At 61.0% G+C, this 57,333-nt stretch carries 49 protein-coding genes (2 of these 49 running past the window's edge); 34 read left to right on the top strand and 15 right to left on the bottom strand.

Going from position 1 to position 57,333, the window contains the following annotated elements:
- From aroC to CNQ84_RS09920, 4 genes are all read left to right on the top strand, one after another.
- Nucleotides 1–661, top strand: partial view of a chorismate synthase gene (aroC, locus tag CNQ84_RS09905; protein WP_096004706.1) — the 3' portion only. It extends 431 nt beyond the left edge of the window; only the last 661 of its 1,092 coding nucleotides appear in the window; its start codon lies beyond the left edge, outside the window; it ends in the stop codon at nucleotides 659–661.
- Nucleotides 662–677: 16 nt separating this feature from the next.
- Nucleotides 678–1,853, top strand: coding sequence for an MFS transporter (locus CNQ84_RS09910; RefSeq protein WP_096004707.1), 1,176 nt, complete (start codon nucleotides 678–680; stop codon nucleotides 1,851–1,853).
- A complete protein-coding gene (locus tag CNQ84_RS09915) occupies nucleotides 1,850–2,317 on the top strand; it encodes a hypothetical protein (RefSeq protein ID WP_096004708.1) in 468 nt (155 codons plus the stop codon). The genes CNQ84_RS09910 and CNQ84_RS09915 overlap by 4 nt, the downstream gene beginning before the upstream one ends.
- Nucleotides 2,318–2,380: 63 nt before the next feature.
- A complete protein-coding gene (locus CNQ84_RS09920) occupies nucleotides 2,381–2,566 on the top strand; it encodes a PLDc N-terminal domain-containing protein (protein ID WP_096004817.1) in 186 nt (61 codons plus the stop codon).
- Nucleotides 2,567–2,576: 10 nt separating this feature from the next.
- Here the strand turns inward: CNQ84_RS09920 and CNQ84_RS09925 are convergent, their stop codons facing one another.
- The gene (locus tag CNQ84_RS09925; protein ID WP_096004709.1) at nucleotides 2,577–3,782 is read right to left on the bottom strand and encodes an ISL3 family transposase; all 1,206 of its coding nucleotides are present in this window, start codon (nucleotides 3,780–3,782) and stop codon (nucleotides 2,577–2,579) included.
- 148 nt (nucleotides 3,783–3,930) lie between these two features.
- Nucleotides 3,931–4,704 carry a ferredoxin--NADP reductase gene (locus CNQ84_RS09930; RefSeq protein ID WP_096004710.1) on the bottom strand — a complete coding sequence of 258 codons (774 nt, stop codon included), beginning with the start codon at nucleotides 4,702–4,704 and terminating at the stop codon, nucleotides 3,931–3,933.
- A gap of 102 nt (nucleotides 4,705–4,806) precedes the next feature.
- On the opposite strand from CNQ84_RS09930, the gene CNQ84_RS09935 reads away from it, so the two are divergent.
- Nucleotides 4,807–5,700, top strand: a complete 894-nt coding sequence (locus tag CNQ84_RS09935) for a LysR family transcriptional regulator (RefSeq protein ID WP_096004711.1) — start codon at nucleotides 4,807–4,809, stop codon at nucleotides 5,698–5,700.
- Nucleotides 5,701–5,818: 118 nt separating this feature from the next.
- On the opposite strand, the gene CNQ84_RS09940 is transcribed toward CNQ84_RS09935, so the two are convergent.
- From CNQ84_RS09940 to CNQ84_RS09950, 3 genes are all read right to left on the bottom strand, one after another.
- Nucleotides 5,819–6,355 carry a glycine zipper 2TM domain-containing protein gene (locus tag CNQ84_RS09940; protein ID WP_083728181.1) on the bottom strand — a complete coding sequence of 179 codons (537 nt, stop codon included), beginning with the start codon at nucleotides 6,353–6,355 and terminating at the stop codon, nucleotides 5,819–5,821.
- Between the two features lie 134 nt (nucleotides 6,356–6,489).
- Nucleotides 6,490–9,348 carry a bifunctional diguanylate cyclase/phosphodiesterase gene (locus tag CNQ84_RS09945; protein WP_165771264.1) on the bottom strand — a complete coding sequence of 953 codons (2,859 nt, stop codon included), beginning with the start codon at nucleotides 9,346–9,348 and terminating at the stop codon, nucleotides 6,490–6,492.
- Nucleotides 9,349–9,493: 145 nt separating this feature from the next.
- Nucleotides 9,494–10,405, bottom strand: a complete 912-nt coding sequence (locus CNQ84_RS09950) for a LysR family transcriptional regulator (RefSeq protein WP_096004713.1) — start codon at nucleotides 10,403–10,405, stop codon at nucleotides 9,494–9,496.
- Nucleotides 10,406–10,552: 147 nt separating this feature from the next.
- Here CNQ84_RS09950 and leuC point away from each other — a divergent pair, with 147 nt between their 5' ends.
- The 17 genes from leuC to CNQ84_RS10035 all read left to right on the top strand — a co-directional run bounded on the left by leuC (nucleotide 10,553) and on the right by CNQ84_RS10035 (nucleotide 29,372).
- A complete protein-coding gene (leuC, locus tag CNQ84_RS09955; RefSeq protein WP_096004714.1) occupies nucleotides 10,553–11,980 on the top strand; it encodes a 3-isopropylmalate dehydratase large subunit in 1,428 nt (475 codons plus the stop codon).
- 11 nt (nucleotides 11,981–11,991) lie between these two features.
- Complete coding sequence (gene leuD, locus CNQ84_RS09960) at nucleotides 11,992–12,636, top strand: 3-isopropylmalate dehydratase small subunit (protein WP_096004715.1); 645 nt, start codon at nucleotides 11,992–11,994, stop codon at nucleotides 12,634–12,636.
- A gap of 62 nt (nucleotides 12,637–12,698) precedes the next feature.
- Nucleotides 12,699–13,781 (top strand): 3-isopropylmalate dehydrogenase, encoded by a 1,083-nt coding sequence (leuB, locus tag CNQ84_RS09965; RefSeq protein ID WP_096004716.1) that lies wholly within the window; start codon nucleotides 12,699–12,701, stop codon nucleotides 13,779–13,781.
- 80 nt (nucleotides 13,782–13,861) lie between these two features.
- Nucleotides 13,862–14,974, top strand: a complete 1,113-nt coding sequence (asd, locus tag CNQ84_RS09970) for an aspartate-semialdehyde dehydrogenase (RefSeq protein WP_096004717.1) — start codon at nucleotides 13,862–13,864, stop codon at nucleotides 14,972–14,974.
- Nucleotides 14,975–15,063: 89 nt separating this feature from the next.
- On the top strand, nucleotides 15,064–16,083 hold the full coding sequence (locus CNQ84_RS09975) for an aspartate-semialdehyde dehydrogenase (protein WP_165771265.1): 1,020 nt from the start codon (nucleotides 15,064–15,066) through the stop codon (nucleotides 16,081–16,083).
- 173 nt (nucleotides 16,084–16,256) lie between these two features.
- The gene (locus CNQ84_RS09980; protein WP_096004719.1) at nucleotides 16,257–19,175 is read left to right on the top strand and encodes a motility hub landmark protein FimV; all 2,919 of its coding nucleotides are present in this window, start codon (nucleotides 16,257–16,259) and stop codon (nucleotides 19,173–19,175) included.
- Nucleotides 19,175–20,035, top strand: coding sequence for a tRNA pseudouridine(38-40) synthase TruA (truA, locus tag CNQ84_RS09985; protein WP_096004720.1), 861 nt, complete (start codon nucleotides 19,175–19,177; stop codon nucleotides 20,033–20,035). Before CNQ84_RS09980 ends, truA begins: the two co-directional genes overlap by 1 nt.
- 27 nt (nucleotides 20,036–20,062) lie before the next feature.
- Nucleotides 20,063–20,713 carry a phosphoribosylanthranilate isomerase gene (locus CNQ84_RS09990; protein WP_268877909.1) on the top strand — a complete coding sequence of 217 codons (651 nt, stop codon included), beginning with the start codon at nucleotides 20,063–20,065 and terminating at the stop codon, nucleotides 20,711–20,713.
- Entirely contained in the window at nucleotides 20,706–21,923 is a 1,218-nt protein-coding gene (gene trpB / locus CNQ84_RS09995) for a tryptophan synthase subunit beta (protein WP_096004722.1), read from the top strand. The genes CNQ84_RS09990 and trpB overlap by 8 nt, the downstream gene beginning before the upstream one ends.
- An 11-nt stretch (nucleotides 21,924–21,934) precedes the next feature.
- Nucleotides 21,935–22,738, top strand: a complete 804-nt coding sequence (gene trpA, locus CNQ84_RS10000; RefSeq protein WP_096004723.1) for a tryptophan synthase subunit alpha — start codon at nucleotides 21,935–21,937, stop codon at nucleotides 22,736–22,738.
- 58 nt (nucleotides 22,739–22,796) lie between these two features.
- Nucleotides 22,797–23,687 carry an acetyl-CoA carboxylase, carboxyltransferase subunit beta gene (gene accD / locus CNQ84_RS10005; protein ID WP_096004724.1) on the top strand — a complete coding sequence of 297 codons (891 nt, stop codon included), beginning with the start codon at nucleotides 22,797–22,799 and terminating at the stop codon, nucleotides 23,685–23,687.
- Between the two features lies 1 nt (nucleotide 23,688).
- Nucleotides 23,689–24,954, top strand: a complete 1,266-nt coding sequence (gene folC, locus CNQ84_RS10010) for a bifunctional tetrahydrofolate synthase/dihydrofolate synthase (protein ID WP_096004725.1) — start codon at nucleotides 23,689–23,691, stop codon at nucleotides 24,952–24,954.
- Nucleotides 24,955–24,972: 18 nt separating this feature from the next.
- Nucleotides 24,973–25,572, top strand: coding sequence for an SPOR domain-containing protein (locus CNQ84_RS10015; RefSeq protein ID WP_096004726.1), 600 nt, complete (start codon nucleotides 24,973–24,975; stop codon nucleotides 25,570–25,572).
- Nucleotides 25,573–25,651: 79 nt separating this feature from the next.
- Nucleotides 25,652–26,134: a CvpA family protein gene (locus tag CNQ84_RS10020; protein WP_096004727.1), complete on the top strand. Its 483-nt coding sequence runs from the start codon at nucleotides 25,652–25,654 to the stop codon at nucleotides 26,132–26,134.
- A gap of 49 nt (nucleotides 26,135–26,183) precedes the next feature.
- Complete coding sequence (purF, locus tag CNQ84_RS10025; protein WP_096004728.1) at nucleotides 26,184–27,689, top strand: amidophosphoribosyltransferase; 1,506 nt, start codon at nucleotides 26,184–26,186, stop codon at nucleotides 27,687–27,689.
- 38 nt (nucleotides 27,690–27,727) lie between these two features.
- On the top strand, nucleotides 27,728–28,939 hold the full coding sequence (locus CNQ84_RS10030; protein WP_096004729.1) for an O-succinylhomoserine sulfhydrylase: 1,212 nt from the start codon (nucleotides 27,728–27,730) through the stop codon (nucleotides 28,937–28,939).
- A gap of 154 nt (nucleotides 28,940–29,093) precedes the next feature.
- On the top strand, nucleotides 29,094–29,372 hold the full coding sequence (locus CNQ84_RS10035) for a ComEA family DNA-binding protein (protein WP_096004730.1): 279 nt from the start codon (nucleotides 29,094–29,096) through the stop codon (nucleotides 29,370–29,372).
- Between the two features lie 40 nt (nucleotides 29,373–29,412).
- On the opposite strand, the gene CNQ84_RS10040 is transcribed toward CNQ84_RS10035, so the two are convergent.
- Nucleotides 29,413–30,831: a methyl-accepting chemotaxis protein gene (locus CNQ84_RS10040; RefSeq protein ID WP_096004731.1), complete on the bottom strand. Its 1,419-nt coding sequence runs from the start codon at nucleotides 30,829–30,831 to the stop codon at nucleotides 29,413–29,415.
- 317 nt (nucleotides 30,832–31,148) lie between these two features.
- On the opposite strand from CNQ84_RS10040, the gene rnd reads away from it, so the two are divergent.
- Both rnd and CNQ84_RS10050 read left to right on the top strand, forming a co-directional pair.
- Nucleotides 31,149–32,297 (top strand): ribonuclease D, encoded by a 1,149-nt coding sequence (rnd, locus tag CNQ84_RS10045; protein ID WP_096004732.1) that lies wholly within the window; start codon nucleotides 31,149–31,151, stop codon nucleotides 32,295–32,297.
- Complete coding sequence (locus CNQ84_RS10050) at nucleotides 32,294–32,587, top strand: YcgL domain-containing protein (protein ID WP_096004733.1); 294 nt, start codon at nucleotides 32,294–32,296, stop codon at nucleotides 32,585–32,587. The genes rnd and CNQ84_RS10050 overlap by 4 nt, the downstream gene beginning before the upstream one ends.
- A 65-nt stretch (nucleotides 32,588–32,652) precedes the next feature.
- On the opposite strand, the gene CNQ84_RS10055 is transcribed toward CNQ84_RS10050, so the two are convergent.
- Nucleotides 32,653–33,054, bottom strand: a complete 402-nt coding sequence (locus CNQ84_RS10055; protein ID WP_096004734.1) for an NINE protein — start codon at nucleotides 33,052–33,054, stop codon at nucleotides 32,653–32,655.
- A 75-nt stretch (nucleotides 33,055–33,129) separates the two neighbouring features.
- Between CNQ84_RS10055 and CNQ84_RS10060 the strand changes: the two genes are divergently transcribed.
- The 4 genes from CNQ84_RS10060 (at nucleotide 33,130) to CNQ84_RS10075 (ending at nucleotide 37,050) form a co-directional block, all read left to right on the top strand.
- Entirely contained in the window at nucleotides 33,130–34,491 is a 1,362-nt protein-coding gene (locus CNQ84_RS10060) for a YcjX family protein (protein WP_165771266.1), read from the top strand.
- Nucleotides 34,488–35,510, top strand: coding sequence for a TIGR01620 family protein (locus CNQ84_RS10065; RefSeq protein WP_096004736.1), 1,023 nt, complete (start codon nucleotides 34,488–34,490; stop codon nucleotides 35,508–35,510). Before CNQ84_RS10060 ends, CNQ84_RS10065 begins: the two co-directional genes overlap by 4 nt.
- Entirely contained in the window at nucleotides 35,497–36,192 is a 696-nt protein-coding gene (locus CNQ84_RS10070) for a hypothetical protein (protein WP_096004737.1), read from the top strand. The genes CNQ84_RS10065 and CNQ84_RS10070 overlap by 14 nt, the downstream gene beginning before the upstream one ends.
- Nucleotides 36,193–36,255: 63 nt before the next feature.
- On the top strand, nucleotides 36,256–37,050 hold the full coding sequence (locus tag CNQ84_RS10075) for an acyl-CoA thioesterase (RefSeq protein ID WP_096004738.1): 795 nt from the start codon (nucleotides 36,256–36,258) through the stop codon (nucleotides 37,048–37,050).
- Nucleotides 37,051–37,508: 458 nt separating this feature from the next.
- Here CNQ84_RS10075 and cmoB read toward each other — a convergent pair whose 3' ends face one another.
- Both cmoB and cmoA read right to left on the bottom strand, forming a co-directional pair.
- Nucleotides 37,509–38,474, bottom strand: coding sequence for a tRNA 5-methoxyuridine(34)/uridine 5-oxyacetic acid(34) synthase CmoB (cmoB, locus tag CNQ84_RS10080; RefSeq protein WP_096004739.1), 966 nt, complete (start codon nucleotides 38,472–38,474; stop codon nucleotides 37,509–37,511).
- A complete protein-coding gene (cmoA, locus tag CNQ84_RS10085) occupies nucleotides 38,471–39,211 on the bottom strand; it encodes a carboxy-S-adenosyl-L-methionine synthase CmoA (RefSeq protein ID WP_096004740.1) in 741 nt (246 codons plus the stop codon). The genes cmoB and cmoA overlap by 4 nt, the downstream gene beginning before the upstream one ends.
- A gap of 323 nt (nucleotides 39,212–39,534) precedes the next feature.
- Between cmoA and CNQ84_RS10090 the strand changes: the two genes are divergently transcribed.
- The gene (locus tag CNQ84_RS10090; RefSeq protein ID WP_165771267.1) at nucleotides 39,535–41,520 is read left to right on the top strand and encodes a type IV pilus assembly protein FimV; all 1,986 of its coding nucleotides are present in this window, start codon (nucleotides 39,535–39,537) and stop codon (nucleotides 41,518–41,520) included.
- A 45-nt stretch (nucleotides 41,521–41,565) separates the two neighbouring features.
- On the opposite strand, the gene lon is transcribed toward CNQ84_RS10090, so the two are convergent.
- Nucleotides 41,566–43,968, bottom strand: coding sequence for an endopeptidase La (lon, locus tag CNQ84_RS10095; protein ID WP_096004742.1), 2,403 nt, complete (start codon nucleotides 43,966–43,968; stop codon nucleotides 41,566–41,568).
- A 119-nt stretch (nucleotides 43,969–44,087) separates the two neighbouring features.
- Here lon and CNQ84_RS10100 point away from each other — a divergent pair, with 119 nt between their 5' ends.
- From CNQ84_RS10100 to putP, 3 genes are all read left to right on the top strand, one after another.
- Nucleotides 44,088–44,849 (top strand): AraC family transcriptional regulator, encoded by a 762-nt coding sequence (locus tag CNQ84_RS10100; RefSeq protein ID WP_096004743.1) that lies wholly within the window; start codon nucleotides 44,088–44,090, stop codon nucleotides 44,847–44,849.
- A 222-nt stretch (nucleotides 44,850–45,071) separates the two neighbouring features.
- A complete protein-coding gene (gene putA / locus CNQ84_RS10105; RefSeq protein ID WP_096004744.1) occupies nucleotides 45,072–48,227 on the top strand; it encodes a bifunctional proline dehydrogenase/L-glutamate gamma-semialdehyde dehydrogenase PutA in 3,156 nt (1,051 codons plus the stop codon).
- Nucleotides 48,228–48,385: 158 nt separating this feature from the next.
- A complete protein-coding gene (gene putP / locus CNQ84_RS10110) occupies nucleotides 48,386–49,861 on the top strand; it encodes a sodium/proline symporter PutP (RefSeq protein WP_096004745.1) in 1,476 nt (491 codons plus the stop codon).
- Between the two features lie 63 nt (nucleotides 49,862–49,924).
- Here putP and CNQ84_RS10115 read toward each other — a convergent pair whose 3' ends face one another.
- Nucleotides 49,925–51,943 carry a S9 family peptidase gene (locus CNQ84_RS10115; RefSeq protein WP_096004746.1) on the bottom strand — a complete coding sequence of 673 codons (2,019 nt, stop codon included), beginning with the start codon at nucleotides 51,941–51,943 and terminating at the stop codon, nucleotides 49,925–49,927.
- Between the two features lie 52 nt (nucleotides 51,944–51,995).
- Here CNQ84_RS10115 and CNQ84_RS10120 point away from each other — a divergent pair, with 52 nt between their 5' ends.
- A complete protein-coding gene (locus tag CNQ84_RS10120) occupies nucleotides 51,996–52,379 on the top strand; it encodes an MFS transporter (RefSeq protein WP_096004747.1) in 384 nt (127 codons plus the stop codon).
- Between the two features lie 7 nt (nucleotides 52,380–52,386).
- Here CNQ84_RS10120 and CNQ84_RS10125 read toward each other — a convergent pair whose 3' ends face one another.
- The 4 genes from CNQ84_RS10125 to cysK form a co-directional block, all read right to left on the bottom strand.
- On the bottom strand, nucleotides 52,387–52,968 hold the full coding sequence (locus tag CNQ84_RS10125; protein ID WP_096004748.1) for a TetR/AcrR family transcriptional regulator: 582 nt from the start codon (nucleotides 52,966–52,968) through the stop codon (nucleotides 52,387–52,389).
- A gap of 239 nt (nucleotides 52,969–53,207) precedes the next feature.
- Nucleotides 53,208–53,414: a cold-shock protein gene (locus CNQ84_RS10130; protein ID WP_083727464.1), complete on the bottom strand. Its 207-nt coding sequence runs from the start codon at nucleotides 53,412–53,414 to the stop codon at nucleotides 53,208–53,210.
- A 282-nt stretch (nucleotides 53,415–53,696) separates the two neighbouring features.
- A complete protein-coding gene (gene aceK / locus CNQ84_RS10135) occupies nucleotides 53,697–55,412 on the bottom strand; it encodes a bifunctional isocitrate dehydrogenase kinase/phosphatase (RefSeq protein WP_096004749.1) in 1,716 nt (571 codons plus the stop codon).
- Between the two features lie 105 nt (nucleotides 55,413–55,517).
- Nucleotides 55,518–56,492, bottom strand: a complete 975-nt coding sequence (gene cysK, locus CNQ84_RS10140) for a cysteine synthase A (protein WP_096004750.1) — start codon at nucleotides 56,490–56,492, stop codon at nucleotides 55,518–55,520.
- 110 nt (nucleotides 56,493–56,602) lie between these two features.
- Here cysK and CNQ84_RS10145 point away from each other — a divergent pair, with 110 nt between their 5' ends.
- On the top strand, nucleotides 56,603–57,333 hold the 5' portion of the coding sequence (locus CNQ84_RS10145; protein WP_096004751.1) for a DUF748 domain-containing protein. Its footprint extends 340 nt past the window's final position; 731 of the gene's 1,071 nt are visible here — the first part of the coding sequence; the start codon lies at nucleotides 56,603–56,605; its stop codon lies beyond the right edge, outside the window.

The raw sequence follows: 57,333 nt of genomic DNA on the forward strand, positions 1-57,333 counted from the left end.
CCTGGCCGCCCAAGGCATCCAGGTGCGTGGTTATATGAGCCAGCTGGGGCCCATCGAGATCCCCTTCAAGAGCTGGGATGGTGTCAACGACAATGCCTTCTTCAGCCCCGACCCGGACAAGATTCCCGAGCTGGAGGCCTACATGGATCAGCTGCGCCGTGACCAGGACTCGGTCGGCGCCAAAATCACCGTGGTCGCCGACGGCGTGCCGCCGGGGCTGGGCGAGCCGATCTTTGATCGTCTGGATGCCGAGCTGGCCTACGCGCTGATGAGCATCAACGCGGTCAAGGGGGTCGAAATTGGTGCCGGCTTTGCCTCCGTAGCCCAGCGCGGCACCGAGCACCGTGATGAGTTGACGCCGGAAGGCTTCGTCAGCAACCAGGCTGGCGGCGTGCTGGGCGGCATTTCCTCTGGTCAGCCGATTGTCGCCAGCCTTGCGCTCAAACCCACCTCCAGTATTACCACCCCTGGTCGCTCCATTGACGTGAACGGTGAGTCGGTCGATGTGATCACCAAGGGTCGCCACGACCCCTGCGTGGGCATTCGTGCCACGCCGATTGCCGAGGCGATGATGGCGCTGGTGCTGATGGATCATCTGCTACGCCATCGCGCGCAGAACGCCGACGTGAAGGTCACCACACCGGTATTGGGTCAACTCTGATCCGGCGCGGGCAGCCGTGAGTGCGGTCGCGGGGGCACCGCTGCCTTACTGGCGGCTGTCCGGTTTCTACTTTGCCTACTTCGCCCTGCTGGGCGGGGTAGCGCCCTTCCTGTCGCTGTATTTCGAATCGCTCGGCTTTTCGCCGGCGCGCATCGGCGAGCTGGTTGCGATACCCATGCTGATGCGCTGCATTGCGCCCAACCTGTGGGGGTGGCTGGGGGACGCTACCGGGCAGCGTCTGCTGATTGTTCGCGTCGGCGCGCTGCTGACCGCGCTCTGTTTTGCGGGCATCTTCTGGCGGCAGGACTATTGGTGGCTGGCGGCGATCATGGCGCTGCACAGCTTCTTCTGGCACGCCGTCTTGCCGCAGTTTGAAGCCATTACACTGGCACACCTGGGTAGTCAATCAGCGCGCTACAGTCAACTGCGTCTTTGGGGGTCGGTTGGCTTTATCCTTACCGTAGTCTTGCTGGGCCTGTTGCTGCAGCGTGCCGGCATGGCTGTTTATCCCATGGCGATGTTCGGCATCATGCTGCTGATTGCAGTGTGCAGCACCTTGGTACCGCAGCCGCCACGCCAGCCTGCCAGCGCAGCAGTGGCCGGTGATGGATTCGTGCAGCGTCTGCGCCAGCCCGGCGTGCCCGCGTTTTTTGTGGCCGTGGCGTTGATGCAGCTGTCGCATGGGCCCTATTACACCTTTCTCAGCATTCACCTTGAGGCGCTGGGCTACAGCCGTGGACTCATTGGTATGCTCTGGGCTCTGGGTGTGCTGGCCGAGATTGTGCTGTTTATGTTCATGCACCGCCTGCTGGCCTGGATAAGCCTGCGGCAACTGCTGGTGGTCAGCTTTGCTTTGGCGGCGCTGCGTTGGCTGTTGCTTGGTAAGCTGGCCGAGGAGATGCTGGTTCTGGTGTTTGCCCAGCTGCTGCATGCCGCGACTTTCGGTGCATTTCATGTTGCCTCCATTCATCTGGTGCAGCAGCGTTTTGGCGAAAGGTATCAGGGACAGGGGCAGGCGCTTTATGCCACGCTGGCCGGCATTGGCGGTGCGCTGGGTGCACTGTGTTCCGGTTATGCCTGGGCTGGCATGGGGCCCACGCTGACGTTTGCCGCTGCCGCGCTGGCAGCCTTTGTCGGCATGCTGCTGTTGCTGCGGCGCCTGGGCGACCAATCAACCAAGGGGGCTGGATGAGCATTCTGGCGGTCTACGGCGCGGAGGACTTGCAGTGTCCGCGTCGGGTACTGACTCACAGGCAGGATATTGAAACCGAGCTGGCGGCGATGGGCATAACGCTGTTGCCGGCCGAGGCGCCGGTTACGCCCGGTGCCCAGTGTAAACACGAGTGCCACGGTGCGCCTGCCTATGAACAGCCGGAGGAGTGCATTGATGGTGCCCAGGTTTTTGTTTGCGGGGCACTGGAGCGCCGAATAGAGCGGGGGCGGGTGAGGCTATGCCTGCTCAGTGAGTCGTCGGTACTGCTCATTGCTCTGCGGGCTGGTGATCGCCTGGCCTTGCCTGCCGGTTTGTCGCAATGCATGTTGCCCACGCCCGGCGACACCTGCAGCTGGGTGGATACGGCCGCAGCAGAAAGTGCCCTGGCGTATCAGCCGGTTGCCCAGTCTGCGTTGGTCAGGCTGGCGCCGCTGGAGATCTGACAGCGAAATTCGCCAGGCTTCCTATACTGTGGATACACCCAATAAAGGAAGTGCTGCATGAACATGAATACCGGTGGTGGGCTGATCGGTCTGCTGATTCTGATTGGCGATATCTGGGCCATTATCAACATCCTGCAGAGTAACGCGGGCATGGGAGCCAAGCTGTTGTGGATTCTGCTGGTGGTGCTGCTACCGCTACTGGGGTTGATTATCTGGTTTGTTGCGGGGCCGCGGGGCGGCAAGGCATAAAAAAGGTTCTTCACGGATTGCCGGGAAAGTCATTCTTGATCTTCATGAAAAAGAATTCGCTGTCCCGGTAGCCGTAGGCCATCCGCTTGATCACCTTGATCCGGTTGTTGATACCTTCCAGCTGACCCGTGTGCATCGGCCAGCGCACCCTGCTCAGGATGCCGCGCCAGTATCCTTTCAGGCGTTTAGCGAACTGCTTCAGCGCCGGTATCGCACTTTCATCAGCTAGGCGTAGCCACTGCTTCCATGCTGATCGCCAGCCCCAGGCGGTGGCGGGCGACCACAGTGCTTTGAGCTCTGCCTTCATCAAATAAACCGTCATCAGCGATTGGTTCGCCGCCAGCAGATCCTGCAGATGTACCTGCTGATCTTCTCGCTTGAGATTTTCTGGATTACGCAGCAGCAGCCACCGTGCTTGCTTGATCACCTTGCGGGCGGGTCTGTCATGGCGCAGGCGATTGGCCTCATCGACCCGTACCCGATCAATCACCTCTCGCCCATACTTGGCGATCACATGAAACAGATCATAAACAACGCGTGCTTGAGGGCAGTGTTGGCGCACCTCCAAGTCAAATGCGGTGTTCATGTCCATTGCCACTGCTTCGATCCGCGCGCAGCCCTCCGCCCCCAGCGCTTCAAAAAAAGGTCTGACAGCAGCTCGGCTACGCCCTTCGCCAATCCACAACACCCGGCGGGTATCGGCATCCAGCACCACGCTGGCGTAGCGATGCCCTTTGAACAGAGCGAACTCATCCATCACCAAGCGCCTGGGCTGCGCCTTCGGTAGCTTCTCCAGTGCGTCTTGTAGCGCCCGTCGCTCCAGCAAGCGCACGCTGTCCCAATGCAAACCAAACAGCTCGGCGACGTGCAGAGTGGGCAGTCTTTGACAGGCTTGGATCACAGCTTCGGCCAAGCGCTTGGTCATTCGCGAATAGCGGTCAAGCCAGCGGACTGATTCCATTCTCTTGCCGCATGTGCTGCACCCGACGCGCCGCAGTTCCACATTCAACCGCACCGTGCGGCCAAGGATGGATAAGTCACGGATTGAGCGCTGGCAGTATTCGTGGATGGTGGTGCTGGGCTGATGGCAGCCGCTGCAGGTGGGCAATCGGGTGGGCTGCGGAATCAGGTCGATCAGCAGGTCGTCGCCGTCAGGCCGGATTGAAGTGACAGAAAAGCCCTCCCAAAAGGGCAGAAACGTATTAATATCGTGCACAAGAACGCCGGTTTGTGGATGTGTTTGTTCGCACTAACATCATCCCTCAAACCGGCGTTCTTGTTTCTGTCTTTCCCGAGATTCCGTGAAGAACCATAAAAAAGCCCCGGCGCGTGAGCGCCGGGGCTTTTTCGTGACGGCGGGCCGCTTATTTCTCGACGAAGGCACGCTCGATCACGTAGTGACCCTGGTCGCCGTGGCGGGCTTCCTGGAAGCCGTGAGCGTCGAGGATCTCGCAGCAATCCTTCAGCATGCTGGGGCTGCCGCAGAGCATGAAGCGGTCCTGCTCCAGATCGAATTTCGGCAGGCCGATATCCTCGAACAGCTTGCCACTGTTCATCAGGTCGGTCAGGCGGCCTTCGTTGCGGAAGGGCTCACGGGTGACCGTGGGGTAGTAGATCAGCTTCTCGCGTACCAGATCACCGAAGTACTCGTTGTTCGGCAGGGTGTCGGTAATCAGTTCCTGATAGGCCAGGTCGCTGACATTGCGGCAGCCGTGGGTCAGAATGACCTTGTCATATTGCTCGTAGGTTTCCGGGTCCTGAATGATGCTGATGAAGGGCGCAAGACCGGTGCCGGTGCTCAGCAGATACAGGTTGCGTCCGGGGATCAGGTGATCCAGCACCAGAGTGCCCGTCGGCTTGCGGCTGATCATGATTTGATCGCCGGTCTGAATGTTCTGCAGGCGCGAGGTCAGCGGGCCGTCCTGCACCTTGATGCTGAAGAACTCCAGGGTTTCCTCGTGGTTCGGGCTGGCAATGCTGTAGGCGCGCATCAACGGGCGACCTTCCACTTCCAGACCGATCATGATGAAGTGTCCGTTCTTGAAGCGGAAACCCGGGTCACGGGTGGTCTTGAAGCTGAACAGGGTATCTGTCCAGTGGTGCACGCTGAGTACTTTCTCGGTGTTGAAGCCTGCCATGACGCCTCCAGAAGTGAACATCTCTTGGCCGGGGAGTCTACGCGCGGTTAGTCTTGGTGTTAAAGAGAATTATTCTTATATAACTATTCGGTAAAATCGATAATGAAATATACCCTGCGCCAGCTTGAGGTTTTTCTGGCTACGGCGCATTACGAAAATCTGACCCGTGCCGCTGCCAGTCTCTCGATGTCGCAGTCTGCGGCCAGTAGCGCGCTGAAGGACCTGGAAAGCCAGTTTGACGTTCAGCTGTTTGATCGGGTTGGCAAGCGTTTGCAGCTCAATGCCTTGGGCGACAGCATTCGTCCGCGCGCGCAAGCCCTGCTGGAGCAGGCAAGCAGTCTGGAGGAGGCGTTGGCCCGCCATCAGGGCACCGGGCACCTGCGTGTTGGCGCCACCCTGAGTATTGGCAACTACCTGGCGGTCGAGATCATGGCGCGTTACATGAGCGAGCAGGAGGGGGCGCGGGTAGAGCTGGAGGTGGCCAACACCGAGACCATCGTGCGCAAGGTGGCCAACTTTGAACTCGACCTGGGGCTGATCGAGGGCGAGAGCCGGCATCCCGACCTGGAGATGGTGCATTGGCGCGATGACGAGCTGGTGGTGTTCTGCGCGCCAGATCATCCACTGGCAGGCAAGCCCTGGCTATCGGATGAAGATTTGCTGAATGCCGCCTGGATCGTTCGGGAGCCCGGTTCAGGCACCCGTCAGCATTTCGACTGGGCGATGCATGGGCTGCTGGCCAATCTGGATGTCAAGCTGGAGCTGCAGCACACCGAGGCCATCAAGCGTGCAGTGGAGGCGGGGCTGGGGCTGGGCTGTCTGTCGGAGATCACTCTGGTTGATGCGTTCAATCGCGGGCGCCTGGTGCCGCTGCCTGTCCCGCATCGGGATTTTCACCGCCGATTCTACTTTGCGCTGCACAGGCAGAAGTTCCGCAGCGCGGGTGTGGAACGGTGGCTGGAGTTGTGCCGTGAGAGCACCGAGGGGCTGGAGTGAGGTTGCGCAGTGCTCGCGCGGTGTGAATGGCTGGGGCGCGTGGCGGCGTAAGCACCTCCCGAACGTGCAAGGCCGCGATGCTTACGCATGGCGGCCTTGAGCCTGAAGGGGCGAGAAATCAGTTGCTGCTGAGCACCAGCTGGCCATCTTTCAGCGGAATACTGCTGCCGGGTTTCTCGTCCATGCGAACGGTACCGGTTTCATCGCCGATGCGGTATTTCACGTTGTAACCGACTACCTCGTCGTGACTGTCGTAGACTGTCTCACAACGACGCTCGGTGGTGGTGTAGGTGCTGTTGTTCTGCATGTTTTCCTGTACGCGGTTGCCGGCATAACCGCCAGCGGCAGCACCTGCGACGGTGGCGATCTTCTTGCCGCTGCCGCCGCCTACCTGGTTGCCCAGGGCGCCGCCGACGACCGCGCCGGCAATTGTGCCAAGGATGCGGTTCTGATCCTGCACAGGTTTTTGCCGGGTGACGGCGACGTCATTGCAGACTTCCCGTGGGGTCCGTTGCGTTTCCGTGATTTCGGCTACATCAAGAACTTCAGCCTCGGTAGGGGTGGTGTCCACAAAGGCGGTGTAACCGGCAATGGCGCCGCCAGCTGTGGCTACCGCCGCGCCGATCAGGACGCCTGTCAACATAGACTTGTTCATGATGAGTACTCCTTTCCTGCCTATGATCTGAGGTCGCAACACGGTGTTGCGCTCCATGCCGATGTGACAGCAAAGGTTGGCAGCCGTTCCTTTGGAGGCCGCTGATTCCGTCGCTTTGTGATCGAGTTGGCGGTTCAGGTGACGGCGTAGTCCGGCGGATTTTGCAGCAGGCTGCGTAGGTGGCTGGCGTCCATCGGTCTGCCGAACAGGTAGCCCTGAAACTGCTCGCAGCCTTGCTGGTGCAGGAATGTGAGCTGTTCCTGAGTTTCCACGCCCTCGGCGATCAGGCCCAGGTGCAAGCTGGTGGCGATCGCGATGATTGCTCGGATAATCTCGGCGTCGTTGGGGTTGTGCGGGCAGTCGCGAACAAAGGATTGATCAATTTTCAGCAGGTCAACCGGCAACTGCTTCAGGTAGCTCAGAGACGAGTAGCCGGTGCCAAAGTCATCGATGGCAAAGTGCACGCCGTGGCTGCGAAGCAGGTTCATCTTGTCGATGGTGTCGTTGATGTTCTCGATCACGATGCCCTCGGTAATCTCCAGGCTCAGGCAGCTGGTCGGGATCTCGTGCAGGGCGATGGCCCCCAGTACGTCGTCGACAAAACTGGCGTGGCGGAACTGGCGCGGGCTGATGTTGACGCTCAGGCGGAAGTGTGGGGTGATCAAACCAGCCCCAAGCAGTTCGGCGATGTAGGCGCAGGCCTGGTGCAGGATCTGGCGGCCCGCCTCGAGAATCAGGCTGCTTTGCTCCAGGACGTCAATAAAGGCGCCGGGGCCTATCAGACCGCGCTCCGGATGTTGCCAGCGCAGCAGCGACTCGGCGCCCTCGACGCGTTGGCTGCGATAGTCGAACTGTGGCTGGTAGTGCAGACAGAACTGGCCTTTGCTGATGGCCCTGCGCAGCTCGGATTCGATGGCCAGGCGTTCGCTGGCCGCCACCTGCATCGATTGTTCAAAAAAGGCGATGCCGTCACGTCCGCGCTCCTTGACGCGGTACAGGGCGATATCGGCGCGTTTTAGCAAGTCCTCGGCACTGTCGCCGTGATCCGGTATCAGCGCAATGCCGATGCTGGTGCTGAGTTGCAGAGCGTGGCCTTCAATCTGCATCGGCGCAGAGATGGCGTCGAGCAGCTCACGGGCGGCGCGTTCTACCTCCTGCGCCAGGGCCGGGCCTGTGCTGGTAAAACCGCTGAGCAACACAACAAACTCATCACCGCCAAGGCGTGCAACGGTGTCTTCGGCTCGCACGCGGCAGAGCAGGCGACGGGTTACTTCCTGCAGCACCGCATCGCCACAGGAATGCCCCAGCGAATCGTTAATGTGCTTGAAATGGTCAAGGTCAAAGAACAGCAGGGCGCCTCTCAGGTCGTGGCGCTGGTGCAGGGCGTTGAGTTGACTGAGGCGGTCGCTAAGGAGCAGGCGATTGGGCAGGTTGGTCAGCGCGTCGTGGTAGGCAAGATGCTTGACGCGGGCCTCGATGCGTTTCTGTTCGGTGATGTCGCGGGCGGTCAGCAACATGCAGTCGAGGCCATCCAGGGTGAGTGGCTGGGCCGAAACAGAGACCAGAATCTCCTTGCCGTGGCGCGTGCGAATACGCATTTCGCGTCCGTAGACCCCGCCCTTTTCGTCCATTGTGCGGATCAGGTCGTCGCGCTCGTTTGCGTCTATCCAGATGCCGAGTTCATTGACGGTGCGGCCGATGGCTTCTTCTGGGCTGTAGCCGGTCAGGCGGCAGAAGCCGTCGTTGACTTCGAGCTGGCGGCCGGTTTTCAGCTCGCTGATGCTGATTGAGTCAGGGCTGCCCTTGAATGCGCGGGCAAACTTGTCTTCCGAGGCGCGTAAGGCCGACTCGGCCTGGGTGCGTGCGGTGATATCGCGGAAGCTGAACAGTACGCACTGTTGGTGGTTGATGCGAATGCGTGTGCTGCCCACCTCGCATAGCAGCAGATGACCGTTGCTGGTGGAGAAGGTCTCGGTAAAGCCGTGCAGCTCGCGCTCGCCTCGGGCGGCCTGCTGCAGACTGCGGTGTGCGCTGTGTGAGCTCCACAGGCCGATCTCTTCGGGTTGTCGGCCAATCAGATCGATAGCGCTGTAACCAAAGGTGCGGGCAAAACTCTGGTTGACCTCAATGACGCGCTGATTGTGCACCAGGCAGTAGGGGTCAGGGGCGTTCTGAAACAGGATGGCGAACTTGGCTTCACTTTCAACCAGGGCGTTCTGATTGCGACGTTGGTCGGTGATGTCGACCAGCGTGCCAATCATGCGGGCCGGCTGGCCCTGCTGATTGAGATGCAACGTGGCCGTGGCCTGCAGCCACCGCTGACGTTTGTTGACAACGACGCGATAAGTCAGGCGATAGCGGGGTTCGCGCCCCCGACAGATAGCGATGAAGGCGCGGCGAATGGCCTGCCTGTCTTTAGCGACGACGTGTTGCAAGAAGTGGCTGGCACAGCCATCCCAGTCGGCTGCCTGGAACCCGTGCAGCTCTGCGCTGCGGGCAGAGCAATGCAGGGCGTCGGTCGCTATCTGCCAATCCCAGATGCCCATCTGTCCGGCCTCCAGCGCCATTCTCAAGCGGCTGCGGCTGTCTTTGAGGGCTTGGTCGCTGGCGTTGTTGCTTGCGCGCGGCTGCAGGCAGAGCAGCAGTTGCTGGTTGAGCTTAACGATGCTCACCTGATAGCTGAGTAGGCCGCCATCACGGCGCAGCAACTCGATGGGCTGGTACCGCAGCGAGCCTTGGCGCGTCTGACTGCGCATCATGGCGTGCCAGCGCCGTGGGTGGCCCCACAACGGGAAGTCGCCGGCGGGTTGCCCGAGCAGTTGGTGGCGCTCGTACTGCGTGGCCTGAATGAACGCCGGGTTGACGTCGATGATGAGTTGGGTCTGGCCGTCAATAAGCAGTGCAGGCCCAGGCATGCCGTTGAATAACAGCAAAAAGGAGGCGTCGTTTACGGTGGAGGGGGTCGGCGGCGCGACTCCGGTTGTGCCTGGCATTGATGTCTGATCCATTCTGGGACCAACCAGCCCGGCGCAAAGCGATGATTGGCCCGCTGCCGAGCAGGGAGGTTGGGCGTCTTGCCCGCAGTTTCCGTCTACCTTGACCTTAGCTCTTGCCGCGCCGGCCAACAAGCCATTGTGCCTACACCATTGGTCGGGTAGCCGAGCGGTCTGCCTCGCCGTCGGTACGGGCGGCGCGGAGCAGGGTAATCAGTTCGCGGGCAGCGTTGGACTGGGTGCGTCCGCTGTGCCAGATGCAGCCCAGCTCGCGCTGCAGGTGCACCCCCGGAAGCTGCAGCACACTGACCTGGCTGTCGAGCATGCTGCGTGGCAGCACGCTCCAGGCCAGGCCGATGGAGACCATCATCTTGATGGTCTCCATATAGTTGGTGCTCATGCTGATCTGTGGCTGGACGTGATAGTGCTCGAACAGATCGCTGACCACCTTGTGAGTAAAGGTGTTGGCGCCCGGAAATACCGCCGGGTAGGCCGCCAGCTGGGCCAGTTCCAGATTACGCTGCCGGGCAAGCGGGTGCTCTGGCGCGATGACAAAATCCAGTGGGTCATGCCAGATCAACTCGCTCATTACCGGCGGCGCAACCTCCGGCGCAAGGGTGATGACGGCGAGTTCAATCTCGCCATGCAGCACCTTGTCGTAGGCGACTTCCGAATCCAGAAACTGGATATCGAAGGACACCTGCGGGTGGCGGCGGGTGAACTCGCGCAGCACTGGAGGCAGGCGATGCAAACCGATGTGGTGGCTGGTGGCGATGCTCAGACGACCGGAGACTTCGCTGGATAGATTGCTCAGGGCGCGGCGCGTATCATTCATCAGGCTGAGCACCTGCTCGGCTCTTGGTCGCAGGGCAAGGCCTGCCTCGGTCAACGAAACGTGGCGGCCAATGCGGTCGAACAACCGGGCATCGAGCTGTTGCTCCAGCATGGCAATGCGCTTGCTGACCGCCGGTTGGGTCAGGTGGAGCTGTTCGGCTGCCCGCGAAAATGAGCCAGTGTCGGCAACGGCAAGAAAGGCCTGCAGGTTTGCTGTGTCCATATCGCATTCCACTTGGTTATCTGTTTAATAAATAATATTCCTTTGTTTTATCTTTGGGCGGAATTTATTCTGTTGTCTGTAGAAGAGCCGCCGCAGGGCCTGTATCCACAGGGGACGGTGGCCAGAGTCTGATGCCAGGAGTAACCCATGTCTGCAAAAACGCTGTACGACAAATTGTGGGACAACCATCTCGTCAAGGAACGGGATGACGGTTCTGCGTTGATCTATATCGATCGTCACATCCTCCATGAGGTGACCTCGCCACAGGCGTTTGAAGGGCTGCGACTGGCTGGCCGCAAGCCGTGGCGCATCGACGCCAATATTGCGACGCCCGATCACAACGTGCCGACCACCAAGGCCGAGCGCCAAGGCGGGCTGGACGCCATCGCCGACGAAGTCTCGCGTATTCAGGTCAGAACGCTGGATGAGAACTGCGACGCTTTCGGCATCCTCGAGTTCAAGATGAACGACGTGCGTCAGGGCATCGTGCACGTTGTCGGCCCGGAGCAGGGCGCGACGCTGCCTGGCATGACGGTGGTCTGCGGTGACTCGCACACCTCAACCCATGGCGCCTTCGGCGCGCTCGCACACGGTATCGGTACCTCCGAGGTCGAGCACGTACTGGCTACCCAGTGCCTGGTCGCCAAGAAAATGAAAAACATGCAGGTGCGTGTTGAAGGGCAGTTGCCCTTCGGCGTCACGGCCAAGGACATTGTGCTGGCCGTGATCGGCAAGATCGGCACCGCTGGCGGTAACGGTCACGCGATGGAGTTTGCCGGCAGCGCGATTCGCGAATTGTCGGTTGAGGGCCGCATGACCCTGTGCAACATGGCCATCGAGGCAGGCGCCCGCGTCGGCATGGTGGCGGTCGACGAGAAAACTATCGACTACGTCAAGGGTCGCCCGTTTGCGCCGCAGGGGGCCGATTGGGATCGCGCCGTTGCAGCCTGGAAAGACCTGGTATCTGACGCCGGTGCGCACTTTGACACCGTCATCGAGTTGCGCGCCGAAGACATCAAGCCGCAGGTCAGTTGGGGTACGTCTCCAGAGATGGTGCTGGCGGTTGATCAGAACGTGCCGGATCCAGACGCGGAGGTCGACGCCGTCAAACGTGGCTCGATCACCCGCGCGCTCAAGTACATGGGGCTGACTGCCAATCAGCCGATCACCGATATCAAGCTGGACCGCGTATTTATCGGTTCCTGCACCAACTCTCGCATCGAAGACCTGCGCGCTGCGGCCGCGGTTGCCAAGGGCCGCAAGGTGGCTGCGACCGTCAAGCAGGCGCTGGTGGTGCCGGGCTCCGGCCTGGTCAAGGCGCAGGCCGAACAGGAAGGGTTGGACCAGATCTTTATCGAAGCCGGCTTTGAATGGCGTGAGCCGGGTTGCTCCATGTGCCTGGCGATGAACCCGGATCGGCTGGAAAGTGGCGAGCATTGCGCCTCCACCTCCAACCGTAACTTCGAGGGGCGTCAGGGCAACGGCGGTCGCACCCACTTGGTCAGCCCGGCGATGGCGGCGGCGGCGGCGGTCACCGGCCACTTTATTGATGTCCGTGAATTGATGCAGGCCTGAGGAGTGTCCCGATGAAAGCCTTTACCCAACATACTGGTCTGGTCTGCCCACTTGATCGTGCCAATGTCGACACTGATCAGATCATTCCCAAGCAGTTTCTCAAGTCGATCAAACGCACCGGTTTCGGTCCGAACCTGTTCGACGAGTGGCGTTATCTGGACGTCGGTCAGCCGAATCAGGATTGCTCGACCCGTCCAATCAATGAAGATTTTGTGCTGAATTTTCCGCGCTACCAGGGCGCAAGTGTGCTGCTGGCTCGCGAGAATTTTGGTTGCGGCTCCTCCCGCGAGCATGCGCCGTGGGCATTGGACGAGTATGGTTTTCGCACGGTGATTGCACCGAGCTTTGCCGATATTTTCTACAACAACAGCTTCAAGAACGGTCTGCTGCCGATCATCCTGGCAGATGCGGACCTCGACGAGCTGTTCGCCCAGTGCGAGGCCACCGAAGGCTATCAGCTGACGGTTGATCTTGAGGCGCAGGTTGTGACTCGTCCCGACGGCAAGCAGTACCCCTTTGAGGTGGACGCTTTCCGCAAGCACTGTCTGCTCAACGGTCTGGATGACATTGGCCTGACGCTGCAGGACGCCGAGGCCATCAGTGCCTTCGAGTCTGGCCATCGTCAGCGTCAGCCCTGGCTGTTTCGCGAGGCCTGAGGCAGGTTGATTTCAGCACAGAGCCGCAGTGCTCTGTGCGCAAGCACATTATGAGGAATGCAATGAGCAAACAGATTCTGATTCTGCCGGGTGACGGCATTGGCCCGGAGATCATGGCTGAGGGGGTCAAAGTGCTTAATGTGGCCAACGACAAGTTTGGCCTGGGCTACGAGTTGAGCTTTGATGATCTCGGCGGCGCAGCGTACGACCGCTACGGCTCGCCCCTGGCCGACGAAACCCTGGAGCGCGCCCGTGCTGCCGATGCGGTGCTGCTGGGTGCGGTTGGCGGCCCCAAGTGGGACACCATTGATCCGGCACTGCGCCCCGAACGTGGGCTGCTGAAGATTCGCTCCGAGCTGGGGCTGTTCGGCAATCTGCGCCCGGCGATTCTGTACCCGCAGCTGGCTGAAGCGTCCACGCTCAAGCCGGAAGTTGTTTCCGGTCTGGACATCCTGATCGTCCGTGAGCTGACCGGCGGTATCTACTTCGGCACGCCGCGCGAGCGCACCACGCTGGAAAGCGGCGAGCGCATGGCCTATGACACACTGCCCTACAGCGAAAGCGAAGTGCGCCGTATTGCCAAGGTCGGTTTCGACATGGCGATGGTGCGTAACAAGAAGCTGTGTTCGGTCGACAAGGCTAACGTGTTGGCCTCCAGCCAGCTGTGGCGCGAAGTGGTCGAGGAGGTCGCCAAGGATTACCCGGACGTCGAGCTGTCGCACATGTACGTCGACAACGCTGCCATGCAGCTGGTCCGCGCGCCCAAGCAGTTCGACGTGATCGTCACCGACAACATGTTTGGTGACATTCTCTCCGACCAGGCCTCCATGCTGACCGGTTCGATCGGCATGCTGCCTTCGGCGTCGCTGGATGTGAACAGCAAGGGCATGTACGAGCCGTGTCACGGCAGTGCGCCGGATATCGCCGGTCAAGGCATTGCCAACCCGCTGGCGACCATCCTGTCGGTCTCGATGATGCTGCGTTACAGCTTTGCTCAGGTGGCGGCTGCTGATGCCATCGAGCAGGCGGTCAGCCAGGTGCTGGACCAGGGCCTTCGCACCGGTGATATCCAGTCTGAAGGTTGCCGCAAGGTGGGCACTGCGGAAATGGGTGATGCCGTGGTCGCAGCACTGAAAAACCTGTAATCTGTCCGATTATCCATTTACGCCCGGCCTCGGCCGGGCGTATGTGTCTTTGAATCTGTTACCCCACGGGGGTTGTTGTTATGAAGCAAGTTGGTTTGGTTGGTTGGCGTGGCATGGTCGGCTCTGTGCTGATGCAACGCATGCGCGACGAGAATGATTTTGCCGATATCGATCCGGTGTTTTTTACCACCTCCAACGTAGGTGGCAAGGGTCCGGATATTGGTAAGGACATTCCTGCGCTCAAGGACGCTTTTGACCTTGAAGCACTCAAGCCGATGGACGTCATCATTACCTGTCAGGGCGGTGATTACACCAGCGAGGTGTACCCCAAGCTGCGTGCCGAGGGCTGGAAAGGTTACTGGATCGATGCTGCGTCCACGCTGCGCATGGAAGATGAGGCCGTCATCGTGTTGGACCCGGTCAACCGTCGTAATATCGATCAGGCGTTGCGTGATGGTGTCAAAACCTACGTGGGCGGTAACTGCACCGTCAGCCTGATGCTGATGGGGCTGGGTGGGCTGTTTGAGCAAGGTCTCGTCGAGTGGATGAGCGCCATGACCTATCAGGCAGCCAGTGGTGCCGGTGCCCAGAACATGCGCGAGCTGATCAGCCAGATGGGCGCGATCAACGCCTCCGTGGCCGACAAGCTGGCGGACCCGGCCAGTGCCATTCTGGACATCGACCGCACTGTTGCCGAGACCCTGCGTGGCGACGCCTTCCCGGTTGACAACTTCGGCGTACCGCTGGCCGGCAGCCTGATCCCGTGGATCGACAAGCAGCTGGCTAACGGTCAGAGCCGTGAAGAGTGGAAGGCGCAGGCTGAGACCAACAAGATCATCGGCCGCAGCGGTCGTCCGATCCCGGTCGATGGTATCTGCGTGCGTATCGGTGCCATGCGCTGCCACAGCCAGGCGCTGACCATCAAGCTGAACAAAGATGTGCCGCTGGCGGATATCGAGGCACTGCTGGCCGAGCACAACCCCTGGTCCAAGGTGATCCCCAATACCAAGGAAGACACCCTGGCGGGCCTGACCCCGACCGCCGTTACCGGTACGCTGAGTGTGCCTGTTGGCCGCCTGCGCAAGCTCAACATGGGCTCGCAGTATCTGTCGGCGTTTACTGTGGGTGACCAGTTGCTGTGGGGCGCCGCCGAGCCGCTGCGCCGCATGCTGAGGATCTTGCAGGAAGGCTGAGGTCGTGCGCGGCCGAGGTTAATCAGGGCACCCCGTCGCTGGCGGGGTGCCCTTTGTATTTGTGCAACATGAACATGCAGGGCAGGACGATGAGCAACGTAGCGGATATTGCAATTGTTGGGGCGAGCAGCCTGGTTGGTGACATGCTGATCAATGTGCTGGAAGAGCACAGTTATCCCTTTGGCCAGGTGCGGCTCGTTGATATCGATGACGAGGCTGGCGAGCGGCGGATGATTAATGGCCAGAGCGTGCGTGTCGAAGCGCTAAGCACCTTCGACTTCGCCAGCGTCAAGCTGGCCATTGTCGCGGGTGATCGCGATGTTGCCTTGCAGCATATCGCGGCAATCCGCGACGCGGGTGCGCTGGTGATCGACACCACCGGTTTGCTGACCGGCCAGGGCGTCACTATTGTCGCCGAAGTGAATCCGGCAACCTTGGCTGATGCCGTGCAGCGACGGGTGGTTGCCTGTCCGGACAGCCAGGTGCTGCAAAGTGCGCTGGTGCTCAAAGTGCTCGATGGCATGTCGCCGGTGCAGCGCGTGAGCATTGCCACCTATCAGTCGATGTCGACCCATGGCAAGGCGGCAGTTGAAGGTCTGGCCATGGAGACCGGGCGACTGCTCAATGGGCAGCCGATCGAGAAGGGTGGGGCGCTGGCCAAGCAGTCGGCCTTTAACCTGCAGCCGTGTGTCAGCGATCTGGATGAGGCTGGCGCCAGTCGCGAGGAACGGGATCTGGTGGCGGGCATTGGTGAGGTGCTTGGTCTGCCATCCCTGCCGGTGCTGGCCAATTGTGTCATGGTGCCGCTGTTCTACGGAACAGCGCAGATGATGCAGGTCACCACCGCCGAGCCGTTGGAGGCTCAAAAGGTGATCAATGTGCTGCGCCGGGCAAAGGGTATCAAGGTGTTGGACAAGGCTGAAGCGGGTGGCTACCCCACGCCGGTGACCGATGCTACAGGCTCCGATCAGGTGTGGGTCGGACGTGTTCGTCAGGATGCGGGTCAGCCCAACACTATCCATTTGTGGATTGTGTCTGATAATTTGCGTAAAGGTGTCGCACTTAACAGTCTGATGATTGCTGACTTGTTGATAAAAGACTATTTGTAATCGATACTTGCTAGAGTTTTTGTATCAAGCAGGTTAGGTTTGCAGGAACTGAAACCGTTTGGCCGTCGTGACTGCGCGTGGCAAAGCCGGGTGGGGAGATAGAACAATTGGCCGGTTTGTCGCAACAGGCACGTCGAAGCCTGGAAAAACGATAAAAGCAAAGGATTTACGCTATGGTTCGCAAATTGGTTATCGCTGTTGCCGCAGCAAGTGCCGTGATGTCGTCCGGAATGGTTCACGCGTTGGGGGTCGGCGATATCCATCTGCAGTCGTCATTGAACCAGCCGCTCGAAGCAGAGATTGATCTGCTGCAGGTGCGAGACCTGTCCAACGAGGAAATTCGCACCACGCTGGCCTCTCCCGACGACTTCGGTCGTGCCGGCATAGACCGTAACTTCTTTCTCACCGATCTCAAGTTTCAGCCTGTCGTCAAACCGGATGGCCGTTCGGTTATCCGCGTCACCTCCAGTCGCCCTGTCAGCGAACCGTTCCTGAACTTCCTCATGGAAGTACGCTGGCCCTCAGGTAAGGTGCTGCGCGAGTTCACCGTGCTGCTTGATCCTCCGCTGTATCAGCCCACGCCGGTCGTCAGCAGCAGCTCCGTCCGTCCGCCGTCCAGCAGCGGCGCGCTGCCCACCCCGCGTGTAGCGCCTGCGCAGCCCAGTGCTGCTGGCCGGGCATCGGCAGCTGCAGTCTCCGCAGGCACTGCGCAAACCACCACGGCCCCTGCGCCAGCCCGTGACCGTGATGGGCGTGTGACGACCAACCGCTCTGACACGCTCTGGGAGCTGGCGCTGCGCAACCGGCCGCAGGGTGCCAGTGTCCACCAGACGATGCTGGCGATCCAGGATCTCAACCCTGGCGCGTTCAGTAACGGCAATATCAACCAGCTCAAGGCGGGGCAAAATCTGACGCTGCCTACCGCTGAGCAGGCTGCTCGCCGCAGTAACAGCGAGGCGGTTGCCGAGGTGGCTGCGCAGAACCGTTCCTGGCGTGAAGGTCGGGCACCGGCAAGCGCTGAAGCCAGTGCACCGCAACTGGACGCGCGTGCGCGCGAGAGCGCTGGTGCCGCGCCCGAGGCGGTCAGCGGCGAAGACTCTCTGCGACTGGTGTCGGGTGCCGATGAAGATGCCGCTGAAGGGGGTGGTGACTCCGCCGCCGGTAATGGTGCCGAGTCGGCGCAGCTGCGTGATGCGCTGGATCGCACCAAAGAACAATTGGACTCGGCGGAGCGAGAGAAAGCCGAGTTGAATGATCGCCTCAGCGATGTGCAGGGGCAGGTAGAAACCCTGCAACGCCTGCTTGAGCTGAAAGATGCGCAGTTGGCTTCACTGCAGGAGCAGGTCGCTGACGGTGGCGAAAACACCGAGCTGACGGCCGAGCCGCAAGCTGACTTGCAGGACATTGCCGATAGCGAAGATCAGGCTGTCGAGGCTGAGCCGATGTCAGCGGATGAGGCTGCTGCCGAGGCGGGCGAGCCTGCCGGAGCTGCCGCCAGTGCTGATGCGTTGGCCGCTGACGTCGACGCCATTGATGGCGCGCCTGTGGATGAGCCTGTCAGCGAACAGGCTCCGGTCGTCGATGCAGAACCGGCGGAAGCTGAGGCTCCTGAAGCTCCTGAGGTATCGGAGCCGGCGCCAGTAGCCGAGCCGGTTGCTCCGGCAGAGCCCGCTGCCAAGGATCCAGCCTCCCTGCTGCAGGGCTTGATGCAAAACCAGATGCTGCTGATCGGCGGTGGGGTGGTTGCCATTCTGCTGCTGTTGCTGGTGTTGATGTCGCTGTCTCGCCGTAATGCACGACGCGAAGCCGAAATGGCCGACAACTTCATCGCCAATGCGGCTGACGACAAGTCGGATGCGGCGGAACCCGAATCGGACGACTTCAACGTGGCGCTGGCCGGCGGCGATGACAGTGATCAGGATGGCATGAACCTGGCGGCCGACCCGCTCGTTGAAGCTGATGCGTTGCTGGCCTATGGCAAACCTCAGGAAGCACGTGAGGTGCTGGCTGATGCGATTGCCGCCGAGCCTGAGCGTAATGATCTGCGCTTGAAGCTGATGGAAGTCGAAGGTCTGTTGGAGAACGCCGAGGGTTATCGTGACCAGCGTGCGGTACTCGAAGCCAAGGGCAACCAGGGCGATCGTATCGCCGAGCTTGATGCACGCTTCCCGCTGATGGCCGCTGCTGCAGTCGGCGCTGCGGCGGTGGTCCCGCAGGAAGACGACGAGCTGGAAGCCCCGGCACCGGCGGTTGATGTCGCTGAGGACGACATGGATTTCGATTTCAGCGAGTTTGATCTGGGCGACGATGCCACGGACAAATCGGCGGATGAAGTGCCCTTCGAAGACGTCCTGGCTGAGTCGCCCGCAGAGTCGGTCCCCGCTGAAGAGGCCGGCTTCGATCTGGACTTTGATCTGGACGAGCCCGCACTAGAGCAGCCGGTAGAGGCGTCGCCCGACGTTGCTGCTTCCGGTGAGCCCGAGGCGGCACCCGCAGAGGCAGCAGACGAATTTGACCTGTCCGACTTTGAATTGGATACCGACAGCCTTGACCTGCCTGAGCAGGCGACAGAGCTGCCGCCAGAAGAGCCGGCGGCAACCCTCGACGCCGACTTTGATTTGTCCATGACCGAGGATCTTGAGGCGGACAGCCTGATTGCCGAGTTCGAGTCCATGGATTCGCCAGCCGCATCGGGCGAGCCGGCGGCCGAGTCGCTGGATTTGTCTGACGCGTCCCTGTCCGATCTGGACGCGGAGCTGCCACCGACCGATGCGCTTGATGATCTGGAGCTGCCGGTTGCTGATGGACAGGACAGCTTGGACTCCTTCGAGCTGCCCGAGCTGGACGACGCCGACCTCACCCCGATTGACAGCGCCACGGAGGAAGCAGTGGGCGATACTTTGGATGAAGACGACGAGTTCGACTTCCTGTCCGGCACCGATGAGTGTGCCACCAAGTTGGACCTGGCCCGTGCCTACATCGATATGGGTGACCAGGAGGGGGCTCGCGATATCCTTAACGAAGTCGTCGAGGAAGGCAGTGAGCAGCAGCAGCAGGAAGCGCGCAGTCTGATGGAGCGCCTGACTGACTGATGGTAGATGATGCGACAAATCCAGCGGCCGCCCCTGAGGCGGCCGCTGTTGTTTCCAGGGTGGCGGCCTGCGTGGAGTACCGAGGTACGGCCTACCGTGGCTGGCAGCGTCAGCAGAAGGGCGTGCCCAGCGTACAGGAAGCGGTTGAGAAGGCGTTGAGCCGGGTTGCCAATCACCCCGTACAGATTTTCTGCGCTGGGCGCACCGATGCCGGCGTGCATGCGTCCTGTCAGGTCATTCACTTTGACAGCGACGCCGTTCGCTCCCCACGCAACTGGATTCATGGCGCTAATGCCAATCTGCCGCCGGATATCTCCCTGAGCTGGGTACTGCCCGTCGGGCAGGATTTTCATGCGCGTTTTTCTGCCCAGGCGCGCCGATATCGTTACGTGATTTATAACGATCCGGTTCGACCGGCCCACCTTGCCCATGAGGTGACCTGGAATTACCGACCCTTGGATATCGAGCGGATGCGTGCTGCCGCCAAGGTGCTGGTGGGGACTCACGACTTTACCTCCTATCGGGCGGTTGGCTGCCAGGCCAAATCGCCCATCAAGACCGTTCATCATCTCGAGCTGCTGGAGTTTGGTCGGTTCATCGTGCTGGATATCCGCGCCAATGCCTTCCTGCATCACATGGTGCGCAATATCGCCGGTGTACTAATGCAGATTGGCTGTGGCGAGCACCCGGTCGGCTGGGCTGCTCAGGTGTTGGCCGCCCGGGATCGCGCTCAGGGTGGCCTGACGGCGCCAGCCTATGGTTTGTATCTTGTGGATGTAACCTATCCGGCGCACTTCGATCTGCCGGACCGCTATCTGGGGCCGCATTTTCTGTCTGCGCTGCCGGATGTGCTGGACTGACGCTGGTGCCCCTATCTGCTAACATCGATTCCCTTTGCAACCAGACAGGCAAGCCTTCAGGCGATGACCCGAATCAAGATATGTGGCATTACCCGTGAGCAAGACGCCCTGGCCGCCGCTGCCGCCGGCGCCGATGCCATCGGCCTGGTGTTTTACCCACCGAGTCCGCGCGCAGTCGATGCCGGCCAGGCGGCGCGCATCGTGGCCGCGTTGCCACCTTTTGTAACGACGGTCGGTTTGTTTGTTGATGCCGAGCCTGCAGCCGTGCGCGCGGTCTTGGCCGAGGTGCCGCTGGATCTGCTGCAGTTCCATGGTGAGGAGAGCGACGACTATTGTCGTCAGTTCGGTCGTCCCTATCTCAAGGCAGTACGGGTTCGCAGCGCTGATCAGTTGCAAGACGTAGCTGCGCAATGGCCTGGCGCAGCCGGTATTTTGCTTGATAGCTACAAGCCTGGTGTGCCCGGCGGTACCGGCGAGGTCTTCGACTGGCGTCTGGTGCCGCGCGAGCGTGACTGGAATCTCGTGTTGGCCGGTGGCTTGGTCGCAAGCAATGTGCGCCAGGCAATTGATGAAATGCAGCCCTGGGCCGTGGATGTCAGCGGTGGTGTCGAGGCGGCCAAGGGCATCAAGGATGTGGCAAAAATTAACGCGTTTGTTCAAGAGGTGAAGCGTGTCTGACTCCAACCCCATCGATTTTTCTGCGGTGCCCGACGCGCGAGGCCACTTTGGTCCGTATGGCGGCCGCTTTGTTTCTGAAACCCTGATGGACGCGCTGGATGAGCTGGAGCGTCTTTATCGCACCTTGTCCGATGACCCTGCCTTTCAGGCGGAATTTGACCGGGATCTGGCCTTTTATGTGGGCCGGCCTTCGCCACTATATCTGGCTGAACGCTTAACGCAAAAGGTCGGTGGTGCGCAGATCTATCTCAAGCGGGAAGACCTCAACCACACCGGCGCCCACAAGGTGAACAACACTATCGGCCAGGCGCTGCTAGCCAAACACATGGGCAAACCGCGAGTGATTGCCGAAACCGGTGCCGGTCAGCACGGTGTGGCGACGGCGACCGTGGCTGCACGTCTGGGGCTGAAATGCCAGGTTTACATGGGCGCAGAAGATGTTCGGCGTCAGGCGCTCAACGTGTATCGCATGAAGCTGCTGGGTGCCGAAGTGATTCCGGTCACCTCCGGCTCCCGTACGCTGAAAGATGCCATGAATGAGGCAATGCGCGACTGGGTTACCAACATTGATGACACCTTCTACATCATTGGTACCGTCGCAGGCCCACATCCATACCCTGAGCTGGTGCGCGACTTTCAGTGCGTCATTGGCCGTGAGGCACGCGAGCAGTGCCTGACCCAGGCCGGTCGCCTGCCAGACGCGCTGGTAGCCTGTGTCGGCGGTGGTTCCAACGCGATTGGTTTGTTCCATCCGTTCCTGAATGATGAAAGCGTGCGCATGTACGGGGTCGAAGCCGGTGGCCACGGTATCGCCACCGGTGAGCATGCTGCGCCGCTGAGCGCTGGTCAGCCTGGGGTGCTGCACGGCAATCGCACCTATCTGATGTCGGATGAAGCAGGGCAGATCATTGAGACTCACTCGGTCTCTGCCGGCCTCGATTATCCGGGCGTTGGTCCGGAGCACAGCTGGCTGAAGGACATTGGCCGGGTGGACTATGTCGATGCGACTGACGATGAGGCATTGCACGCGTTCCGCGAGCTGACCCGTGTCGAGGGCATCATGCCGGCACTGGAGTCCAGTCATGCGGTGGCCTACGGCATGAAGCTGGCAGCCAGCATGAGTCCTGAGGAGATTGTCGTGATCAACCTGTCCGGTCGTGGCGACAAGGACATTCACACCGTCGCCGGCATTGACGGCATCAGCATCTAGTCGAGTTATCCATGAGCCGAATTCAAGCCCGTTTTTCCGCCCTGCAGGCCGCCGGTCGCAAGGCGCTGATCCCTTACATTACTGCCGGTGATCCTGCCCCGGCGGTAACCCTGCCGCTGATGCATGACCTGGTTGCTGCCGGTGCAGATATCATTGAGCTGGGTATCCCGTTCTCCGACCCGATGGCTGATGGCCCGGTGATCCAGCTCGCTATGGAACGTGCGCTCGCGCACGAGGTGAGTCTGCGACAGGTGCTGGAGATGGTTGCCGAGTTTCGCCAGCGTGACAACGATACGCCGGTCGTGCTGATGGGGTATCTGAACCCGGTCGAGCGTATGGGCTATGATGAATTTGCCCGTGAAGCTGCTGAAGCCGGCGTTGACGGTGTGCTGACCGTTGATCTGCCGCCGGAAGAGGCTGTCGACGTCGTGCCGCTGTTCAAGGCGCGCGGACTGGACACGATTTTCCTGTTGGCGCCGACCACCACGGCCGAGCGCGCGCGCTCAATTTGTCAGCAGGCCAGCGGCTATGTCTATTATGTTTCCCTGAAAGGTGTGACCGGGTCCAGTGCTTTGGACGTCACCGATGTAGCAAACAAATTGGACATGCTGCGTACGGTCACCGACTTGCCGATTGGCGTTGGCTTCGGTATCCGCGACGGCGCTACTGCCGCAGCGGTTGGTGAGGTAGCCGATGGCGTTGTGGTCGGGTCTGTGCTGGTCAATCAGATTGCGGCCAACGCCGATAATCCGGATGCAGCGCGCAAGGCGATCTCGGCCATCATTGCCGAGATGCGCGGCGCCATGGACCACTGAACAACGTCCACTGCCTGCTGGCAGTGTTGACTGAGCTGACAACAGAGAAGGAAAGGCGATGAGCAACTGGTTGGTGGACAAACTGATTCCCTCCATTGTGCGCTCCGAAGCACAGAAGAGCAGCGTACCCGAAGGGCTCTGGCGCAAATGCCCGTCCTGTGACGCGGTACTGTATCGGCCGGAGCTGGAGAAAAATCTGGATGTCTGCCCCAAGTGCAGCCATCACCTGCGTATTGGCGCTCGCCGCCGTCTGGACATCTTCCTGGACGCCGAGGGGCGCAACGAGATCGGCGCGGAGCTGGAGCCGGTGGATCGCCTGAAGTTCCGCGACAGCAAAAAATACAAGGACCGTCTGGCTGCCGCCCAGAAAGAAACCGGTGAGAAAGATGCGCTGGTTGTCATGCAGGGCGCGCTGAAGGGCTCTCCGATTGTGGCCAGTGCCTTTGAATTCAACTTCATGGGTGGCTCGATGGGCAGCGTGGTCGGGGCCCGCTTTGTACGCGGCGCAGAGGTCGCCCTGCAGGAACGTATCCCCTACATCTGCTTCTCCGCCTCCGGCGGCGCGCGTATGCAGGAAGCGCTGTTTTCCCTGATGCAGATGGCCAAGACAAGTGCCGCGCTGGCGCGCCTGCGTGAAGAGGGTATTCCTTTTATCTCGGTCATGACCGACCCGGTTTACGGCGGCGTGTCCGCCAGTCTGGCGATGCTGGGTGATCTCAACGTGGCTGAGCCCAATGCGCTGATCGGTTTTGCCGGTCCGCGAGTGATCGAGCAGACCGTACGCGAGAAACTGCCGCCGGGCTTCCAGCGCAGTGAGTTCCTGCTGGATCATGGTGCGCTGGATATGATTGTTTCGCGCAGTGAAATGCGTGATCGCCTGGCCAGCATCCTGGCCATGCTGACCGGCGCGCCGGCACCGGAGGGCAGTGCGGAGGTGGTCGAGGCCTGATATGAGTGCGCGCAGTCTGGCCGATTGGCTGGTTCGGCTGGAAGGGTTGCACCCCAGCGAGATCGACATGGGGCTGGAGCGGGTCCGTTTGGTCGCAGCGCGACTGGGCGTGCTTACTCCAGCCCCGCTGGTTTTTACCGTCACCGGTACCAACGGCAAGGGCTCAACCTGTGCCGCATTGGAATCCCTGTTGCGCCGCAGCGGGCTTCGTACCGGCTGCTATACCTCGCCGCACCTGGTGCGCTACAACGAGCGTGTGCGCCTTGACGGGCAGTTGGCCGATGATGCCAGTCTGTGCGCGGCGTTCGCCGCCATTGATGACCTGCGTGGCGATATCTCCCTGACCTATTTCGAGTTTGGCACCCTGGCGGCGCTATGGCTGTTCAAGCGTGCCGAGCTGGACGCCGTGGTGCTGGAAGTGGGGCTGGGCGGCCGTCTGGATGCCGTCAATGTGGTCGACGCTGATGTTGCGGTGGTGACCAGCATCGGCATTGATCATCAGGAGTATCTGGGCAATACGCGGGCCTCGGTGGCGACCGAGAAGGCCGGTATTTTGCGCTCTGGGCGTCCGGTGGTCAGCGGCGAGCGCGACCTGCCTGATACCTTTTTCCAGGCGGTTGAGCGACTTGGCTGTCAGTTGGTTCAGCGCGATCGGGACTTCGCTGTGCAGATGCAACCTGATGGCCAGTGGACGCTGAACGGCGAGGGGGGCTTGGGCGCGGCGCGGTCGCTGCTGCTGCCGCCGGTGCGCTTGCCGCGTGACAATCTGGCGGTGGCTGTTCAAGCCTTCTGGGCAGCCGGGCTGGACCTGCCGGATGCGGCTCTGGGTGAGGCGCTGGCTGCAGCCAGTGCAGCCGGGCGGCTTGAGTCGTGCGAGATAGACTGGCAGGGCCAGCGCCGTAGCCTGCTGCTGGATGTGGGGCATAATCCCCACGCGGCCGCCTTTCTGGCCGAGTCCTTGCGGCAGCAGGGCTCGCGCCCACGGGTTGCGGTGTTTGGTCTGTTGGCGGACAAGGACCTGCAAGGCGTGCTGGCGCCGTTGGGCGGCCTGTTCGAGCGCTGGTATGTGGCCCCCTTGCCAAGTCCGCGCAGTCGTTCGGCGCACGAGCTGCAGCAGGCTCTCGAGGCTTCTGGTGAGCAGGGACAGGTGGCGGCTTCGGTCGCCGCAGCGTTGGCGTTGGCGTTGAGCGAAACATCCGCTGATACCGAAATTGTCATTTTCGGGTCGTTTTTCTGCGTCGCCGACGCCATACTCTGGCTATCGTAAATAGCCGGGGTAAGCAGGATGGATGAACGTCTCAAACAGCGCATCATTGGTGCTGTGGTACTGATTGTCGCTGCCGTGGTTTTTCTGCCCATGCTACTGTCGGGGCAGGATGAGACGGTGCAGGTCGAGGTGGAAGTGCCGGAGGCGCCCCTGCTTGATCGCGAGCCGATTGCCCTCGTCGAGCCGGCTCAACTGCCGCCCGCGCCGACGGTAGCTGCCATGCCGGAGACGCTTGAGTCCTCCCCCGAAGAGCCGGTTACTGCACCTGAGCCGGCGCCGGCGGCTGAGCCTGCCCCAGCACCTGAAGCGGTCGTCGCTGCCCCTGAGCCGACCCCGGCACCCACACCCGCGCCGCCGGCGGCCAACGGCGACTGGGTGATCCAGTTGGGCAGCTTTTCCAGCGCTTCCAACGCCGAGGGGCTGAGTCAGACGCTGCGCACCCAGGGCTACAACGCCTATACCCATGCCGTGACTGTGCAGGGCAAGGCTATTACCCGTGTTTATGTCGGGCCGCTTGCCAGCCGCGAAGCAGCCAACCGCTTGCGCGACGAGCTGGAACGCAAGCGCGGCAACAAGGGGTTGGTGGTAGCCTATGACGCCTCGAGTGGGCGTGGTTGAGTTGTCGCGTTTTTGCCTGTTTCGATGGCCCGAACAGCTCTGCTAGAATGTCGGCCTTTGTTGAGCAGAGTATTTAATCGTGTCTTTGACCTGGGTTGACTGGGCAATCGTCGCCATCATTGTGGTTTCCGCCCTGATTAGTCTGACCAGAGGGTTCGTCAAGGAAGCCTTGTCTTTGCTGACCTGGGTTATCGCCGGGCTGGTTGCCTGGCTATTTGGTGGCGCCCTGGCCGAGTTGCTGGCCCCGTACATCGAGACACCGTCGCTGCGAGTCATTGCAGCTTGTTCCATTCTTTTTGTGATGACGCTGTTGCTGGGCGGCTTGATCAACTATCTGATCGGCCAGCTGGTGATAGTGACCGGATTGAGCGGTACTGATCGCTTCCTCGGCATGGTGTTTGGTGCTGCGCGAGGCGCGTTGCTGGTCGTGGTGGCCGTCGGATTGCTTAGCCTGGCTCCAGTCGAGGCTGACACCTGGTGGCGTGAGTCCGTTGTCATTCCGCATTTTCTACTGGTCGCGGACTGGTCGAAAAACCTTATTCTGCAAATGGCGGGACGCTGATCCGGGTGTCCCGGAATGCGCCGCCTCCCAATCAAGAAGGTACTCAGGCATGTGTGGCATTGTTGGCATAGTGGGCAAGTCGAACGTCAATCAGGCGCTCTATGATGCTCTGACCGTCCTGCAGCATCGCGGCCAGGACGCCGCCGGCATTGTGACCTGCGAACACGGTCGACTGTTTCTGCGCAAGGACAATGGTTTGGTGCGGGACGTTTTTCACCAGCGCCACATGCAGCGTCTGGTGGGGAATATGGGTATTGGCCATGTGCGCTATCCGACCGCCGGTAGCTCCAGCTCGGCTGAAGCGCAGCCGTTTTATGTCAACTCGCCCTACGGCATTACGTTGGCTCACAACGGTAACCTGACCAATGTCGAGCGCCTGTCGCGCGAGATCTACGAGTCAGACCTGCGCCACGTCAACACCACCTCTGACTCCGAGGTGCTGCTGAACGTCTTTGCCCATGAGCTGGCAGTACGCAACAAGCTGCAGCCGACCGAGGAGGATGTGTTCGCCGCGGTCAGTCAGGTGCACCGCCGCTGCGTGGGTGGCTACGCCTCCGTGGCTATGGTTACCGGGTACGGTATCGTCGGCTTTCGTGACCCCCACGGCATCCGCCCGATCGTGTTCGGCCAGCGCCACACTGACCAGGGTGTCGAGTACATGATTGCCTCCGAGAGCGTGGCACTGGATGTACTGGGCTTTACCCTGATTCGTGATCTGGCGCCGGGTGAAGCGGTATACATCACCGAAGACGGTCAGCTGTTCACCCGTCAGTGCGCTGAGAACCCGCAGTACGCCCCCTGTATCTTCGAGCACGTTTATCTGGCCCGGCCTGACTCGCTCATGGACGGTGTATCCGTCTATAAGGCGCGCCTGCGGATGGGTGAGAAGCTGGCAGAGAAAATCCAGCGTGAGCGCCCTGAGCACGACATTGATGTCGTCATTCCGATTCCTGATACCAGCCGCACCTCGGCGGTCGAGCTGGCGAACCAGTTGGGCGTGAAATTCCGCGAAGGCTTCGTCAAGAACCGCTACATCGGCCGCACCTTTATCATGCCGGGGCAGGCGGCTCGCAAGAAATCGGTACGCCAGAAGCTCAACGCGATTGACCTGGAATTCCGTGGCAAGAATGTATTGCTGGTGGATGACTCCATTGTTCGCGGCACCACCTGCAAGCAGATTATTCAAATGGCCCGTGAGGCCGGGGCGAAGAAGGTCTACTTCTGCTCGGCGGCACCGGCGGTGCGCTACCCGAACGTCTACGGGATCGACATGCCCAGTGCCCATGAACTGATTGCGCACGGGCGCACCACCGAGGAGGTGGCGGAGCTGATCGGTGCCGACTGGCTGCTGTATCAGGATCTGGAAGACCTGAAAGAGGCCGTTGGTGGGGGCAAGGTCAAGATTGATGCCTTCGACTGCGCGGTGTTTGACGGCCAGTACGTGACCGGTGATGTCAACGAACAGTATCTGGATCGGATCGAGCAGGCGCGCAATGATGCGGCAAAGTCGACCGTTGAACGCGTCAGCGCCATCATCGATCTGCACAACAATTGAGATCGGCGGTACTGGCCGCTGTGAAGGGGTTTTAACTGATGAGTGAAGAATGGCAAGCGGGGCGCCTGGACAGTGATCTGGAGGGGGTCGGCTTCGACACTCTGGCTGTGCGTGCCGGTCAGCGCCGTACGCCCGAGGCCGAACACGGCGAGCCGCTGTTCCTGACGTCCAGCTATGTCTTTCGCAGCGCCGCAGATGCTGCCGCCTGCTTTGCCGGCGAAGCCAAGGGTAATGTCTACTCGCGCTACATGAACCCGACCGTGCGCACCTTTGAGGAGCGCATGGCGCAGCTTGAAGGTGGCGAACAGGCAGTGGCAACCGCATCGGGTATGGCGGCCATCATGGCGACTGTCATGAGCCTGTGTTCGGCGGGTGACCATATTCTGGTTTCGCGCAGCGTCTTCGGCGCTACTGTCACGCTGTTTGAAAAGTACTTCAAGCGCTTTGGCATCGAGGTCGATTATGTCGCGCTTACGGACTCGGCGGCCTGGCGTGCCGCCTGCAAGCCGAACACCCGGATGTTCTTTATCGAGTCGCCGTCCAACCCGTTGGCCGAGCTGGGCGATATTGGTGCGCTTGGCACAATTGCTCGCGAGCATGGCGCGTTGCTGGTAGTAGACAACTGCTTTTGTACGCCAGCGCTGCAGAAACCGCTGGCGCTGGGAGCTGATATCGTCGTGCACTCGGCAACCAAGTACATTGACGGACAGGGCCGCAGCATGGGGGGTGTGGTGGTAGGGCGCAGTGAGCACATGCAGGAGCTGGTGGGCTTTTTGCGTACCGCAGGACCGACCCTCAGCCCCTTCAATGCCTGGGTATTTCTCAAGGGCCTGGAAACGCTGCGCCTGCGCATGCGCGCGCATTGTGAATCTGCGCAGCAGATTGCCGAGTGGCTGGAGCAGCGCCCTGAGGTGGAGCACGTTTACTACAGCGGTCTGCCGTCGCACCCGCAGCATGAGCTGGCCAAGGCGCAGCAGACGGCCTTTGGTGCGGTCGTGAGTTTCGAACTCAAGGGAGGGCGTGAAGCGGCGTGGCGCTTTATCGATGCGACTCGGCTGGTGTCCATTACCGCTAACCTGGGTGATGCCAAGACCACCATCACACATCCGGCAACCACCACCCACGGACGCTTGACGCCGGAAGCACGTGAAGCCGCAGGTATTCGCGACGGACTGATTCGTCTAGCGATCGGGCTGGAGGAGGTCGCCGATCTCCGGGCCGACCTGCAGCGCGGGTTCGACGCTCAGTAAGTTTCTGCCGGGCAAGCTGCGAGGCAGGTCACATCAAAGCCGCAGAGCGTATCGCTCTGCGGCTTTTTTTGTTCTAGCTTGCGGGAGCCGCAGGGATAGTGGCTGAAGTCTGTTCCTTCAGTGCGGCATTAACCAACTACATGGAGGAAGTAACATGCGTCAGTTATTGAGTGCGATGGCTCTTGTGTTCAGCTGTCTATTGGCTGGCCCGACCTGGGCTGATGAGGTGGCAGGTCCGACCGTCAACATCAACACGGCCAGCGCCGCTGAAATGGCCGAAGTGCTGCAAGGTATTGGCGAAGCCAAAGCAGAGGCGATTGTCGCTTACCGCGACGAGCACGGCGCCTTTGCGTCGGTTGAGTCGCTGACGGCGGTCAAGGGTATTGGGGCCAGCACGCTGAGCAACAATGCCGGTCGTATCGTGCTGGAGTAGACGGGGAAAGGCCGGGCGGCGAGTCGCCGCCCGGCATATCTCAGGTGCGCAGACGGCTGACAGCGTCGCTCAACTGATTGGCCAGGCGGGCCAGCTGGTCACTGGTTTCAGCGCTGCTGATCGTCTGCTGAACGGTGCGTTCGGTGACGTCGCGAATCTCCACCACGCTTTGGGTGATGGCATCGGCCACCTGACTTTGCTGTTCCACGGCAGACGCAATTTCGCTGTTGCCCTCGCTGATCTGACTGACAGCGGCGGCAATTTCGTGCAGCGATTCACCCGCGTCGGCTACCTGGTCGACGGACGCGTGGGTCAGCCCTGCGCTGGCCTGCATGTCTTCCACCGCGACGGCTGTACCGCCTTGCAGTGCTTCGATCATGCGCTGAATGTCATCGGTCGACGTCTGCACCCGTTGTGCCAGCGCACGGACCTCGTCGGCGACTACCGCAAAGCCGCGGCCTGATTCGCCCGCTCGTGCGGCCTCAATTGCGGCGTTCAAAGCCAAGAGGTTGGTCTGCTCGGCAATCTCGCGGATGACCCTGACAACGCCGCTGATTTCCTGGCTGTGACTCGACAACTGATGCATGTGCTCGGTGCAGCGATCAATGCTGGTAACCAGCCCGGTGATGGTCTGACGCACCTGGAGTACCTGATCGCGCCCTCGTGTGGCCAGGCTGTTGGCCTGGGTGGATTGGTCGCGCGACAGGGCGGTACTGCCAGCGATATCCTGCACGGTGGCGCTCATTTCGTTGACCGCAGCGGCCACCTGGTCGGTTTCGCCCTGTTGCAGCACCATGCCGTCGCGGACCTGACTCATCAGTCCAGCGAGCGCCATGGCCCGCTGGTCCAATTCCTGGGCGGCCTGGCGTACCGATGAGACGACCTGTTGCTGGGATTGTTGCATGGCGTTGAAAGCGCGGGCCATGGAGCCCACTTCATCGCGTGAGTCGGCCTTGGCCCGCAGGGTCAAGTCGCCGCTGTTCTGTACTGACATCATGACGTCGCGCAGGGCAAGAATGTGCTGGGTGATAAACGAAATCAGCATTTGCGAGACGAGCAGCACCAGCAGCATCAGCACGAAGACTACTCCCGCATACAGGGGGGCTCTGGCCACCAGCAGCGGCATGAAACCCTGTCGCTCGACCGCCAGCGCCTTGCCGTCGCCGGCCAGCCAGGCCCCGGTAAAGCGCTGTGCCTGTTGGCTGCCCAAGGCTGTGGCGTCGATCCAGCGGTTGCTGCCGCTGTGCCCGGCGGGTGCGTTGATCCACTGTACCCCTTCCGCTTGCGCCTGATTGGCAGGGCTGGCGGCGATGGCCTGGGCCAGTTGCTGTCGGCTGTGTTCAATCGTTCGCTGTTCTACGCCGAGGGCAACCAATACCAGTGCCAGGGTGGCAGCAAAGGCGACGCCATTGACTGCCCAGAATTTGTATTTCAGCGGCAGGTGTTGAAGAAAACGCATGCATACTCCAGAGCACGGTGGAAACAGGAACGGTCGGCAGATTGGCGTCAACAGAGCGCCAGTATCCGGTGTCACCCTGTTATATCGGTTGATCCCGGTCAAACTTGAAGCGCTCTATCAACGACGTGCTGGCCGACCTTGTATTTTATCTGCGTATTGCCGGTCTTTAGAGGTGGTTGGCGATGCGCAGCGGGCCTTGCCACCTCCGGTCAGCAGCTCGGCGTGGTTGATGCAGGCACGCGGATCAGTGCGTCCAGAGCGCGGCAGGGCGGCGGTCGATCAGTTATACTGCGGCCAGTTTACACATAAGGCCGCCCATGACTACGCCCTTGGCAAAAACCCTGATGATTGATGATAACGCCGAGCTCGCGCGCTGGTGCCGACACTGGCAGAGCCTGCCCTTTGTTGCGGTGGATACCGAGTTCGTTCGCACCGAAACCTTTTATCCCATCGCCGGCCTGATTCAGGTCGGCGATGGCGAGCAGGCGGTATTGATTGACCCGCTGGCGATTACCGACTGGGCTCCGCTGGTTGCCTTGCTGGGGGACCCTGCGGTGGTCAAGGTGCTGCATGCCTGCAGTGAAGACCTGGAGGTCTTTTCGCGTTTGTGTGGCGCCTTGCCAAGCCCGCTGTTTGATACGCAGCTGGCAGCTGCGTTTCTAGGCATGGATTTCTCCATGGGGTATTCACGTTTGGTCAGCGAGTTGCTGCAGATCGATTTGCCCAAGGATGAAACCCGCTCTGACTGGCTGCAGCGGCCGTTGAGCTCGGCGCAGGTCGAGTATGCCGCGCGTGATGCCCAGCACCTGGCCGAGCTGTACCGCATTATGGCGCCGCGTCTGGAGTCCGCCGGACTGACTGACTGGCTGCTTGCCGATACCGCCGAGCAGGTGGCGGCCAGTGGGCAGGTCATCGAACCCGCATTAGCCTATCAGCAGGTGAAGCAGGCTTGGCGCCTGGAGCCAGCCGACCTCGCCGTGTTGCAAGTCATCGCCGCCTGGCGCGAGCGCGAGTCTCGTGCGCGTGACGTCGCGCGTAATCGGCTGCTGCGTGAGCGGACGCTCTGCCCGCTGGCCCAGCGTCGGCCCGACACGCTGCAGGCGCTGTCGCGCATCGAGGATATGCATCCGCGTACCGTGCGCCATGAAGGTGAAACCCTGTTGCGTCTGATCCGCGAAGGCCAGGCTGTGGCGCCGGCGGACTACCCCGAGGCGTTGGCCGAGCCCTTGCCGGCCGCCGCCAATCGTTTGCTCAAGCGTCTTCGCAAGGTGGGGCAGCAGGAAGCCGAACGTCGCGGTATTGCGCCGGAAATCATGCTGCGAAAAAAGGTTCTGGAGGCGATGGTGCGCACCGGATATCCCAATGGGCCCTACAGCCTGCCTGATGAATTAACGGGGTGGCGGCGCGCGCTGCTGGGAGATGCGTTGCTCAATGCAGCCAACAATGCGCTGGAGGTGGCCGAATGAGCTTGTCTTGCTCGATCTATCGCAGCGGCAAGCGCCAGGGCATGTATCTGTATGTTCCCTCGGGTGCGCCGCTGGATGAATTGCCTGCCGCGCTGTTGCAGTACGTCGGGCGGCTGGAACACGCTATGGACCTGGAGTTGAGTGCCGAGCGAAAGCTGGCGCAGGAAGACGTGCTCAAGGTGATGGAGAACCTGAACGCCCAAGGCTTTCATGTGCAGATGCCGCCCCAGCAGGATGATTACATCCAGCATCTGCCGGACGAGTTGCTGACCCGTAACGATCCGGTATAAGTTGCGTTCATACAAAAACGCCGTCGCTTGGCGACGGCGTTTTTTTGTGCCCGGTGCTGGCGCGCCTACCACTCGCGCCGCATGTTCTCGACAGAAATCTGTTCGTTAAGCGTCCAGTAGTCATACAGCACTCCTACCAGCAGCAGGCCGCCGGTGCAGAAGTAGATAATGGCGGTGATCCACTTGCCCATATACAGGCGGTGGGCACCAAATACGCCGAGGAAGGTCAATAGGATCCAGGTCAGGTTGAAATTGATCCGCCCGGTACGAAAGCGACGGTCAGCGGCGCGATCCATGCTTGGGATCAGAAACAGGTCAATAATCCAACCGATAAAGAACAGCCCAAGGGTGAAGAACCACAGTGTTCCGGTCCAGGGTTTGCCGTAGTAGAAGCGGTGTGCACCCATAAATCCGAAAATCCAGAGAAGGTAACCGATAGCCTTGCTGTGGGAGTCCGAATACGCCATTAGGGGGCCTCTTTGCCTGGGGTGGTTGTGTAATACTGGTCATAGACCATAAATGATTTCTGGAGTGCCTGCACTGTGGCAAATAATTCTGCGAACTGGTTCAAGCAAGTGGCACGGCGTGCCGAGGGACTGGGACAGCAGCGTTTAAGGGTCGGGGTAACCGGTCTGAGTGGGGCCGGCAAGACCACTTTTATCACCAGTTTGATTAACCAGCTGGAGAACCACAACAAAGGTCTGCTGGCGCGACGTGCGCCCTTTGACCGGTTGGAATCGGTGCGCTGGCAGCGCGATGATGTGGAGCGCGCCTTTCCCTATCTGGAGTCGCTCGGCGCCTTGTCGGCCGAGCCGGCACGATGGCCCGATTCCACCAGCGATCTCTCGCGTGTGCTGATAGATCTGCGCTTTCGCCCGCAAGGCCTGCTGCGCAAGCTGCAATCGACTCGCCAGCTGCGGCTGGAGATTATCGATTATCCAGGTGAGTGGTTGCTTGACTTGCCGCTGCTGCAGCTTGACTACGGGCAATGGTGCGAGCAGATGCGTCAATGGCTCGAGACCGAACCGCGGCGCTCCCTGGCGGGTCCGTTGAGAGACATACTGCTGGGCCTTGATCCCGCGGCCCCCGAAGATGCCGGCCAGTTGGCTGAGCTGACCGAGCAGTGGCGGCAGTTCTTGCTGCGTTGTCGCAGTGAGGCTGGCTTGTCGCGCAACCAGCCCGCACGCTTTCTCCAGCCCGGTAGTGATGTTGCACCGCAGATGCTGCAATTTGTCCCGTTGTTGCTGGCCAATCGGCACAGCACGGGCGAGCAGGGCAGCTGGTGGGCGGTGTGCCAGGCGCGCTTCAACTATTATCGCGATTTTGTTGTGCGCGGCTTTTTCGAACAGCACTTTCGGCATTTGGATCAGCAGGTATTGCTGGTGGATATGCTTGGCCCAATGGACGCTGGCGAGGCAGCGTTGACTGACCTGCGCGATGCGATGGAAGCGGTTCTGACCAGCTTTGACTATGGCCGCAGTGGCTTGCTGGCGCGACTGCTCAGGTTTCGCCCACGGATCGGCCGGCTGGCCTTTTGCGCCACCAAGGTCGATAAGGTCAACCCGGCCCAGCAGCGCGCTGTGCAGCAGTGCCTTGAGGATCTGATGGTCGACCGTCTGGCTGATGTGCGCCATGGCGGGGTCGAGGTGCGAGGGCTACCCCTGTCCGCCATTCGTGCTACCCGTCAGGAGGGCGATGCCCTGGTCGCCGGGTTGCAGGGAGAGGAGGGTTGGGTCCGTTATCGTCCGGGCGATATTCCGGCGCATCTGCCACAATCGCTGCAAGTCAGCAGCCCCGACCTGTTGCCGCTGCGCCCACCGCCAGGCCTGCATCGCAGCGAGCCGTTTCCGCATTACCGCATGGACGATCTGATTGCCTGGCTGATTGAGGGGGCCGAGCCGTGAGCAGTGACCAGAAAACCCGGATTCTTGATACCTGGCAGACCGCAGCCGATGACCCTATCCGGCGTACCGAGTTGCTTGGTAGTGCTGATGCGCTGCCTGGTGAGCAGCCCCAGGACATACCGGAACTGCCGTCCACGCTCAATGCGCCACCGCCGAGTCGCTGGCCGCGCCGGCTGTGGGGGTTGGGTTTGGGGGTTGCGCTGGGCGGGGCTGCCCTGCAGTGGGGGGAGTGGACGTGGCAGGCCTGGCAGTGGCAGCCGCTGTGGGGCGCGCTGGTAGGCGGCGTAGGCACCGCGCTGGCGGGTACCGGGCTGTTGGCCTGGCGTGACCTGCGGCGTCAGCGTCACCGCCTGAACGAACTGGAGCAATTGCGCGGTGAAATGCAGCAGGCACTGCGCGAGCCGGGGCAACGCGTGGCGGTGGATTGGCTGGATCGCGTGCAGGGCGTGTACGCAGACAGCCCGCTGGCCAGCCTGTTGCAACGCGCCTGCGCGGATCTTGATGGGTCCCATGACGCGCGTGAAATCAGCCAGCGACTTAATCTGCAGTTCTATCAGCCGATCGACCAGCGTGCCCGGCAGATCATCCGCCAGGAGTCGGTCAGCACCGGGGTATTGGTCGCCTCCAGTCCCTGGGTGGCGGTCGATTTGTTGTTGGTAGTGTGGCGCAATATCCGACTGATGCAGCGTGTTGCGGTGTGCTACGGACTGCCGATTGGCCGCCTCAGCCGCTGGCGTCTCGCACGCCATGTGTTGCGTAATATCGCCCTGGCCGGGGGCACCGAGGTGGCGGTCAGTGCACTCAGTGACTCGCTGCTGTCTGGGCTGCTGGAGAAGCTGGCGGCGCGGGTAGGGCAGGGCGTTGGGGTTGGTCTCTACAGCTCGCGACTGGGGCACTTTACGTTGGATCTGTGCCGCGCCGTGCCAGTGGCGGAGGCGCAGATGCTGGTTGAAGATAACAAGGGCATTATTCGCATGATGAAAGAACGATTGGGGCAACTGAACGATGGGCGCCTATAAGTCGCGGCGTCGTTGGCTGGCCGAGCGTTGGGTGGCTGGCAAGCAGGCCGAACTGGGCGCGCGCTGGGACGCGCTGCGTGAGCAATTGCTGCCGGCCAGCTGGCCGCGACGCATGCAGCGCGTCGCCGGGCTGAGTGAGCAGGAAACCGTCAGCTGGCAGCCCCGAGCCGGCTCCAGCAGCGCTGAGCTGCTGGTCTGGGTACGGCAGCTGCCGGGCTTTCAGCGCCGCTGGCTGGCCGCCTTGCTCGACGCCCCCAGCGCCGGCCCCAATACCCTGATTGAGTCGATAGAACGGGTGCAGCTGGACTGGCGCAGTCAGCTCAACCCGGTGACGAGCCACCGTGAGTACGCCGCCCAACTAGCCATTCTGGCTGCTCAGATGGGCCTGCAACCGGCTGCTCCGGCAGCGTATCTGGAAAACGAGCAGCAGATATTCATCAGGCTGGATGAGTTGCTGTTTGCTTCGCTACCGATGCGCTTGCGGGCCCAGTTGGCGGGACAGCACGCCACCGGTCAGGGGTTCTATCTGGTCTGGTGGTATGAGCGATTGATGGCCCGCGCTGGCGAGGCGGGCTTTGAGCTGCTGGATATCGGCGCAGCGGATTGGCCGGATATGCCGCCGGCCTGGCTGGCACTGGGCTGGCTGTGCGGGTTACGACTGCAGCACCAGAGTCGCAGCTAGCTGGTCAGCGAGTAGCTGCTCGCCTATGATGGTCGGCTTTGTTCGACTATCTGGAACCAGACCATGAATTTTGCCGCTCTTCTTGCTGCTTTTGATCAGTCCTCCAACTGCACTGTCACCGTGCCGCCCGAGTGGGCCCAGGGCCGTGCTGGCTATGGCGGCCTGGTTGCCGCGCTGGTGCTGCGTGGTATGCGAGCCAGCCTTGCCGAGCCGCGGCCGGTGCGCTCATTGGCGATTACCTTTGTTGGTCCAGTTCAGCCCGGTATTCCGGTACAGGTTCAGTCAGAGGTTCTGCGCGAAGGCCGTGCGGTGACTCAGGTGCTGGGGCGCGCGGTGCAAAACGGTGAAACCATGTGTATCGTGCAGGGCAGCTTTGGTGCGGGTCGCCCCTCTAGTGTGGATGTGCCCGCTGAGCCGGCGCCTGCCGCGCCTGCACCAGATGCCTGTCAGCGCACGCCCTTTGTCGAGGGGGTGATGCCGAACTTCCTGCGCTATTTCGATACCCGCTGGACCTTTGGCGACTACCCCTGCACCAACAGTCGCAAGCGTGAGATGGGCGGATGGATGCGCTTTGACGAGCCGCTTGCGCAGTTCGATGAGGTACATCTGGTCGGGCTTGTCGATGTCTGGCCACCAGCAGTGCTGCCACACCTCAAAGAGCGTGCTCCGGCCAGCTCGCTGACCTGGACCATCGAGTTTGTGCAGCCCCAACCGCCGGTTGGCGCAGACGGCTGGTTGCTCTACAGGGCGATCATTGAGCATGCGCGTGACGGTTACGGACACTGCTCGGCGATGATCTGGAATCCGGCTGGTGAGCTGGTGGCGATCAGCCGGCAGACGGTTACGGTGTTTGGGTAACTTACTGTCGTGTTAGGGTGCTTGTGTCGAGCGGCGTACAAAAGATATCTCTTGCTGCTGTAGTGCATTCCGCCTTTCTCCTTTTACGGCAAGCCAAGGGAGGCTGCCCGCCCAGCCCCCAAAGGGAAGGGCTAACTCATTTCATATGCCCTCTGTATGCTTGAGCGCTCGCCCTGCGGGGCGCTCTGAGTGCCAGAAGGCGTATGAAATGAGTTAGCACTTCCCCGAATCCCCCGGGGCACCCGACTACGCGGTCCTTCGGGTTCGCTGCGTTGCTCGGTTGGGCGGGGGTGGCCGGCTAGGTAGTCGCAGAACTCGTCGCTTCGCTCCTCAGACATGCTGCGACTCTTTTTCCCGCCAGCCCTGCGCTACTCGCCCGCGTAAACGGGACGAACCCCGGTGCGCACTTCACCATTCGCGTTTTGATAGGCGTTACTCAACGTTACGCCTAAGACTCCTTACTTACGCGCCACCAACGTCGCACGCAGCGGGGCAGGGTAGCCTTCAATGGTCTTGCTACTGTCCGCCGGGTCAAGGAAGGATGGCAGCGATTGAAAGCGCATCCACGCGGTGCTGCGCTGCTCCTCGACGCTGGTGCGGTTGAGGTCGACGCAGCGCACGTCGCTGTAGCCCGCGCGGCGCAGCATGCGCTCGAGCATAGGCACCGACGGCAGGAACCAGACGTTGCGCATCTGCGCATAACGGTCTTCGGGTAGCAGACAGTGCTGCTCGTCACCCTCGATAACCAGTGTCTCCATCACCAGCTCGCCGCCAGGGCGCAGGCACGCCTTGAGTTGCAGCAGGTGGTCGAAGGGCGAGCGCCGGTGGTACAGCACGCCCATGGAGAAGACGGTATCGAAGGCGGCTGTCGGTTCCGGCAGCTCTTCCAGAGTGAAGGGCAACTGCCATACCGGCGCTTGCGGAAGGTAATGCTTGACCGCCTCAAACTGGTTGAGGAATAGCAGGTTGGGGTCTACTCCGATCACCAGTTCGGCGCCGGCCTGCCACATGCGCCACATGTAGTAGCCGTTGCCACAGCCGATATCCAGCACCCGCTTGCCGTTGAGGTCGATGTGCGGTGCTACGCGTTGCCATTTCCAGTCGGATCGCCATTCGGTATCAACATGCACGCCGAACAGGTCGAATGGGCCTTTGCGCCAGGGATGCAGCCCCTGCAGCGCGTCGTGTAGCTGCTGGCTGGTGGTTTGGCTCAGCGGCGAGGTGCTGTGCAGACGAACACCCTCGGAGAAGTCGCATTCCACGCCGTCGAGTGGCGGTAGATTGCGCAGGCTTTGCTGCCAGCGCTCCAGGTCGCCGTGATGCAGACCCTCCAGGCGATTTTGCAGGCCTTCGGCCAGGGCGCTTTGCCAGTGGGCAAGGGGAGAACGGCTGAGGGTGTCGAGCAGGGGGCTGTAATCAATCACGCGTGGGCAATCATCGAACAAAAGTTGAGGCACTGGAACCAGAGGTGGCTGTGGCTGAAACCGGCGTCGAGCAGGCGCTGCTGGTGCACTTCGAGCGGGTCCGGGCGCATGACGTTTTCAATAGCTGTGCGTTTCTGGGCGATTTCCAGCTCGCTGTAGCCATTGGCGCGCTTGAAGCCATAGTGCAGTGCTTCAAGACTGTTCTGGGTCTGGCTGTCGGTAAAGGTCAGCTTTTCTGACAAGATCAGTACACCGCCGGGCAGCAGAGCCTGGCGAATCTGGCGCAGCAGTGCCAGGCGTTGTTCAGGCGGCACAAACTGTAGCGTAAAGTTCAGCACCACCAGCGAGCAGGGTTGCAGTGTCAGCTCGGTAATATCGGCACAGATTACCTCGGCGGCAATCGGCTCCTCAAGCATGGCGTCTTGCGCGCTCAGGTATTCGCGGCAGCGCTCGACCATGGCTTCGGCGTTGTCTACGGCCAGAATGCGGTTTCCCTGCTGCGGCAAATGACGGCGCATGGACTGGGTTGCCGCGCCGAGCGAGCAGCCAAGATCGTAGATTAGCGTGTCGGGCTGGGCATATTGCCCGGCAATGACGCCGATGCTTTCGATGATGGTCGGATAACCGGGTACCGAGCGCTTGATCATGTCCGGGAAAACCCGCGCAACGGCATGGTCGAAAGCGAAATCATTGACCTTGCTGAAGGGGTTGGCGAACAGGTTGTCGACCTCGGACATGCCGGCTTTCCACGTGGCTGAATGGGTAGCGCATTCTAGCAGGCTTGACAGGGTGGCGGGTGGGTTGCTTGACTTGTTGAGGAAGTGTGCGCTGTGTCACATGGCCAAGTTATTGGCTTTGCAGCTCCAAAGTGATCGCTTTCACTGTTTTTTTGACTATAAATGACCCTGTGGCATTCGATTCGCGTAACGCTGGTGGCATAATGCCGACTTATGCGGTACCTGTGTCGGACTGCATGGGTAAAACCGCTGATACTAATAGCAATGGACGCACCGGGTAGCGGGGCATGATGCCGTTACCGACAGGCAAACGAGGAAAGGGTATGGCTGCCAAACGCCAGATAGTTATTGGGGCCGCTTCGCTAGCGGTACTCTATGCCGGAGTTGCAAATGCGCTGGGGCTTGGGGAGATCCAGCTCAAATCGGCTCTGAACCAACCGCTTGACGCGGTGATTGCGTTACAGGGCGCCGAGGGGTTGGGGCCGTCCGATGTCGTGATCAAGCTGGCAGACTCGTCTGCCTTTGATGCTGCTGGCATCGAGCGACCGTATTTCCTAACCGGGCTGCAATTCACGCCGGTGGTGGAGAATCGTCAGCTGACGGTACATGTCAGATCATCTCAGCCGGTACGCGAACCCTATCTGAACTTCCTCGTCGAGCTGCGCCGCCCGAGTGGCACCCTGCTGCGCGAGTACACGGTATTGCTGGACCCGCCGCTTTACTCCGAGACAGCCCCTGTTGCTGTGAACCCGGTTGTCAGTGCGCCGCCACCGCGCTCGCGCATTGCTGATCGCCCGGCCGAGTCGGCACCGCGTCCTGAAGCGGCTTCGCTGCCTGACTTCGAGCCCCAGCCAGGCGCCGAGAAGTACACCACGGTATCTGGCGATACCCTCTGGACCATTGCCGAGCGCACGCGTCCTACCCCGGCGGCGTCGATCAACCAGACCATGACAGCGATCCACTCGCTGAACCGGGGGGCTTTCGTCAATGGTGATATCGATCGCCTGAAACTGGGGCAGACCCTGGTGCTGCCGACCGCCGAGCAATTGGGCGGCACCCCGGAAGCGGCTGCCAGCAGCGTCGCAGAGGCCCCCGACGCTGATGCCGCTGGCGAGCAGCGTGCGGCGTTGCCGAGCACTCAGGCGAGCGTTGGCGAACAGGTCGATGGCGCCTCCTCCGACGAAGCGCCTTCTGCGCCGACGGCTGCCCAGACCAGCGAGGCGCGACTGCGCATCGAAGAAGACGAAGTGACTGAGGCGGAAGCCGAGTCGGCCCAGTTGCAAAGCCGTCTGACCGACCTGGAGGGCCGCTTCAACGCCCTGTTGAGCGAGCTGGATGCTCGTGATCGTCAGATTGCTGCTCTGCAGGCCGAGCTGGAAGTCCTGCGCGCTGCCCGTGAGGCCGAACAGGAGCAGGCAGCCATGGCCGGCGCCGGTGGCTCTTTGGGCAGTGGCGGCGGCGGTTCTGAGGCGTCCCCTTACGGCAGTGATGATCCGGCTGCCGGTGCCATCGCCGCCGAGATGCCTGCGGCAGCTGAGGAGTCCAAGTCTTCCGGTGGCATGCTGTGGTGGTCTCTGCTGGTCGGCCTGCTGGCCTTTTTGATCGGTTGGGTTGTATCCCGCCTGCGCGGTAAGCCTCAGCCGGCAGCACCTGCGCCGGCCGGCAGCGCGCCGCTGTCGGGTTCGGATAATCGGCTTGCCGCCGTTGGCAGCGCTACTGCCGTTGGCGCCGCGGGTGCCTCCACCAGCGCCGCATTTGAAGACAGTGCAGAAGGTGTTGATCTGTACATCACCTATGGGCGCTTTGCCGAAGCGCGTGAGCTGCTGGACAAGTCGATTGCCGAAGACCCGGACAACCTGGACCTGCGTTACAAGCAGGCGCGCGTGACCGGCGAGCTGGGTGACGCAGAGGGCTTTGCCGAGCAGTCCGCTGCGATCGCGCGCCTAGATGGCGACATGCAACGTGTCGATCAGCTGAAGGCCCGTTTCCCGCAGTTGGAGGCCCCGAATGCAGCGCCGCTGGACACCGTTGAAGACGTGCTGTCGGGTGATGACCTCGGGCCTGCTGATCTGGATGACGACCTGGATGCCAGCGATACGCCGATGAATCTGAACGATTTCACTCTGGACCCTGATTGGGATCTGATCGAAGGCTTGACTCCGACCCCGGCACGCAAGAACAGCAAGACAGACTCTGCGCCGGTAGACGATGAGCCGTTCGAAAGCAGCCTGCACGAGTTCCCTGAGATCGAGGAACTGGACGAGCACGATTCGTTCAATCACCTTGAGCGCGAGGACTCCAAGCGCTGAGTCGGTGGGAATGAACAGGGCGACCCTCGGGTCGCCCTTTTTCGTTCAGGCAAACAGCTCCTTGGCAACATCGCGGAAGTGTTTGGCGAAGTGCACGATCATGCCTTCGCGCAGGTAATCCGGCAGTTCCTCATAGTCGCCCCGGTTTGCTTCCGGCAATATCAGCTCGTGAATGCCCTGGCGACGGGCCGCGATAACCTTCTCGCGAATGCCGCCCACGGGCAGTACGTGGCCGGTCAAGGTGATCTCGCCGGTCATCGCCAGGCCGCTTCGGGGCGCTTGCTGGCGGGCCAGCGAGAGTAATGCGCTGGCGATGGTAATACCGGCGGACGGACCGTCTTTAGGCGTTGCTCCCTCGGGAACGTGCAGATGAACAAAGGCCTGGTCAAAGAAGCTGCGGTCTGCCTTGTAGGTGGCGAGGTTGGCGCACAGATAGCTGTAGGCAATTTCTGCGGACTCCTTCATCACGTCACCGAGCTGCCCGGTCAGCTTGAAACCGCGATTGAGCGTATGAATGCGGGTTGCTTCGACCGGCAGCGTAGCGCCGCCCATCGAGGTCCAGGCGAGGCCGGTGATGATGCCGGTGCCCTTGAGTTGCTTCTCGGTACGAAAGGCGGGGGTGCCTAGCAGCGCTTTGAGATCAGCAGGCTTGATGCTGATGCGCTTGTCAGGCTGCTCCAGCAATTGCACGACGGATTTGCGCACCAGCTTGCCGAGTTGCTTCTCCAGATTGCGTACCCCGGCCTCGCGGGCATAGCCCTCAATGACCTCGCGTAGCGCCTTGTCGGTGATGCGTAGCTGGCTTTTTCGCAAGCCGGCACGTTCCAGCTGACGTGGCCAGAGATGATGCTTGGCGATGGCGAGCTTTTCTTCGGTGATGTAGCCGGATAGGCGAATGACATCCATGCGGTCGAGCAGAGGGCCCGGGATGCTGTCCAGGGTATTGGCCGTGCAGACGAATACCACTTTGGACAGATCCAGCCGCAGATCCAGATAGTGGTCCAGAAACTGGCTGTTTTGCTCGGGGTCTAGCGTTTCCAGCAAGGCGGAGGCGGGGTCGCCCTGATGGCTGCTACCCAGCTTGTCGATCTCATCGAGCATGATGACCGGGTTCATCACGCCAACATCCTTCAGTGCCTGTACGAACTTGCCCGGCATGGCGCCAATGTAGGTGCGGCGATGGCCCTTGATCTCGGCTTCATCGCGCATGCCGCCAACGCTGAAGCGATAGAAGGGACGGTCAAGGCTCTCGGCGATGGAGCGTCCGATGCTGGTCTTGCCGACACCTGGTGGGCCCGCCAACAGGATAATTGAACCCGCCACCGAGCCACGGAACGCGCCTACGGCAAGGAATTCGAGAATCCGCTGCTTGACGTCTTTCAAGCCGTCGTGGTCGCGATCCAGTACCTTGCGCGCATGGGCAAGGTCGATCCGGTCGGGTGGTGTGATGCCCCAGGGCAGCGCGGTAGCCCAATCCAGGTAGTTGCGGGTGACGGCGTATTCGGGGGAGCCGGTCTCCAGTACCGAGAGCTTGTTCAGTTCCTCGTCGATGCGCTTTTGGGCATCGTCGGGCAGCGTCTTGCCCTCAAGCCGCTCGCGGAACTGTTCGATATCGGCGGTGCGGTCATCCTTGGACAACCCCAGCTCCTTCTGAATGATTTTTAGCTGCTCTTTCAGGAAAAACTGACGCTGGTGTTCGCTAATGCTGCGATTGACCTCGGCGGTGATCTCGCCCTGCAGGCGCGCCACTTCAATTTCCTTTTTCAGCAGACCCAGCACTTTCTCCATGCGGCGCAGGATGCTGACAGTATCCAGCACGTCTTGCAGCGCCTCTCCCTTGGCCGACGTGAGGGCGGCGGCAAAGTCGGACAGCGGCGAAGGGTCGTTCGGGCTGAAGCGGTTGAGGTAGTTCTTCAGCTCTTCGCTGTAGAGCGGGTTGAGCGGCAGCAGCTCCTTGATCGCATTGATCAGCGCCATGGCATAGGCGCGCACCTCATCGCGCTCATCGGCGGGCGCTTCAGGGTACTGGACCTCTACCCGATACGGCGGTGTTTTGCTCAGCCAGCGGGTGATGCGGACCCGGGTCAGGCCCTGGGCGATGAACTGGATCTTGCCGTTCTCACGCACGGCATGGTGGATGCGCACCGCGCAGCCGGTGTTCGGCAGCTGTTGCGGGTCAATCTCACCGTCGGCGTCCAGGGGGCTGTCGACGTAGAACAGTGACAGCGCCTTGTGCTCGGTTCCCGCGACCTGCTCGATGGTTTCATGCCAGGGCTGTTCATTGACGACAACCGGCATAACCTGGGCTGGAAAGAAGGGGCGGTTGTTGATGGGTAACAGATGCAGTGTCTTGGGCAACTGCTGGTTCGGTAACGCCAGCCCCGTGCCGTTGCCCTGGCTGGCGTGGTCTGCGTTGTGTTCGATGTAGTCTGAATCCTGATCACTCATGGGGTGGCCTTTTCAGTGGTTCATGACTCCGACATGGCGGCGGCTGAGGGCAATTTCAATAGCGGCTTTTTTCGGGCGCTTGTGGCAGCATGGACGTCTGCTTTGATGGATGGCCCTGCATGCACACACGCATTCTCGATCTGCCGGTTCAAACCGCGACCCATGCCCACCCCGAGCATCAGTTGGTGATCGGCCTGCGTGGTTGCGCGGATTTTGAGGTGCAGGGGCAGGGCGGGGCGGTCAATCGTCTGCACGCGTGCGTGGTGCCCAGCGGCGAGGCTCATGCCTTTTCCGGGCGTGGGCACAACAACATGCTGATCATGGATTTGCCGGTGGCTGCGGGTGCGCTGGCCAGTGCTGGCGCACACCGGTTGTTCGAACGGCCACGCTTTGTCCAGCTTGATCATCAGTTGCAGGGGCTGCTGGACTTTGCGCAGTACGCGCTGGCCGCGCCGCAGGCGGCCGAGGACGGCCTTGAATGGCATCTGGGCGGCGTGTTGCTGGCCTCTTTGCAGCGGCGTCTTGGCCTTGATGGCGATGTTCAGCGTGCACCTGGCGCGCTCAGCGCCGAAGAGCTGCAGCGGCTCGACGCTTATGTGCTGAGCAATCTGGATCGACCGCTCAGCGTCGCAGCGCTGGCTGCGCAGGTCTGTGTCAGCAGCAGTCATTTTCATGCGCTCTATCGACAGGCCACAGGCATGACGCCGCACCAATATGTACTGTCGCTGCGGGTGCGCGAGGCGGCGCAATTGCTGCGTGAGACTCGCCTGCCCCTTGCCGAGGTCGCCAGCCGCTGCGGCTTCTCCAGTCAAAGCGCGCTGACCCATGCGCTGCGACGTCAACTCGGTGAAACGCCTCGAGCGGTCCGTCTGGGCGCTTGAGTTCCGAGTTTTTTGCAAAAAGATCAGAGGTTTTCGCAAGATTCCCGCGGGTTCTGCTTCTACAGTCGATGATCGTGCCTGCCGCTCTGGCAGTGGCGATTTCACATCACAACAACGGGGATGGTTCGTCGCCGGCGCCCTGATGGTCTAGGGTGGAAGTAGGGCGAACTCATAACCCGCCCGCTTATTGCCGAGCGTGGGTCGATCCAGGAGCATGCCAGAATGTTTAAAGCCAGCGAGGCGTTGCAGGGTGACTTCCTGCGTAGCCAGCCCAGTGAATTTCTGCACACCGTCAGTGCCAATTACGCCGTCGATGAAGACAGCTATCTGCGTGAGCTGATAGAGCTGGCGCAGGCGCAGGACCTTGCCGCGCTGTCGCGCAAGGCCAACCAGTTGATCATTGACGTGCGCAAGCGTGACAACGCCGTCGACAGTATCGACGCCCTGCTGCAGCAGTACAGCCTGGATACCCAGGAAGGCATCATGCTGATGTGTCTGGCCGAGGCGTTGCTGCGCGTGCCCGATGCTGACACCGCCGACGCCCTGATTCGCGACAAGCTCAATGCCGCGCAGTGGGACCGTCACGTCGGCCAGAGCGAGCATACGCTGGTCAATGCTGCGGCCTGGGGGCTGGTCATGACCGGCAAGGTCGTCAACCTGGACAAGCGCCACGACGGTACGCCGGGCACTGTGCTGGGTCGTCTGGTCAAGCGCAGCGGTGAGCCGGTTATCCGCAGCGCCATGATGCAAGCCATGAAAATCATGGGCCGCCAGTTCGTGCTGGGCCGCACCATCACCGAGGCCCTGAAAAACGGTAAGGCGCAGCGTGATCAAGGCTACACCTATTCTTTCGATATGCTCGGCGAGGCGGCGCTGACACGCGCCGATGCGGCCAAGTATTTTGCCGACTACAGCAAGGCGATTGCAGCGCTGGTCGACGATAAGTACAAGGGTGCGAGTCCCAAACCGACCATCTCCATCAAGCTTTCTGCATTGCACCCGCACTACGAAGTCGCGCGTGAAGAGCAGGTGATCGAAGAGCTGGGCGAAAGCGTGCTGGAGCTTGTGCGCCAGGCACGCAAGGGGGATGTCGGTATCACGATCGATGCCGAAGAGGCGGATCGTCTGGAGCTGTCGCTCAAGCTGTTCGAAAAGGTCTATCGCCACCCTGACGTACAGGGCTGGGGCAACTTCGGCCTGGTCGTGCAGGCCTACTCCAAGCGCGCGTTGCCGGTACTCTGCTGGTTGACACTGGTGGCCCGCTCTCAGGGTGACCGTATTCCGGTGCGTCTGGTCAAGGGCGCCTACTGGGATTCGGAGATCAAGTGGTCGCAGCAGGCCGGCCTGAGTAATTACCCGGTATTTACTCGTAAGGAAGCCACCGATGTGTCCTACCTGGCCTGTGCTCGCTACCTGCTCAGCCCGCTCACCGACGGCCATATCTATCCGCAGTTTGCGACTCATAATGCACATACGGTGACCTGCATCCTGTCGATGGCCAAGGAGCGCGAGTTCGAGTTCCAGCGCCTGCATGGCATGGGCGATGCGCTGTATGACACCGTCATTGAGCAGGCGGGCTGCTCGGTTCGTATCTACGCACCGGTTGGTGCGCACAAGGACCTGCTGCCTTACCTGGTGCGCCGGCTGCTGGAAAACGGTGCCAACTCGTCTTTTGTACACAAGCTGGTCGACCCGCGAGTGCCGGTCGAAACACTGACTGCCCACCCGGTGGCAACCTTGCAGCGCCATACGGTGCTGGCCAATCCTCGCATTCCCCTGCCGCCGGCCATTTATGGTGAAGGGCGCCGCAACTCCCGCGGTATCAACATGAACGTATTATCCGAATGGCTGCCGTTGAAAGAGCAACTCGATAGCTGGTGGAACAGCCGCTGGAGCGGTGCGCCGCTGGTCAACGGCAAGCGGCTGACTGGTGACGTGCGGCCTGTGCTTTGCCCTTATCAGTTGTCGCATCAGGTGGGTGAGGTGGTCTGGGCTACTGCCGATCAGACCCGCGAGGCGATCGACGGTTTGAGCAGCGCCTTTGTGCGCTGGAATGCCACCCCGGTGGATCAGCGTGCTGCGATTCTGGAGCGCACCGCCGACAAGCTTGAGGAGCACATGCCTGAGCTGATGGCGCTGTGCACCCTGGAAGCCGGCAAGTTGCTGCAGGACGGTATCGATGAAGTGCGCGAGGCCGTGGATTTCTGCCGCTATTACGCCGCTCAGGCGCGTCAGCGCTTTGCCACCATTACGCTGCCCGGGCCGACCGGTGAGAGTAACGAGATCTATCTGCAAGGGCGTGGCGTGTTTGCCTGCATCAGCCCCTGGAATTTCCCGCTGGCTATTTTTCTGGGTCAGGTCAGTGCTGCCCTGGTGTGCGGTAACACCGTGGTTGCCAAACCTGCCGAGCAGACCAGCCTGGTGGCGGTACGCTGCGTCGAGCTGATGCACGAAGCCGGCCTGCCGGGTGATGTGCTCGCGCTGCTGCCGGGTGATGGCAAGCAGGTGGGCAGTGTGGTTACCGCCGATCCGCGTATCACCGGTGTGGCCTTTACCGGCTCGACCCAGACGGCGCATATCATCAATCGCGCCCTGGCGGCGCGCGACAGCGCCATTGCGCCGATGATTGCCGAGACCGGTGGGCAGAACGCGATGATTGTCGACTCCACTGCGCTGCCTGAGCAGGTGGTCAAGGATGTGGTGCATTCGGCCTTCCAGAGCGCTGGTCAGCGCTGCTCGGCGCTGCGTGTGCTGTTTGTGCAGGAGGACATCGCCGAGCGTGTAATCGAGCTACTCAAGGGCGCGATGGCTGAGCTGCACGTAGGTGATCCGTCGCATCGCGATACCGACGTCGGTCCGGTGATCGACGCTGAGGCGCGCGAGGGGCTATTGGCCCACGTGCGTGAACTCAAGCAGGCAGGGCGGCTGATTGCCGAGACGCCGGTTCCGCCGGGTCTGGATGGACATTTCATCGCGCCGGTGGCTTTCCGCCTGGATAGCATCAGTGAATTGACCAAGGAGCACTTTGGGCCGATTCTGCACGTGGTCACCTGGCGCAATCGCGACCTGGACAAGGTTATCGATGACATCAACGCGACCGGCTTTGGTCTGACGCTCGGGGTGCACAGCCGCAACGAGGATACGGCTGAGCACATTGATGCGCGGGTGCGTATCGGCAACGTGTACATCAACCGCAATCAGATTGGCGCGGTGGTCGGTGTTCAGCCGTTTGGTGGTCAGGGCTTGTCGGGCACGGGCCCCAAGGCCGGTGGCCCGCACTACCTGCTGCGCTTTGTCGCCGAGCGCACGCGCACAATCAACACCACCGCGGTGGGTGGTAATGCCAGTCTGTTGTCCCTCGGCGATGGGGAGCCTTGAGGCGCCGGGTGACAGGAGTGCAGCAACAGGGATGAATCAGCAGCAGGGATAGTTCAGCAACCGAGGGTGCAAGGCGCGATCAGGGTTGTCACAATAGGTGGCAACCCGCCGCAAATCGGCGGCATCAGACTTCGCATCTCTGACAGAGAGAACAAAAAATGGAAGGTAATACTGCAGTCGTTACGGCGACGTTCGTTGTCTATATCGGGGTGATGCTCGCGCTGGGCTATATCGCCTACAAGCGTACCACCAACCTGTCTGACTACATCCTGGGTGGCCGCTCGCTTGGCCCGGGTACCGCCGCGCTATCGGCGGGGGCGTCGGACATGAGCGGCTGGCTGCTGCTCGGCTTGCCGGGTTACGCGCTGTCGGCGGGTTACGAGGCGTCATGGATTGCGATGGGTCTGCTGGCGGGGACCTGGGCCAACTGGCTGATCGTGGCGCGTCGCCTGCGGGTTTACTCGCACCTGGCCAGCGATTCGCTGACGCTGCCGGCGTACTTTGAAAACCGCTTTGAAGACAGCAGTCGTCTGTTACGGGTGATCTCGGCGATCTTCATTCTGCTGTTCTTCCTGTTCTATACCAGCTCCGGGCTGGTCGCGGCAGGCAAGCTGTTTGAAAGCACCTTCGGCTTCGGCTACAGCATTGCGGTCATTGTGGGAACGGTGGCGATCATCTCCTACACCTTCTTTGGCGGCTTTCTGGCGGTATCCTGGACCGACGTTATTCAGGGGCTGCTGATGGCCGCTGCACTGATTGTTGTGCCGGTCATGGCACTCAACATCATGGGCGGCTGGGATGCAGTACATGGCGCTATGGAAGCCCGCAACCCCGAGTTGCTGAACATGTGGACCAACGTTGAGGGTGAGCCGCTGGGCTTTATTGCGATCATCTCCTTGCTGGCCTGGGGCTTGGGCTACTTTGGTCAGCCGCACATTCTGGCGCGTTTCAAAGCGGTAGAAAGTGATGCTGCCTTGCCGACAGCCCGTCGTATCGCTGTGCTGTGGTCGGGTGTGTGCCTGCTTGCTGCTCTGGTTATCGGTTGGGTGGGTATCGGCTACTTCGGTGAAGAAGGGCTTGCCGACTCGGAGACCGTGTTCCTCTCACTGGTTCAGGCGCTGATGCATCCGTTGGTGGCGGGTATTCTGCTAGCGGCGGTGCTGGCGGCAATCATGTCTACCGCTGACTCTCAGTTGCTGGTGTCGTCGTCCGCACTGGCCGAGGACTTCTACAAGGCGCTGTTCCGTCGTGATGCGACCCAGCAAGAGCTGGTTTGGGTTGGCCGGGTCGCGGTGGTGGGTATCGCTGCCATCGCGTTGATGCTGGCGTTCAACCCCGATAGCACGGTGCTGGGGCTGGTGTCCTATGCGTGGGCAGGCTTCGGGGCTGCCTTTGGCCCTGCGGTGATCCTGTCCCTGTTCTGGCGCCGCATGAACCGCTTTGGCGCGCTGGCCGGTATCGTTGTCGGCGGTGTGACTGTGGTGCTGTGGAAGCAGTTCGACAGCAGCGGTCTGTACGAGATCGTGCCGGGCTTCATTCTGGCGACTATCGCCATTGTTGTTGTGACCCTGGCAACGCCAGCGCCTTCTGCACACGTGGAAGCACAGTTCGACGATATGAAGTCGCGCTTCTAACCTCAGCCCCCAAGCCCGCCCGCTGCTAGGCATCGGGCGGGCTTTTTTGTGCCTGCGGCGTGCTCAGCTCAGAACACTGAGCAAAAACGCATACTCCTCCGCGATCTCTCGCATAGCCTGATAGCGACCGCTTGCGCCCCCATGACCGGCGCTCATCTGCGTGCGCAGCAGCAGCGGCTCATCGTTGCTGCGTGTGGCGCGCAGGCGGGCTACCCACTTGGCTGCTTCCCAGTATTGCACGCGCACATCGTGGTAGCCCGCGGTCACCAGCATGGCAGGGTAGGCCTGCGGCCGAACGTTTTCATACGGCGCGTAACCCTTGATGCGAGCGGCTACCTTAGGGTCGGACGGGTCACCCCATTCCTCGTATTCGCCAATGGTCAGCGGCAGCTCCGGATTGTTCATGGTGTTCCAGACATCGACAAAGGGTACGTCCGCCACGGCAGCGCGGAACAGCTCGGGGCGCTGGTTGATTACGTTGCCGATCAGCAAGCCGCCAGCGCTGCCGCCAGCGATGGCCAGCTGGCGGCTGTCGGTCTTGCCGAGTGAAATCAGTTGCTCGGCGCAGCGGATAAAGTCGCTGAAGGTGTTTTCCTTGTGCTCCAGCTTGCCTTGCTGATACCAGTGCTCGCCCATCTCGGCACCACCTCGTACGTGGGCGATTGCAAAGCGCCAGCCGCGTTGCAGCAGGGACAGGCGAGCATGGGAGAACCAAGGATCCATGCTGGCACCATAGGCGCCATAGCCGTACAGATACAGCGGGCTGCTGCCTTGGGCATTCGCGGGTTCAATCAGGCTGATGGGGATACGCGCACCATCGTCGGCCACGGCCCACAGGCGCTCGACATGATAGTCGTCAGGTGAGAACTGTCCTTCCACCGGCGTGGTACGCAGTACGCGCTGGCTGCCATCTGCCAGGGTCAGAGCCCGGATCTCGGCCGGGCGGTTAAGTGATTCATAGCGCAGCCGAACCTGCGGACTGCTGTATTGTTCCCCGCCTTGCACATGCAGGCTGTAGACCGCGTCGGGCATCGCTACCAGATAACCTGGACCGCTGTTGGGTTGTACTTCCAGCTGAATCAATCCGGCGTTGCGGTACTGCAAAATCAGTGCGCTACGCTGCAGTTCGACGCCTTCGAGTGTGCGGTTGTCATCAACGGCGCGCAGTGCTTGCCAGTGCGGTTCTCCGGGCGTTGCCGGGTCGCATGCAAACAACCCGAAGTTCTCGCCCTGGCTGTTGCTGCGAATTACGAAACCCTGTTCGCCGTGGTCGGCGTCGTACTCGTGGCCGCTGCGACGAGCCGCCAGGCACTGTAGCGGCGCCGCTGGCTCGTCTGCTGGCAGATAGTGCAGCTCGCTGGTGTTTTTACTACTGCTGGCGACACAGATATAGCGTTCCGAGCTGCTGCGGTACACATCCAGATAGAACAGCGGGTCGCGCTCCTCGAATACGGCAACGGGTTCGGCATCCTGGCGCAGGCGCCAGAGTGTGGCTGGACGAGCGCTGGCGTCCAGGCTGATGGCAAACAGCGTGCGGTTATCGTTGGCCCAGCATAGGGTACCGGCAGCTTGCTCCAGAGATAAGTTATATTCCTGCTCGTCGGTCAGGCTGCGTACAAAGAGTTGATAGACCTCGTTGCCCTGGGTGTCGATGCTGTAGGCCAGCCAGTTCTGATCCGGACTGACACTGAAGTCGCCCAACTCTAGAAACGGATGCTGTTCGGCCAGCGGGTTCGGGTCCAGCAGCAACTGCTCGCTGGCTGTATCGATCTCAAGGTTGAACTCGGACTGTTGCTGGCAGCGGTAGTAGCGCGGATACTCTGCGCCTGCCTCGGTGCGCTGATAGTAAAGCCAGTTATCGCGCACGCTGGGCAGGCCGAGATCGGTCTCGCGGATGCGTCCACGAATCTCTTGGAATAGCTGCTCGCGCAGTGATTGGGCGGGCGCCAGCCATTGCTCGGTGTAGTGATTTTCTGCTTCCAGGTAGGCGGTGACATCGGTACTGTCACGCTCCTGCAGCCATTGATAGGGATCGGTGCCGACATCGCGGCGAGCGTGCGGGGCTTTCAGGTCAGGACGCATGTTGTAAAAACCGTTATGATGGCGCGGTCATTTTTGGGTTAGGTGCCGGCCAATGTTCAATGAAGCAGAGTATCAGTCAGTTTGGTGGGTCTATCTGGCCGCTGCCGGTGGTTGCTGGTTGGTCTGGTGGAAGATGACCGCGTTGGCGCGCTGGTGGTTTGTACGCGAGCCGTTGTGCGTGATCATGGCTGTGCTGCTGTTTACGCCGATGCCGGTAGAGCAGGGCGGCGGCTGGTATGCCCCCGCGTTTCTCATCTATTTGCTCGATACGATTTTGTCGACCGGTGATAACGGCCCCCGCGCTTTGGCTGAGATCAGCATTACGCTGTCGATCGCAGCAGTTTGCTGGCTGGTTTACGCCGCTGTTCGGGTCGTGGCGACGCGCTGGTGGCGCCGCACGCATCCGGCCGAAGAGCAGGCTCCGGCCGAATCCTGAGCCCGGCTTACTCGCCGTTGCGTTGCTCGTGCATCATGCGCGCCAGGCGCATGACCTGCTCCTGAAACTCGGTACGCTGGGCATCGGTCATCGGGCACATGCCCAATTGCTCAAACAGACGATAGCCACGTACCGAGAAGAACAGAATCGCCGCCTGAGCCAGGCCCAGCGGCGACTTCTCAAGAATATCGAACAGACCTTCGACGTTGTCGGCACTGGTTTGCAGCAGGGCCGGGTTGCTGGCGGCGGCGGCAAAGATGGCCGAGTCCAGGTTCTTCTCTTCGCTTGACTCGCTCATGTTGCTCAGCAGCAACGCCTTGAGTTCGCGCATCGGCTCATCGGGCAGCACGCTCTCGTATGCACCCCAGCGGACACGGAAGCGCTCAAGGCGGTATTCAATCATGGCGGTCAGCAGGGCATCCCGGTCCGGGAACATCTGCTGCAGGGTGGCTTCTTCGATCTTGCTGCGTTCGCTCAGGCTGGCAAAGGTGAGTTGCGATGCGCCAAGCTCGCTGACGATGGCTTCTGCCGCGCGGAAAATGATGACTTTGAGTGCATCCGGGTTCTGACTGCTGACCGTGGTATCCACTGGTGGCCCCCTGTGAAAGACTGTCCTGCTCGCCGCAGACGGTCAGGTCATCGGGCGAGGGTGGTAGAGGTGATCAAGTTGCGGCATCCAGGGGCTGCCCAGGACGGGAGCGGGAGGTTGGATAGCCTATGCAATAGCGCATAGGGTAGCCCGTTGGGGCGAAGGAGGCGAGTGCTTTTTGGCTGATGTTCAGGCAATAAAAAACCCGGCCGGAGCCGGGTTTTCTTCAGCGCATCGGATTAGCCGATGATCTGAATGTTTGCAGCCTGCTTGCCCTTCGGACCAGTGGTCACGTCGAAAGACACTTTCTGGTTCTCAGCCAGGGACTTGAAGCCCTGAACCTTGATCTCGGAGAAGTGAGCGAACAGATCGTCTCCACCGCCATCCGGAGTGATGAAACCAAAACCTTTAGTGTCGTTGAACCACTTGACTGTACCAGTTGCCATTTCAGCTAATTCCTATCAGATTGAAATACTTGAGCTTTCACTCAATTAAGCGTGGGAATCAAAGATTACGAGATGACAAACTTACGTACTGAGAAGTGCGTTTGCAGCCTACAACTCTATCTCTTGAAAACCTACGCGCTCACTCTGCGCCTTTCAGTACAACAAGTCAAGGGATCTTGACAGCCGTCCTTGGACGCGAATAAACAGCATTGAGTATACGTCAGATTCAGAAAATCACACCCTTGTTCCACATTTTTTTTAAGCCCGCGTAAAACCCCGGTTTCAGGGCGTTGCAGCCGCTCTGCGGTAGGGGTAGACGTCGATCACCTGACCCGCTTCGATCTGGGCCTGCAGGCTTTTCCAGTAGCTGGCCTCAAACAGGTCGCCATGCATGCCGGCGAACTGGCGGCGGTGACGAATATCGGCAAACAGAAATACCGGGAACTCCTCCGGAAAGACGTCATTGGGCGACACCGAGTACCAGGGCTCGGAGGCCAGCTCCTGTTCCGGGTACAACGGTTCTGGAATGACGCGGAAGTTAACTTCGGTCAGGTAGCTGATCTCGTCATAGTCATAGAACACCACGCGCCCGTGCCGGGTGACGCCGAAGTTCTTCAGCAGCATGTCGCCAGGAAAGATATTGGCCGCGGCCAGCTCTTTGATTGCCTTGCCGTAGTCGAGCAGGGCATCGTGCGTTTGCGTTTCGCTGGCGTGTTCCAGATAGATGTTCAGCGGGGTCATCCGGCGCTCGGTCCAGCAGTGGCGAATCAGGATGCTGTCGCCTTCTTCTACCACTGTCGAGGGCGCCACCTCCAGCAGCTCTTTCAGGCATTCGGGGTCGAAGCGGTCGCGGGGGAAGCGGAAGTCGGCAAACTCCTGGGTGTCGGCCATGCGACCGACGCGGTCGTGGCGCTTTACCAGTCGGTACTTTTCGATAACGGTGGCGCGGTCGATGTTCTTGGACGGCGCAAAGCGGTCCTTGATGATCTTGAACACGGTATTGAAGCCGGGCAGGGTGAATACGCTCATCACCATGCCGCGCACGCCGGGCGCCATGATGAAGCGATCGTCGGAGTTGGCCAGGTGAGCAATCAGCGCGCGGTAGAACTCGGACTTGCCCTGCTTGTAGAACCCGATGGCGGTATACAGCTCGGCCAGGTGCTTGCCAGGTATCAATTGCTTGATGAAACCAATCAGCTCGCTGGGTACTGCGCACTCGACCATGAAATAGGAGCGAGTAAAGGAAAAGATGATTGAGACTTCCGACTCGTCAGTGATGACGGTGTCGACGCTGATGCCGCGGTTTTCCCGATGCACCAGCGGCAGAACAAAGGGCCATTGTTCGTGCTGGCTGATGAGTCGGCCGACGAGGTAGGCGCCTTTGTTGCGGTAAAAGACGCTTTGTACCATTTCGGCGGTCAATCCGCGGTCCATCTGTGCCCAGTCGGGCAAGCCCTGCTGCAGCTCGTTGACGATCATGCCTACATCACGGGTCATGTCCTCCCAGGGCGCATCGAAGCTGTACTCGCTGAGAATCTGGTGTGCCAGCCCTTGCAGTGACCCTTCGGAGATGAAACCGCGCGTCAGCGCGATGCGCGACGGCGGACGGGTGACCGGGCGGGTGCTATGCACGAACATGGTGTCGTCGCTGATCTGGTCGTGCTGGTGCAGGCTGCAAAAGATGGAGTTGAACCAGGTTTCGGCCAGCTCGTCGTCAAAGCGCTGATCAATCAGCTGGATATAGGCCTCACGAATGCCCGGCCAGGCGTCGACGCTCAGTATCTGGGGGCCGAAGGTGCTGCCCGCCAGCCCGTCGGCTGTTTCCTGCACCTGTTCCTCATAGGCATTGATGCGCAAGGTGGACGCTTCCTGGATATCGTTCCAGCGCGCTTGCTCGAAGCGCGCCCGGGCGCCGGAGGTAAGGTCGCGGAAGAGTCGGCGGTAGCGATCGAAGCCGGACAGTATCTGCTGGGCTATCTGGTCTGAGGATTGGGGCATGGAGGGCCTGCGAGCTGAGGGGCTAAAGCTCGCAGCATAGCCAGTTGGCTGCCTGCGCGGCAACACCGTCGCGGTGGGCGACGGTGTTGTTCGATGGGCTGGCGCTTACTGAACGGTTTCCTGCTCGGTAAACAGGTCGGTGAACAGCATTGAGGACAGGTAGCGCTCGCCCGAGTCGGGCAGGATGACGACAATGGTTTTGCCTTGCATGCTTGGCTCTTCGGCCACCCGCACCGCGGCGGCCATGGCTGCGCCGCAGGAAATGCCCACCAGGATGCCTTCTTCGCGCATCAGCCGCAGGGCCATGTCCTTGGCTTCCTCGTCGCTGACCTTTTCGACCCGGTCGACTTGGCTGAGATCCAGGTTGGCGGGGACAAAGCCGGCGCCGATGCCCTGAATCTTATGCGGGCTGGGTTTGACTTCGTCGCCCTGCAGGGTTTGGGTGATCACCGGCGAGGAGCTGGGCTCGACGGCGATGGAGATGATCTGTTTGCCGCAGCTCTGCTTGATGTAGCGCGATACCCCGGTGATGGTGCCGCCGGTGCCAACGCCGGCGACCAGGGCATCAATGGCGCCGTCGGTATCTTTCCAGATCTCGGGGCCGGTGGTTTTTTCGTGGATTGCCGGGTTGGCCGGATTTTCAAACTGCTGCAGCAGCACGTAGGTGTCCGGGTGCTGGGTGGTCAGTTCCTGCGCCTTGTCGATTGCCCCCTTCATGCCTTTGGCCGGCTCCGTCAGCACCAGTTCGGCGCCGAGTGCCTTGAGTACCTTGCGGCGTTCCAGACTCATTGAGGCGGGCATGGTCAGCACCAGTTTGTAGCCGCGCGCGGCGGCGACGAAGGCCAGGCCGATGCCGGTGTTGCCGGACGTCGGCTCGACGATGGTCATGCCGGGCTTGAGCCGTCCGCTGGACTCGGCATCCCAGATCATGCTCGCGCCGATACGGCACTTGACCGAGTAGGCGGGATTGCGGCCTTCGATCTTGGCGAGAATGGTGACGCCCTTCGGACCAAGGCGGTTGATACGAACCAGCGGCGTGTTGCCGATGGCCTGGGAGTTGTCTGCGAATATGCGGCTCATGATGGCGACTCCTTGTAAACAATGGCTGCAGGGTGGGCCAATCAGCCTATGCTGGGCAGGTATTAACGTCAATTGGCTGAACCCTGGGCGACTGCGCTGGTCCATTGGGCATGACACGTCGATCCAAGCTAGGTTGGTCTTTTCTGGTGCTACTGGCGCTGCTGTTGCTGGCGGTGCACCTGCTGTTGCCTTATTTCATCAAGGACCTCATGAACCGCAAGATGGCCGATATGGGCGATTATCGCGGTCATGTTGAAGACGTTGATATTGTGCTCTGGCGTGGGGCTTATCGGCTCAACCAATTGAATATCGTCAAGGTGGATGGTGAGCAGCAGGTGCCTTTTGTGCGACTGCCGCGTACTGATATCAAGATGCGTCTGCGCCCGTTCTGGGAAAGCGGCAGTATCGTCGCTGAAGTAGACCTCTACTCCCCGCAGCTGAACTTTGTCGACGGCGATAGCGATGAGCAGAAGCAGACGGGGCAGGGCGTAGGCTGGCGTCAGGCGTTGCAGGAGCTGATTCCGGTGCGGCTGGATCGGGTAGAAGTCTACGATGGTGAAGTGGCCTTCCGTAATTTTCACTCCGAGCCGCCGGTCAATCTGTACGTCAATCAACTGCACCTGACCGCCCACAACCTGACCAACGCTGAGCAGCGCGAAGGCGCGCGTGATGCGGACCTGGAAGGCGAGGGCCTGTTGCTTGCGCACGCACCTGTGCAGTTTTCCTCGCGCTTCGATCCCTTGGGGGACTGGGAGAATGCGGATATGCGCCTGCGCGTAACCGATGTCGAGCTACCGCGACTGAATGACTTTGCGACCGCTTATGGGCGCTTTGATTTCAA

This window comes from Pseudomonas abyssi (assembly GCF_002307495.1).
Lineage (GTDB): Bacteria > Pseudomonadota > Gammaproteobacteria > Pseudomonadales > Pseudomonadaceae > Halopseudomonas > Halopseudomonas abyssi.

What these genes read in the sequence shown, in the direction of transcription:
- CNQ84_RS09915 (WP_096004708.1), top strand. Translation starts at nt 1,850, where the DNA reads ATGAGCATTCTGGCGGTCTACGGCGCGGAGGACTTGCAGTGTCCGCGT.
- CNQ84_RS09920 (WP_096004817.1), top strand. Translation starts at nt 2,381, where the DNA reads ATGAATACCGGTGGTGGGCTGATCGGTCTGCTGATTCTGATTGGCGAT.
- CNQ84_RS09930 (WP_096004710.1), bottom strand. Translation starts at nt 4,704, where the DNA reads ATGGCAGGCTTCAACACCGAGAAAGTACTCAGCGTGCACCACTGGACA.
- CNQ84_RS09935 (WP_096004711.1), top strand. Translation starts at nt 4,807, where the DNA reads ATGAAATATACCCTGCGCCAGCTTGAGGTTTTTCTGGCTACGGCGCAT.
- CNQ84_RS09940 (WP_083728181.1), bottom strand. Translation starts at nt 6,355, where the DNA reads ATGAACAAGTCTATGTTGACAGGCGTCCTGATCGGCGCGGCGGTAGCC.
- CNQ84_RS09945 (WP_165771264.1), bottom strand. Translation starts at nt 9,348, where the DNA reads ATGCCAGGCACAACCGGAGTCGCGCCGCCGACCCCCTCCACCGTAAAC.
- CNQ84_RS09950 (WP_096004713.1), bottom strand. Translation starts at nt 10,405, where the DNA reads ATGGACACAGCAAACCTGCAGGCCTTTCTTGCCGTTGCCGACACTGGC.
- leuC (WP_096004714.1), top strand. Translation starts at nt 10,553, where the DNA reads ATGTCTGCAAAAACGCTGTACGACAAATTGTGGGACAACCATCTCGTC.
- leuD (WP_096004715.1), top strand. Translation starts at nt 11,992, where the DNA reads ATGAAAGCCTTTACCCAACATACTGGTCTGGTCTGCCCACTTGATCGT.
- leuB (WP_096004716.1), top strand. Translation starts at nt 12,699, where the DNA reads ATGAGCAAACAGATTCTGATTCTGCCGGGTGACGGCATTGGCCCGGAG.
- asd (WP_096004717.1), top strand. Translation starts at nt 13,862, where the DNA reads ATGAAGCAAGTTGGTTTGGTTGGTTGGCGTGGCATGGTCGGCTCTGTG.
- CNQ84_RS09975 (WP_165771265.1), top strand. Translation starts at nt 15,064, where the DNA reads ATGAGCAACGTAGCGGATATTGCAATTGTTGGGGCGAGCAGCCTGGTT.
- CNQ84_RS09980 (WP_096004719.1), top strand. Translation starts at nt 16,257, where the DNA reads ATGGTTCGCAAATTGGTTATCGCTGTTGCCGCAGCAAGTGCCGTGATG.
- truA (WP_096004720.1), top strand. Translation starts at nt 19,175, where the DNA reads ATGGTAGATGATGCGACAAATCCAGCGGCCGCCCCTGAGGCGGCCGCT.
- trpA (WP_096004723.1), top strand. Translation starts at nt 21,935, where the DNA reads ATGAGCCGAATTCAAGCCCGTTTTTCCGCCCTGCAGGCCGCCGGTCGC.
- accD (WP_096004724.1), top strand. Translation starts at nt 22,797, where the DNA reads ATGAGCAACTGGTTGGTGGACAAACTGATTCCCTCCATTGTGCGCTCC.
- folC (WP_096004725.1), top strand. Translation starts at nt 23,689, where the DNA reads ATGAGTGCGCGCAGTCTGGCCGATTGGCTGGTTCGGCTGGAAGGGTTG.
- CNQ84_RS10015 (WP_096004726.1), top strand. Translation starts at nt 24,973, where the DNA reads ATGGATGAACGTCTCAAACAGCGCATCATTGGTGCTGTGGTACTGATT.
- purF (WP_096004728.1), top strand. Translation starts at nt 26,184, where the DNA reads ATGTGTGGCATTGTTGGCATAGTGGGCAAGTCGAACGTCAATCAGGCG.
- CNQ84_RS10030 (WP_096004729.1), top strand. Translation starts at nt 27,728, where the DNA reads ATGAGTGAAGAATGGCAAGCGGGGCGCCTGGACAGTGATCTGGAGGGG.
- CNQ84_RS10035 (WP_096004730.1), top strand. Translation starts at nt 29,094, where the DNA reads ATGCGTCAGTTATTGAGTGCGATGGCTCTTGTGTTCAGCTGTCTATTG.
- CNQ84_RS10040 (WP_096004731.1), bottom strand. Translation starts at nt 30,831, where the DNA reads ATGCGTTTTCTTCAACACCTGCCGCTGAAATACAAATTCTGGGCAGTC.
- rnd (WP_096004732.1), top strand. Translation starts at nt 31,149, where the DNA reads ATGACTACGCCCTTGGCAAAAACCCTGATGATTGATGATAACGCCGAG.
- CNQ84_RS10050 (WP_096004733.1), top strand. Translation starts at nt 32,294, where the DNA reads ATGAGCTTGTCTTGCTCGATCTATCGCAGCGGCAAGCGCCAGGGCATG.
- CNQ84_RS10055 (WP_096004734.1), bottom strand. Translation starts at nt 33,054, where the DNA reads ATGGCGTATTCGGACTCCCACAGCAAGGCTATCGGTTACCTTCTCTGG.
- CNQ84_RS10070 (WP_096004737.1), top strand. Translation starts at nt 35,497, where the DNA reads ATGGGCGCCTATAAGTCGCGGCGTCGTTGGCTGGCCGAGCGTTGGGTG.
- CNQ84_RS10075 (WP_096004738.1), top strand. Translation starts at nt 36,256, where the DNA reads ATGAATTTTGCCGCTCTTCTTGCTGCTTTTGATCAGTCCTCCAACTGC.
- cmoA (WP_096004740.1), bottom strand. Translation starts at nt 39,211, where the DNA reads ATGTCCGAGGTCGACAACCTGTTCGCCAACCCCTTCAGCAAGGTCAAT.
- CNQ84_RS10090 (WP_165771267.1), top strand. Translation starts at nt 39,535, where the DNA reads ATGGCTGCCAAACGCCAGATAGTTATTGGGGCCGCTTCGCTAGCGGTA.
- lon (WP_096004742.1), bottom strand. Translation starts at nt 43,968, where the DNA reads ATGAGTGATCAGGATTCAGACTACATCGAACACAACGCAGACCACGCC.
- CNQ84_RS10100 (WP_096004743.1), top strand. Translation starts at nt 44,088, where the DNA reads ATGCACACACGCATTCTCGATCTGCCGGTTCAAACCGCGACCCATGCC.
- putA (WP_096004744.1), top strand. Translation starts at nt 45,072, where the DNA reads ATGTTTAAAGCCAGCGAGGCGTTGCAGGGTGACTTCCTGCGTAGCCAG.
- putP (WP_096004745.1), top strand. Translation starts at nt 48,386, where the DNA reads ATGGAAGGTAATACTGCAGTCGTTACGGCGACGTTCGTTGTCTATATC.
- CNQ84_RS10115 (WP_096004746.1), bottom strand. Translation starts at nt 51,943, where the DNA reads ATGCGTCCTGACCTGAAAGCCCCGCACGCTCGCCGCGATGTCGGCACC.
- CNQ84_RS10120 (WP_096004747.1), top strand. Translation starts at nt 51,996, where the DNA reads ATGTTCAATGAAGCAGAGTATCAGTCAGTTTGGTGGGTCTATCTGGCC.
- CNQ84_RS10130 (WP_083727464.1), bottom strand. Translation starts at nt 53,414, where the DNA reads ATGGCAACTGGTACAGTCAAGTGGTTCAACGACACTAAAGGTTTTGGT.
- aceK (WP_096004749.1), bottom strand. Translation starts at nt 55,412, where the DNA reads ATGCCCCAATCCTCAGACCAGATAGCCCAGCAGATACTGTCCGGCTTC.
- cysK (WP_096004750.1), bottom strand. Translation starts at nt 56,492, where the DNA reads ATGAGCCGCATATTCGCAGACAACTCCCAGGCCATCGGCAACACGCCG.